Source organism: Enterococcus sp. E4-150, from assembly GCF_035726465.1.
Taxonomy (GTDB): Bacteria; Bacillota; Bacilli; order Lactobacillales; family Enterococcaceae; genus Enterococcus_B; species Enterococcus_B faecium.
On sequence record NZ_JAPRGK010000002.1, the window covers coordinates 1 to 55,750 of the forward strand.

Below are 55,750 nucleotides of genomic sequence, written 5' to 3' on the forward strand. Positions count from 1 at the left end.
AGTCTTTAGAATTTCTGTAGTAAAATCGTTCATATGGAAGTCCTCTTTTCTGTGAATGTGTTGTGGTAACTCTATTCTACAGAAGGGACTTCCTTTTTTCTATTTACACAAAATATTTTACACTCTCAAATTTTTAACACCAATTAGTTTTTTTACACGATTTATATTAACTTCTTTTGAAGTACAAATCACTACATAAATAGCCTGAGTAATTTCAAGAAAATATACATCTACAGGTAAAGTCTGTATTCTCTTTTCTTTTGGTAGATAATTACCGTATTCATCTCTCTTTTTTTGTTTAGAATATTCTATACTTGCTATAGCTTTGATAAATCGGATAGATGGATTTATATTATCTTCTCCATCGAATAAGTTTGGAATATCTAATTCTTCAATTTCTGAAAAACTTTCCCAGCTATAAATTAATACAGCATCATCACCAGATAATTTGATACCTTTAGCTTTGTCCTTTTGAGTAAGATTAATTTTTTCACGAACTACCCTATCCAACATAGACGCTCTAACCGTTTCTAATGAAGAGATACCTTCCAATTTATATAATTTACAAATTAATTTTTGATTAGCCATTATGTATCTCCTCACATTCAATTATAAATTGATCATAATTAATTTCAAAAAAGCGTCTAGCAATTCTTTTAGAAAATAAATTTCCCTTTCCAAAAGTTGGACAGTAGTCCATACTGGTTCTTCCCTTTTTTACACGTATAGGTTTAATTTGTATTTTTTCCGTCATTACATGCTCAGTGGAAACAAATCTCTCTCCCCTTATTTTCATATTTTTTAAAATATATATCTTTATTGACCTTTCTTTTATTAAAAATCCGTTTAAGCTTAATCCGTCCCACTGTTCTACTAGTGATATGTCTAAAATATTGGGATTAAAAAATATTTCTAAATTGATATCAAGCCATTCTACCAAGAAATTGGATATTCTTCCTTTTGGAGTCATCTTGATTTCTAAATCAACAATTTCAGCTGAATATTCATTATTAGCATTTGGAGTAAATATTAATTTATTTTTCTTTCTATTATGTTGTTTAATATTTACTTCTAGTGTAATTTTAGAAAACATGATGAAGAACCATTGCATTAATATTGATAAAATATACGAAATTGCTCCAATCGCCAGTGTAATTGTAGCACTTAATACAATCTTCCTAATAGTTTCATTTTCTATGTTTAAAATATCTAACATTTTATAAATTATATTTTGATTATTGGTTACAAAAAACGCTGATATAATTGTAACAAGAAAATTTTTAACTAAGTTCCATAATTTATTCATATAACACATCTTTTCCATAACTTAAAAAATCAAGTATATTTGCAACAGTTTCATGCTCTGAATTCAAAAGTTCGTCATCTATCCCAATTACACCATTGTTCATTACTATTAACATATATGACTCTGATGTTCTAAAATGAAGTTTGCTAATTTCCAAATTTTCATCTTCTAGTAAATAACAAATATCTGCAGTGTCAGTAAAATCTATATCTTCATCATCTATAACATCATCTAATTCCGAATTAACAAAATTACAGTCTACTAACTTGATCTTTAAATCATTTGACGATTCTATCAGATTAATAAATTTCCAATTATTCATCATCAGCTGTTTAACAGAAAAATCAATAAAAAGATTAAATATATGATCATTGGATAACATTTTTTTGTATTCGTTAGGACTGTATTTTATACCGAAAGAGTATCCACTTTTCCCAATAATTAACTTAGAAAAATTACATTTTTTTGAAAAAGAAACTGTATTAAATTTCGTTTGTGTTAATACTTTAAAATATTCCATATTACACTCCTTATAATTAATAGTAGTGTCATTGAGTTTTATTATTCATTTTATTTTTAATGCATTCCGTCAATTAATTATATCAGTTTAAACAAAAATATTGTATTGAATATTATAAAATTCTTAGATTGTGTATCGCCCCTCAACGAGGGGCTATTTTTATCGTTTCGGAATCATTAAAACGTATTCTGGAAAACGAATATCGACTGTTTGACCATTGATCGTATCGCCGTTCGGATCGTTGGTTCTTCGCAACATTGGAAATACTCTTCTTCCAGCAAATCTTCGAATGTCCAACGTTCCATCTAATCCAAATCGAAGTCCACTAGGTAATCCGTATGCTGCATTCACGTCATCTCGAACAATCCCTGCCGATCTACAACGCCCTACTTCGACATTTGGATTATCTGCATCCATCCAGAAAACGAATCCGTACTCTAAGCTGGGCGCTCCGTTCTGTGGAACGAGCCATGCACCAATCCGAAAAACCCCTAATTTTAATTCATTGAATTTTTCCAATTTACCAACGTAATTTCCGACGGTTTTCGGCGCACTTGCTGCAATGATCTCATCGTGTGTTTGAGCTGTGTCAGCTAGACGCCTTCGAACATTGCTCATATTCACCCCCGGGCATTGATTAGATCTATGACCGCTAAATTCGTTATGACCTAGGACGTTTGCCGAAGTTAATCCAAAACGGCGCATTGCATCTCTTGCTCTCACATCAAAAGCTCGTTCCTGCGCTTCGGTGAAAGATCCGTTCCCTACTAAACAAATGTGGTAAGTTGCTGTGTTGTGATTACCTACACCGTTCGTGACATCGTTATCTCTATAACACAGCTGAACTGTTCCATCTCGTAAAATAATCTCATGGTACCCGCCTGTGCCCCACCCTAGCGAACCCCGCCAGTGATTTTGAAATGCCCAGACATCGCCGCTAGTTGTAGCTGAATGATGGCGAGCGATATTTCTTACCTGCGAGACATTTCGTTTTGCATTGGTTGGTCCTAAAATTCTTGAATCGCCTCTTAAATCTTGAATCGTAGTCATAAATAACCCTCCTAATTTTATTTATAGAAAAAGAGCAGTCAAGCGACTGCTCTCACTTTTCTTTCTTGATGACACTGACACCTAAATCGAATAACCCACCAGCGGCAAGCCCTGAAACGGCTCCTGCCCATGCATATAAAACGACTGCATCTTGCACGAAAGATAATGCGTATAAGACACCAAGAAAAATACCAGCAATCACATTGATCACTGGCAAGATTTTGTAATTGTTCACCTGCGTTTTGATTAACCCCGTCACTGCGATCACTAACGGTGTGATGATTGATGCTGCAGTTAAAATTTGTTCCATCATTTTTTCCCTCCTACCTGAGTAAAAAGTGTTTTTATCTGTTCTTCAATTGCAACCAGTCGATTGCCATACTCGCTTTGACTTTCTTGCAGACCTTGGATGGTACCATTCAGCCGATCTAACGTTTTTCTCAAATCAGTAAAAACCGCATAGAATTTTGCCACGCCAAAAATAACTGTACTAGCAAGCGTAAGAATAGCGATCCATTCTGCAATTGTTATAGATACCGCATTCATTTGCCACCTCCAACTAAAAAATAAAAAAACGTTAAACTATAGCGACTTTTAATCAACTTTATGGTAAAACTCCTCTTTCTCTCCTAAAATAATTTTTTTCTGTTATTCTCTAGCTCAGTACCACTATTTATCTATTGAAAAAGGCGGTAGCTCATATTCATAAGTCACACGCATTTTTTTTGTACCATCTTTTACGATTGGCTCATCTAATAACACCCTAGACAGAAACTCTGCATATGCGCTGAACCGAATAGTATCTATTTGAGTCATGATTGTTCCCGTATTTGCATTCCCAAACTCCCATGAATACTCATCATTGTAAGAGTATATTGCATCTACCAAAACTGTTCCTGAACTCATCTGTCTAGAAATCATCGTATCAATGTTGATTCGCCAACGATTAAAGAACAAGTAGTTTTCACACTCTGACAAATTTAATCCGCGTCCGAGATTTATTCCGGTCCCTCTAAAGGTAAACTCACGAATAAACTGAAATGCTTCATCGAAAACTAAGATATCCCGTGCCCCAGAGATTCGCATGTACCACTCTTTCCGTTTTTCTGAGTAGACAATTCCTCTAATTTGTGGGCTTGCAGCTGTTGTGGTCCTAACTGTAAATGAATCGATTACTTCGGATGGATTATCTAACGATACTTTTCGAATCGTGTTCGTCGCATTAACAAAATATAATTCATTGCCTACAATTTCCATGTCCTCGATGATAAAATTTGGAAGTTGGTATTTTTTGTATTCTAGATCTTCTTCGACACCTCCATCAATTCGACTAAAAGGAAAATTATCAAATACATAGAGATCCCTAGAGCTATTTGATGCGTAAAATCGCCCCCCTCGCCTCATAAAGTAATGAAAGGTGAATGGCAATCTAAAAGAAAAGATTCTTGCAAATGATGGATTCGATCCGGATGCTGGTCCTAAATAAATTGAACGGATCAATCCGTTTCCCTGAGTCTCTGAAAATTCCCATTCGAATTTTTGTGAGGTGATACTTTCCGTACGATTGACAAGCTTTCCTCTTTGTCCCACAGTAGGTGGCACGTTATCAATGCTATCTGCCCAAGCAATTACGTTTCCTTCGACGAATTTATCTTTCATGTTTGCATCTTTCTCGTTATCCGTCATTTGGAGAAGTTGTCCAAAACGGGCCAATCCTACCGTGTCCATTCCAAAACCAATACGTTCATTTACTCTAGCAAAAGCCCGCAGAATCTGATGATTAACATAGTTATGCTCCTTAATTTTTTTAACGACTTGATCGTCTTGAATCAGTTCAATAGTTATATTTCCTTGTACTTCTCGCTTTTGTGTAGGTAATCTCACCAGTTCTTTCATTCGATATCCTCCAATTCAATCGTTACCTTTTCTATCACAGTCATAGAATGGATAGTAGGAAACCAGACCTGTTCTAGTACTGTTCGATCCGGTGGTGTCCGTTCATAGGTTTTAATTTCTAATACCCGCCTTACAAGTACTAGTAAACTGTCCTCAGTGGAAACTTCTACTCCTTGATGGTTTAAGTTATTGACCAATTCTTCTTGGCGTTTTTTTAACTCGCTTACTGCTAAAATTAATTTATCCACGGCATAGTCCACCTACCTTCATTTTTGAAGTACGCCAGTGACTTTTAGTACGGCATCCGAAAAAGTATCGATATCTTTTTCCAGTTGTTCAAATTTACCAGTTAACTCCTCTACTTGTTGAAAAACTAATTGTCGTAAGTCCTCAAAACGTTTAACATAATAATCAGATATCGGCTCTAATTCTTGATCGATCCAAGATTCTTTAAAATCAGTTACGATGGTCGGATAGTCCAACGACTGACCATTTTCAAACTCAACATAAACATGAATCAATACTTGACCTGTATATGCGTAAATATCATTTGGGAGCATCACGCTCGTTCGTCCTTTTTCTGGCTCTTCGATTACAACAGATCCGTCTACACTCTCAAGTAAAAAAGAGCTATCCGCATTGACAAAATAAAACCCTAAAATGATGTTCGCATTTGTCAAATCTAGCTGTTCTCCCTCAAGTTGAAAATGGATGATTTTTTTGGCTGTTTTTTGGTCATATGTGAAGAACTCGGTGTTTGTAGCCACATCGACACGTTTTTGGGCAGTCTTATTTAGAGTGAGTTCATTAGTAACAAATACTTTTGCCATGCGCTAAATCCCCTTTCATTTGGATTCTACTCACTATCTTCCATATCCCATAATTCTTTTAGATAGTTTCCAATTCCGTCACGACAAACCTTTTTATTCTTTTGATAAAGTCCAGCGTCTTGAATGCTAATGCTCGGTGAGGTTGCAACTCCTTGGTACTCATCAATTGATGCTGTCATATAAACTACCATCTGATTCTCAATCATTACTTGCCCGAAAACGTACTACTTTTATTAGTCTTTAACATCTTGGTTTTCCTCCTTCTCGAATTCATCCATCAAGCGATCATAGATATCAGCCTCTTTACCTGAAATCACACCTTCGTATTTTCCAAGAATTTCCCCAAAAGCTGTAATATTCCTAGCATATGTGCCGCCTTCAATAATGACTTCTTCTGAAAGTAGTGTATTCATTTCTTCCAAAAACTTTTTCTTCAAGTCTTTTCGGATTTTGTAATCTGTTCCATCCTCATTGATCACCAACTCTCCATTGGAATCTTTTTCCGCGTATAAGTCATAGAGTTCTTTTTGGGCTTCTTGAAAGCCTTCTAGTGCCTCCATCACAAGATTTCTAAGCTTGCTTCTCTGTCTACTTTGAGAAGCGGCCTTTAGATCCATGCTTTGTAAGAAGTTAAGTGTTGGTGCCAGCTCATAATTTTTCAGCGTGATTTTCATTTCTATATTCCTCCAATTCTTTCCTTAAGAGTTTTATTTCCGATAAAAGTTCTTTTGCTACATTATTGGCAACAACTTCTAAATGATGCTCTGTTGAATATTGTAAATTGTAGTTCTCAGGTACTTCTTTAATTTCTTCTGTAAACTCAGGATATACCATCTTTTCCTCTCCTCTATAAATCTACTATTGACCATGTTTGTACCGTCCCATTCGAATTAATTGCTCTCGGTATCATAATTCGTCCAGATAAGCTGCTAAGGTTTCGTAATCTATAGATAATACTTGTCGCATTCCAATTTGAACTATTTGAACGCACGTAAAGAATATTATCTACAGCTACATTACCTCGCATACGAAACGTTGCTGCACTGCTGATAGTTCCAACCGTTATCGAAGCATTTAAATTTCCATGAGTGAACCAAAGCGCTGGTGAATTACCACTTGTCCAGCCAGCTGTTGCTGGCATGGAACGATTCGCTCGAATATCCAGAGACAGTGCACCTAAAGTTGCAGTATAGACCGATGATGTAATCGTTCCGCCAGAAATTCTGTTTGCAGACATGGTTCCGGCTGTGATTAAATTAGCTGTTAATGTTTCAGCAGTAATTTTGTTTGCATGCAATGTTCCAGCTTGAATCCGATCACCATTGATCGTATTTGCTCGCATATGCGTTGTTTCAATTGCATTTGCCGCTATCTTTACCGCAGTCACGGCATTTGATGCTATAACATTTGCCGTGACTGCTCCAGCTGCCAATTTCACAGTTGTTACTGATCCACTTGCTAATTTATCTGCTACAATTGATCCTGCAGTTATGTGTCTTGCGATTATTGCATTTGTTGCTATCCGGTTCGCAGTAATTGTTTCTACCGCAATTTGATTTGCAGTAATCGTATTTGCTGCGATCTGTGAGGCAGTAATCGTATTTGCGGCAATTTCTGTCGCAGTAATTGTGCGCGCTGCGATTTCGTTTGCTGTGATGGCGTTCGTAGAAATGTGACGCGTGATAATCGCATCAGAAGCAATTTCTAAAGCAGTAATCGTCTGAGCATTAATTTCTCTAGCGGTAATCGTGTTAACGGCTAAGTCATCCCCGACGATACTTCCTGCTTGAATTTGTACCGATGTAATGCTTCCGGCTTGGATTGATCTAGCCAAAATTGTATCGGCTCGAATTTTTCCACCATCGATTTCAACAGTATCTTGCCACTGCCAACCATGAAGCAGGTCCTCTACGTCTCGAATATCTGCCATTGCATCGTCGATTCGTTTTTGCGCATCAAGGAAGTTTTGTTCAGCTGTTTTCAGCCGTCCTTCAAGATCCGGTAAGATGTTTTGCTTCAAATCATAAAATATCTGATCGTTCTCCGTCAGGCGTTCATCTAATTCCGGAAGAATCCGGTCATTCAGGTCTTCCAAGATTCCTTCTAGTTCATCCAGTTCTTTTGTGTTGGCCGTTTGGCCAAACACCTCGTCGGAAAATGGACCAGCACCATCATGATGATTGACTGCTCGAACTCGGTAATACCATTGCAATTTAGTCTCGGTGCCATGTGTATACGCGTTGACATTTGTGGTCCCCAGCAGATTGCTTGGTCCTGGCACAAAGCCTTTTTCTTGAGAGCCGTAGATTTCATACTCACGAACGGTCAGTCCCTGCATATCCCAAAACAGAATCACATTACTAAAGCCACCATATGCGACTAGATTACGAATAACACCCGGTCGGACATTAGCAATATTCCCTGGCCCAATCACTGGCGGTCGATTGATTTGTTCCTCCCGATCGCGTTCCTGTTCTTTTTGGGTGGATCCTAACGTCGATCGACTATCGCCAATCTCAATCGATTCATATTTGTCTAGAAGAACGTTCCAGACTGACTGATTAATCTTCGCATTGACATTGATGCCTAGCTTGTTAAAGGACACGGTGACCGTGTCATATAGTTCCAATTGCTCAAGCAGTCGATGTTGTTCCTCTCCCGTGGCACTGTATAGATCCGCAAATTTTACTTTTAGATTTACTTTAGGAAGCCCGATTTGATTGCTAGAAATATAGTACTGTGCGAACTGACGAAGTTCTTCGACTGTTTGAGGATTGCGACTACTTAGATCAACTGTCTGCACACGTCGTTCCGGAAACTTATCGACATGGGAACTATCCAGAATTACCTCAGGCAAAACTAACTCTGGGGCATCCTCATCATTCGCTCGAGCATATGGTCGAATTGATGTGTAGGTACTCTCAATCGTTTCTTCCTGGACGAGATCCACTAGGTTCTTGCCGTATGCAATAACAACGCCAGTGTCTCTTCCACCGTTTCGCATCAAGCGAATTTCGTTGTTATCGAAAATGTACTCCCCGTTGTACTTTTGAAGAATTGAGCCTTCTTTTCCTCCCAAAGCTTCAGCTGCACTTTTGAAATGGTCAACTTCGGCAAAGTCTATCGCGGTGACGGTCGTCAGATCTGTAAAAACGGTAAAATCACGCTGTGGAACTAAAAGAGCACGCCACTGATTCAATGCCTCTTGGGCTGAAATAGTGGCATGCTTCTGTCCTTTGTTTAGTGCTGTTTTATCCAAAATTAATGCAATATGTTCACAATAAACCGATACGATCCCATTTTGTGGTTTGGTGATCCGCACGATTTCAAATCGTTGACGCTTTGATCTTGTGCTCGGTCCTACATCGACCACAACTTTTTTCCCTTTCTCAAGCTGAGAAAAAAGAACACCGAAAACTGGATAGGTAAATTCTAGATAAGGAAAATTATTTCGTTTTCGTGTCGCAAATACTTTACTTGCTTCTTTTAAGAGTCCCAAGCCAAGCGTGCTGTAATTATTGTTTGCTTTGTCATATAAAATCGGCACACTCATATTGCAGTCACCCTCCATCTTGGCGTAATCGTCATTTGTGTGAGCTGAGTTGTGAACGAAATCGTGTTTGCTCCTGGTCGTAGCTCGGGCACATGATAGCCATCAGATTGCATCAGGATTGCATTGGATATATTCGCTATTCCATCCCGATAAGCCGTCCCTAACTCGCTGTCGATCGTAATCATGCCAGCACCGGCAGCCCTTAAAATGCGGAACTGCCTTCCATTGATGGTCAAGGTCGCATCTGCCGTCCCACTATATCGAAATTGGATAAGTGGTAAAGAATTGATTGGTTCCGGGTTCTCCAAGGTTCGTCCGGGCACGTAAGCAGTTGCTGTTTGGCCATTGAGTCGATACATCATCGGCTTGCATCGAAAAGGCAATGCCACGTCAAAATGATCACGCCATCGATCGAGGATGCGAACTTGATCATGAAAAATGCCTTCGTAGAAGTATTCCGGATCCTCAGAAAAAAGAAGCCGACTGTATCGCTTGGATTCCTTCAGCCAGTGTGTGATCTCTCTCACCTGCTGAAAAAGCGATTTGCCTGCTTCTTTTCTAAGTTCCATGGGAAATGTTTTGATAATATCTTTTTCTCGTTCATTGTCATAAATAATTGCACCTTGTCGGCCATCGACCTCATCAAAGCGCAAGTCAGTCTCTGGAATCGTCAATTCCATCTCATTAAGTAAATAAAGATTCTTATCGATCGACTTATGGCCATTAAATTCAAAATACGGTTCATTCGTCATTCTAACGACCTCCTTAATTCATCTGCAGTTTGTTGGGCAATATCTTGCGTTAGTTCTGCTACATCGCGATTGTCATTAATATTCACATCATGTAAGTGGACTTCCACACGTGGTGAGTTATGGATCGTTTGGTTCGTTGTCGTTGATTCACTCTTAACTGCTGGCAACGACAAACCAAAGCCTGCATTACCGGCAATGGCCACGGATTCGGCTTGGATATTCGGCAAAACAAGTTGCGCTCCCAAGTTCTCAATGGCATCTAAAGCATAATGCTTGAATCGCTCAATCCCTTCACCTATTCCGGCAGGGATCCAACGTCCCACATCCATCATCATCACTTTCGATGGTGAATTGATATCTAAGGCTCGTTGCATCGTTTGGGCTACTTGGTTGGCAATCGTGGTTGCAGTATTTAAAACTTGTGCTTGACCGGCGACCAAGCCGTTGTTTAGTCCGATCATGGAATTTTGTCCGATACGATAAAACTGATCGGGTAAATGACTCATCTGATCTGGCATCCGTTGGGAACCTTCACGGATTGTATCGTTCGCATCTCGCATCCCCTCGCGATAAGCTTGATTTGACTCACGCATAGCGGCTGTGGCGATCCTTGGCATGTTCTGCAAAGTTCGATCGACATCGCGATCCATTTTCTCAAATTCTTTGACGACTTCTTCTGTAGACTTCTTAGACTTCTTAACCATCTCATCGGTCATCTTGGCAATCGATGTCAATACTTTGGAAGAATTCTGTTCAATCCCTTGGGCGATTCCTTCAACCATTGGCTTGCCAATCTGGTTACCCATTTGATTGGCATTGAGTTCTTTGTCCATTATTTCGATCAATTTTTTCGCCAGTTGAGCCATTGATTTTTCTGGATCAGAAGAATTTTGATTGATCCCTTGAGCCAATCCTTCTGTTATGGACTTTCCATGTTTTCGGTAAAGTTTGGACGGAGAATTGATTTCGTTGGCCACCTTGAAACCTTCATTCATTTCTTCGCCCATTTTTATGGTGACCCTTTTTACATCTTCGGTGCCTTCTTTGACTCCTTCTTCGGCTCCTTCTGCGACGGCTTTACCTAAACTCTTGAAATCAGCTTCTTCGACTGCTTGACGCATGCTTTGTTCAGTCTCAAAAACCATTTCCTTGGCTTCATCTGGTAATTGACTATCATCAAATCCAGCGACTGTTGCTTTCTCCGCTGCCTCGTAGTTCCCAACGTAGACTTTTTCTAACTCTTTTAACTCTTCATCGGACATATTGACCATTTCAGAAATTAATCCGGCATGTTCTGGTCCCAATGATTTAACGTAGGTGAGCATTTGATCACTAACGCGTCCGGTCAGGCCGTCCACATTTTCAGCCCATTCATTCATAATTTTCTGGTTGGCTTCCATGGTTTTTCGCCAATCTTCCACAGAAAGACTGTTAGCTGTTTCAATTTCCTTGTTACTGTTTTTCACAGCTGACACATAGCCCTCGTATTCACTCTTAAGGGTATCGACCACTTTTTGTTGGACTTCGTTCAGATTGTCATAGATGATCTCAATTTGTTCCGCTGACTCTTTTGTTGCTTCAGAAACTTTTCGTCTGGCATCTGCTTCTTGGTTTGCTAAACTTTCGCCTTCTGCGACCAATTCTTTCTTTTTGGCCCCTAAAGCATCCTCTTGTTCATAAACTTCTCCTAATGCTTTTTTGTATTCCTTTTGAGAAATCTCGTTGTTTTGGACAAGCTCGTCCCATTCTTCCCGCTTTTTAGCCAATTCATTGAGTTCATTTTCAACTTTGATCAACTCTTCATTGACTTCAATCGAACGTTCTAAGATTGCATTCGCTTCTTCAGCACCACTTTGTGCATCAATCCGATCACGAATAGCATCAGCCGACATATTTAAGTTGCCTGTCTCTGCGTCGATTTCTAAATTCAGATCATGGATAGAACCATTCAATTGATCGACACGATCTTGAAGCATTTGTTTTTCTGTTGCGTTCAGATTTTCTTTTTGAGAAAGAATGTCAATTTCTGTGGCTAAGTTTTTCATTGCCCCAGCACTGGCACCGAATTCTTTTTGCTGTTCCTGATAAGCTTCTTTTGATGCATCAACACTACCCACAAGCCCTTCTGCCGCATCAGCATGCGTTCGCATTTCATCGGTCAGTTCTTTCGTAGCCTTTCGGGTATCTTCCGTTGCATTGCGATACAATTTCCATGCTGCAACACCTGCGCCAGCTGCTAACGTCACCCAACCAATTGGACCAGTTAGGGCAGCCTTAGCTGCAGTTAAAGCGGCAGTGGCAGCAGTGGAGGCTTTCAACGAACCCGTCATAACACCTGCGGCAACACTCGACAATTTCAATTGTTTCGTTTGCAATGCTTTGGCCACAATGTCAGCTTCTGTTACCTTTGTCGAAGCGATTTGCGCAGCCATTTGGGCTTTTGTGGCAATCAGTGTTTTTGCTAATACGGCATTCTTTGCGGTGATTGCCGTATTCATTTTGTTCACAACCGTATAGCCAGCATAAGAAGCCAACAAGCCCATGATCGCAAAATCGTATTTTTCAACTGCTTCAACAACTGGTGGGATCACATCCGCCACACCATTCAAGACTTTTTCAAAATTCTTTCCAAAGTCCTGGACATTATCTTTCATCGATCCGTAGCGTGTTTGCCCAAAGGCATCATCCATTGAAGTGATAATATTTGCCGTACCACGAGCGGTGGCAGTGGCCATATTAGCAAACGAGCCCGACCAGGTATTTCCGGCTTCTTGTGCGGCACCAGCGACGGAAACAACCGCTCCTTCCCCTTCGCGCATTGCGTGTTCCACCATATTGAGGAATTGTCCAGCATCGATTTCGCCAGCTCTTAAGGCATCTCTGACTTGCCCCACGCTTTTTCCAGTCGCATCGGCATAGATTTGCCAAGGATCGATCCCTCGACGTACGATTCGGTCCATTTGCGCCATGTTGATGGTACCTGTTGCGCGCATTTGAATAATGGCATCCATGACATTGTCCATGGTTTCCGCTGATCCATCACCATAAAAGACAACCGCATCACCCCAGATTGCGTATGATTCGGTAGACTTTTCAATATCCTTGTTTTGCAAAACCAGTCGTTGAACAGATTGCGCGGCACCATCCAAGGTATAAGATGTACCAGTTACAACATCTCGGACACCCTCCATACCTACAGCAGCTTCATCCGAACTACCAGTCAGCCGAGTCATGGTGCGCTCAAAATTATTCAAGGTATCGATTCGACCAAACGCACTATCCATGGATCCTTTCACTGTTGTAAGCGCAGCTGCAGCTCCTTTGGTGATCAACATTGCTGCACTTAATTTACCAACACTTCCAGTCAGGATATTTGCGGACGGCTCAGGGGTATCAAACGCCTCTTTTGTTTTTGATCCTGTCTTTTCAGCTGTGTCAGCCAATAAGCCTAGATCTTTTTTCATGGCATCTACAGCATTACTAATCGACTTTGAACCCTCTTTTGAACCGGATTCTAGACTTTTCGCAATACTGTTACCGGCTTTTGTAGAAGAAAGTTCAACTTGCGGAACCATCTGTGCAGCCGATTTAGTGATTATATCTGTTGAGGTTGTTGCTTGTTTAGCACCAACAAGAAATGATTCGCTGATGCTTCTCCCCATAACAGGTGTTGAAGACTCCACAGAAGCAACAAGACTTGCAACAGACTTTGTCACACTATCATTGGCTTGATTTGCTTCTTTTGCCCCTGATTCAAAGGATTCGCCCATCACACGGCCTGATTTTGCTAGTTCTTTGCTTGTGGAGGCAACCATATCGGTTACACTTTTTTTCACGCTATCCGTTGCTGCATTTGCGTCTTTTGATCCTGAATCAAAGTTATCACCAATTGACTTCCCAGCTTTTGCTGTGGCAGATTCAGTCGTCTTTCCTAAGTCTGATACGGTCTTTTCAACCGAATCCATGGCTTTATTGGCGGACTTGGCACCTGATTCGGTATTGATTCCCATATCAGCGCCAACTTTCTTCATGACATCATCGGCATTTTTACCCAATTGAGAAAAGCCATGTTCGACCATGTCGATCTCTTTCGTGACCTGTTTTCCATTGACGATTATGTCGATCGTTACCTTACCATCACTTCTGCTCATCTTTTTCACCTTCTTTCTTCGGTAGGGCATAGGCTTGTTTTGCCTCTATCAGCTGTTTTTTCGCTCTTCGGATCTCTTTGCCTTTTCCTTCCGGCAACTCTCGTTGACGGATATCAACGATGTGTTTGAAATGTGTATCACTAGGCAATCCATTGAACAAGGCAATGAACTTTTCCCAGCGCATCTTGCCTCTTTGTTCGAACAAATCAATGTGATAAGCTTGATAAAATGCTGCAAAAATACTTTCAGCGTCATGATCAAAAGAGAAATACTCTTCCGCAATTTCTTTCATCTTTGGTTTCATGAGGTTTCCTTTCCAGTCATAGCGTGGCTTTGGACGTTCCCAAATGCCAAAAGCTTCTAAGACAGACAGGAAAATCTCATTTTGTGTTTCAATGTCACATAGGAAGGAGACACCCAATAAAAGCTGCAACCCCAACACAATTTTTTCTGATTCTGTTAAAACTGGATCTTTTAATAGGTCAAAAAGACGTAGTACCGTGTCGAAAGAAAGATCGATTCGATAAGTTACGCCTTCGATTTCCACCGTTTCTTCTAATCGATACTGCAGTTTCATCGTTCTAACCTTCTAAGTAGTGCTTCATTTTTTCAAATAACTGTTTTTTACGTCCACCCAGCTCTTCACCTACCGCTGAACAAATCTCCATGTAGTACTCAGAAATGAAGGTATAGTCTGGGGAAAGCTTGTATAACTTTTCAAATGCACCATCGCCCAAAAGTTGATCAATCACTTTCTCGAGTTCTTTTTGCGCTTGCTTATCTGCTCTTTCAGGTGTGATTGTCTCTTTTTCTATTTTTTCAGTGATCTTTGCAGACTTCGATGCGTAGCCTGCAACCAATTTCCAAAATGCTTCTGCTCCCTTTTCAGACGTGTCAATGTAAAATGTGTGCTCACCGATTTCGATTGGCAGTTGGGTTGTTTTCACTTGGATTTTCACCATGCTTGTTTCCTCCATTCATTTTTATGTAAAAAAAGAGAAGCGATAAACGCCTCTCTTACTTCGTTTCTTTTCCTGATTTGCTTGCTGTAGCAGATTGTGCAGCAACACCTCCGCCTGAAGCCCTTTCCACTGGTGTCATGTTGAAAGTAATCGTACACCCGAATGCTTCCTCGTCTTCTGCGGCACCGGAACCGGCTACAATGTCGGTCACAGTTGCATGGCCAACCCATTGCTTCATTCCGTCTGAACTAACAACTTTGTGCCAAACCTTACGTCCAACACCAGTTTTCAACTTCATGTTTGCAATCATTTCTTGCGCAGGATCCGTGGCATCATAAACACCTGACACATCATAAGCAACTGTCACTCGATTGACCGCGTTGGAATGTTCTCCATTATAGAAAAATCGTTCTGACGTTGAATCTGCACTAGAATCAGAAATATCCTCAATTCCAGCACCTAACTCTAGCCATGATGATTCCGACGGTGTAGCTGATGTAGTGATAAATGGTGCAATAAAATGCCCACGTTTGCTATTTACATTAAACATTACTCTTCACTCTCCTGTTTTTTCTGTTTAAAGAATAGTTTTGCTTGTACGACCAAACGATAATAAAAGAACTTTTGATCATCTTGGCCGAGTAAAAATGGTTCGTTGGAAATCGTCAACGCCATAAACTGATAAGAATCATCTTCTGACGGAATGGACTTCACATTTTCTAAGATTTCAGACAGTTGATAAATGACACGATCACCAGAAAAACTTTTCGTTTTGAATCGAAACTCAAACGGCAGTTCCTTGACCTTGTCCCCATTCATATACGATTTGACCGTCCGTCCTCCCGGCAATGGTGCCAACCGAATCGACTCCTCCTGATCGATGGCTTGGATGATCACCGGCACATCGGTTTTGCTGGCTATTTCCTGTAATCGATCAATAAAATCCATTATAGTTTCGCTCCAATCTTAAATGCCTGTAACCAATCACTTATGAATAACGGTTTCGCTACTTCATCCCAAAATGGACCGGTGCCAGGTTGCTTATTGACAAATGAGATCCAAACCCCTGTTGTTTGGTGTTCACGTCCGCCATAGTATTGCGGACCAGCATAAGGTACATCCCACACCAGCTGACTTCCTCTGCCAAATACATAGCCACTATCACGTAGATGCATCGTGTCCCACGGTACTACGGTTTCGTTCATGGTTTGTAGCATTCGGTTGGCCATATTTAACTGACCAAGACCAAGGTTATCTTCACTAAGTTTTGATCGGACACCAGACAATTCAATGTCAATCTTGATCCCAGACATCAGACCACCTCAATTTCGAAGCCAAACGGTTGCGGTGAATCGGCAATCAATGGAATGACTTCGGCAATCGTGTACTGTTTTTCAAAGATCTCAATTTGATCTGCAACAGAAAACTCCGGTAGTGGTCCAGTGTATTTCTTGACCATAGAGATCAATGCATTGGGCGTTTGTACTTTCCCATCGATGTCGCGTGGCTCAAACTTGACTGTGTCATCAAAGCGAACATGCTCAATTACAAGATCCTCCTCAAGAATTGGCTCGCCTCTTGGTGTTACACCAATTTTCTTCCGATAGATCATTGCATGAGGAAAAAATCGTTTTGGTGGCATTCTCATTGACTCACCCCACGATATAGCAGCCCGGTTCCTGACAACTGCAGCATGGCGTCCCCAGAAAGCAAAGGAGTTTCATTTGTGGATGATGAACCACCTTTACTCTTAGAAACACTCATCCGTCCAATGGACCAACTGTCAGGCTCCTGCATGCCAAACGTGGTAGTGGCATCTGCTTCATGCATGTACTCGATTTGATAGGCAACAGCCACCTTAAATGCGTTGCGCCGCATCGGAATATCTGATTCGAGATCATTGCGTTGATAGAAACGTCTCGTTTGGATGTCTAACAATGCACTGGCTCTCCTAAGAAGCTTACGAAAGTCCTTTTCAGTCAGTTCCGTTTCTTTGTCTACAATGCGTTTGTACTCTTTGAGAGACAAATAGCCACATGGTTCGATGCTTTCTTGATCGTCAAAGATTTCATTCAACGGCTTTCTACGTAATCGCTCCATGATTTCACCTCCATGAAAAAAGAGAATGGTTATTCACTCTCTTTTAACAGCTCAATTAATTCTGGTTTCTTGGCAGTAGATGGATACTCGATACCAAGACGGTCTAACTCAGCTCTAAGCTCATCAACTTTCATGTCATCGATGACAAATGATTTACCTTCTACCCTAGTCTTCCCCGGTTCTTCCGGGGTCATGCTTTTGGGTCATCGTAAGAGATATAAATCGCAGGGCGTGCTTTCTTAAGTACTAAGCAATCGTAATAATCCAACCCTTTGATGGTGTCACGGTAACCGCCACGATCCTGGTCAGCAGGGACCAAATCAATCGTATTGTACTTCTCGATTGGCTTAGCAACGGTAATAGGCGTCATAATGAAATTAATATGCTTGTCTTCATCGACCTGCAACCGATTCTTAGCAACCTTTTGGATGATGATGTTCGTGCCATCGAGCATCTCAACACGTCGATCGATACCGTTGAATTGAATAGTATTGGTAGTAAAAGTCTTAGAAACACCATCTGCATTCTTCAATGCTTTGTAGGCATCACTAGACATAAACGCCACAAACTGACCAATGACTTCTGTATCAGTCATGTACGCTTCAGCATTATCGAAACTATCTAAAATGTTAGATTTTGTGATTGTTTCTTTGACCGTTTTTCCTTTGTAAATCTTATCAGAAGTATCAAATCCAGCTTCAAGCAAACGAGCAACAGCGGTTTGATCTTTCTCAGGAATCGTAACTAATCGAGTGTGCTCTTCAATGACAGCACCTACTTGATAGGCTGCATTTTCCGATTGATCTAAGCGATCCATGTCGTAGCCCATCCAACGTTCCTTTTCCAATTTTAAAGTTGACTTCTCAACTGAGATATTGTTCCGTTGATTTTCTTTATTTCGCTTATAATCGGCAGCAGTAAATCCTTGCATTTCATTTACCCGGACTTCATGAGTCCCCACGAAATCAGCTTCTGTAATATCTTTTGCCCCTTGGGTCAATACTTCCCATACTTGCGACTCAGCTGCAAATTCCTTGTCGATTTTCGCTAAATCTTTACTGTCTAAAATTACTGGCATTTAAACCACTCTCCTAATTATTTTTTGTTCTTGCAATATTCTCGGTTAGATTATCTTTCCAGCTTTTTTCTTTAGGTGGCTCACCACCACCTGTATTGCCAGCAGCCACAAATTGCTTTTTCTTTGGCTCTGGTGCACGATCATTAGATTGAAACAAGTAACCTTCATCTTTTTTCAATGTGGCCACTTTTTCATCTAATCCTTTGACACCTTCGTCAGTCATTTCCAACTCATCTGCCTTCAACAAAGCTTTCACAGCTGTAATGTTCTTAGCTCCAGCTTGTGTTAAAGCTAATTCAATCGCAGCGTTCTTACGATCTGCTAGTCTTTCAGCGGTCACTGTTTCTAACTGATTTTTATAGTCATCAATTTGTTTTTGCAGATCTTCATTTCCACTGTTCGATGCTTTCAACTGCTCAACAAGCGCATTTGCGGCGGTTAAATCTTCGTTTGCCGTTTTTAGCTTTTGAGACTTATCATTAAAATCAGCTTTAGGCACAGCATTTTTCGGAAATTCTGATTTTATTTCTTTTGTCACTCCGTCTAGATCAAACTTCCCATCCTCTCCGACGTGTTTTGATAAAATTTCTTTGATCCATTCCATGATTCATTCTCCGTTCCTTTTTATTCTGGTTGGTACCAGTTTAGAGTGTGAGTTATACCGCTCACTCGGTAGATAAACAGTTTAATGTCATATTCAGGACAAAATAAAAGCCTAGCAAGCTAGACTAAACAAACCAAAATCCTCAAACTTCAAAGCAAGACCAATTTTATAAAATGCTAGTAAGATTTCAGATAAGCTCAGTTCACTTTAATCCTTCAACATGCTTCCTCCTTTTATGAATACACTTGTTCTCTTGAGTAATCTCGGCGCAATAACTGATCATGCTCGTTGATAAAAGTACGCAGTGCTGCTTGACGTCGTCTGACCAGTTGTTTGAAGTGTTGTACATCTTCTTTGTTGTCCATTATCGTTGCTGCGTTCAATTGCCGCTTAGCACGTCGGATAGCAACTTCCATGCGGCGCTGTTTTGCAACTAAGTCCGCATTGTCAATCGCTCGCTTTGGATCATACTGCTTCATGTGAACATCAAGATCCGGATCATAGATTTGGATGTACAATCGATGCCGACAATTGATACCTTGGGTTCCGTCAGGCTCACCGTATCCATGATCATAGATCGATGGAATGTGCCGTAATTCTTCCGGCGAATCCTCTTTACGGACAAGCAAGACCCATCCGCCTTGGATATGGGCACAGTGTGGTCGTGCAGCCATATGGCTACTCATGATTGCTGTGACAATGCCATGCTCTAACCCTCGCTTAAGTCGTAGATCCTGATAAACACGGTGAGTTGTGGTTTTCAAAACCATCCGTACGTAGCGCTCAAGGCTCCATTCACGCCCTGCCTTGTCGACAAAGGTCGTCATCACCCCTTTTTCCACCATCGCATAGATCGATTCTCTAAGCGCCTGTTGTGGCGTTTTAGTGCCGCCAATGATTTTGGCCACAGTATCGTTTAAAACTTGTTGATACATCTTAGCCAGTGGATTATTCGGATAATTAGTGTCGATCAGCGTTTGATTGACGTGGTTGTCGAGCTCTCGCCATTGCTGATTGAAATATGACTCCATCACATTGTCGATCTCCGTTCGTGGTGGAGATTCTTTTCCGGTTTGCTTAGCCAAATTCTTGTCGAGATCTGAAACGACCTCAAATCCCATATCCACGATGATTTTACGTAACTGATCATAAGAATACTGGCTTGTTTCATTGACCACTTGTTGCAAAGATTGTTGATTCAACAAATTTAATTGCTGCATCTTTTCAAGCTTCCATCGAAACGCATTATCTTCTGTGAGCGGTGTTCTCGTTGGCTTGTTTAACTGACTGATAAGTAGCTTCATAATTTCGTCTTCCATCGCCATGTAGGCGTCTTGGACGTAAGAAGCCTCAATATCTAGCTGGTTGGGTGTAATGGCCATTCAATCACTCCTCGAAGTCTCCGTATCCAGAATCTCGTATTTTACCAGTAGTCTCATCAACTACATCTAATTGCGCTTGTCGGTAAAGATCTTTTGCCTTACTTTCAGGCAACTTCATTATTTTGGCTAAAGTTAACCATCCGGGAATCAGCCCATCATTTTTCAGTTCACGATAATAATCAGATTCTGACTTTTTATCTAAGAAGATGCCATCATCAAAATTCACACCGATCTCTTCCCGATTTGGAGATTCACCACTAAATAGTGGTTTCCCATCAACTTCTGTGGCTCGACCTAGCTCACACAGCGCTAGCACAACATCCCGAAGGAATTCCTCTAATTCGGTTGTTTGTTGGTTCCTTGATTGATACGTTTGCGAGTTCTCGCTGATTACCTCAGTTGCCGTCTTATTCGTAGTACGTACCCCGGCACCATCGAAAACGAACGTACCAGTCGAAAGTCCCACTTCCATTTCTAGAAGTCGCAAGCGATGATTAATTGCTCCGATGTATTGTTCTGTTCGAATATCATGAGTTAAATCAGTAATTTTAAATTCATCAGGGTTCGTACCAGGAACAATGACATAGAAGTCATCATCTTTATCAAAGGTTAATTTCGTTTCGCCTGTTCCCTTGTCAGGAATTCCACTTAGCATAGATTCAGGAAAGGCCGCTCTTCTCTTTCCCACGTCAATTTCATGGTCAAACGCATCCAACGCTTTGTTTAGTCGATCTAGCGTTCGCTTACAGTTGTCGTAAACACCCACACCAAGCGGAGAATATGGGTTGATATTGTTAAAACCTGCTGTCTTAAAATAAGAGAAGATTGGACGTTCAATTTCTTCACCATGAACAGCCGCCTCAAACTCTTCGTACTGCTTTAATGTGTTTAAAGATACTTGCATCCCCAACACATTGGATTTTTCACTTTCGTATAGTTCCATAGAAACCCAATACTCACCATCGATCCACTCATGGAATTCTAACAAGGTATAATAGAACGTTTTGTTCCCTTGGGTTTTGATCGTTTTAAATGCCATTGCACACTGACTGATCTTATTTGTACTGCTTTCCAATGGAAAGAAGGCATCCGGGAGCGCCCATGAAAATTCCACTTGTCCTGATTGATCATTGAAATATGGTCGCACAACTAAGCCACCCAGAGCCATCGCTGGTTCAAGATACTTACTGAGATTACGCTTGAAGTCATTATGCTGAAACACTGACTCTATCCAAGCACTGGCTTCATCATATTTTTTTGATTTATCATCTTTTCCGATCGTGATTTCTGCCTGTTCATTGAACATTACCTTCGCATATTCAGAAGCAACCTTGCGGGCCATATTGATATTCGCCTTTGCTCTCTGATCAGAATGACAATGCGTGTACCCTTGGTAATAAAGCAAGCTGTTTTGAATACGATCATACTCTTCACGACTCATTTGAATCTTTGGATGATCTAAAATACTTTGTAGCTCTTTTTTCGATCCTATCGCAACCGCCCCCTTTCCAAAAACTCTTTTTATTACTTGCCAAAATGACACCTGATCACCTCCTGCTAAAGAACATAGCGTTTCGTAAAGTAATTAATCGCATAACGACATTCGTCTAATGCATGGTTGTTTTTATCCACTGGGTAGCCAGAATCATTCCGAACGTACATTCCTAATTCTTTGATGAAATGATAATGACCATACTTGCCATCATGATCGTAAAGAAAAAAGCGTCCTTTTGAAAAGGCGCTTTGCGTTCGTTCAATCCCTACTTCAATTTTAGTGCCATTGCTAGTTACTTTATCTTTTGAGTTGTTGTCTGCTTTTGTTGTGACGATTCCTAACACACGTAATTCCTCACTCAATGACTTACAGGCTGGATCGACAAAGAATTTTGAATGCTTAGGCAGCCATGACCACTCTTTATAACACCATTCTTTAAACTGCTTAATTTCCTTGGCATACTCACTCATCGCTTTCGTGACACCCGTGTCGGCACCACTATGGTAGAAGTTAGCCATCCGATAGAGATAATATTCTCCATCTTTCCATGTAACGAGATTTAAGGAACAGGTAGTTGCATCACTTTGTCCACCATCAGCACTAAAGAACGCTTCTACAGGCCTGCCTGCGATTTCTTTTGTCATATGAGCATCGTCATTGAACATTGAATAGATCACGCCTTTAGGCATCACACGATCACCTAGCCAATCCCTTTTATATTTATACTCAGAAACCCTACATTCTGCTTCCCATTCTTTTAGAGCTTGTTTCGTTAAAATGGGATTGTCTTGTGGTCGCCAATGACGAAACTTAAAAGACCCAGTTTCTATAAAGGGTTTAAGAGTTTCTAGGTTCGGATGATTTGGTGCTGGCGGATTCTGTTCAGCGAGATGATAACGAAAGCTAGAAGCTTTAGTCCGACGAAAAGCCTCCTCTATGACCGCTTTGTTAAGCAGATTGAATTCCAAAAAAGTGACTGTTCCAAATGACATCCCAGTGATAGCGCCGACAGCATTTACTTTTCCACCGCCTTTATAATAGATCCGCTTTTCTCCCTGTGGTAGATTGATCCATAAATGATCCCCATGCTCATCGTGTCGAATCTCAGCACAGCTGGCAAAGATATGTTCCAGTCCGAACCCTTCACAATCCATAAACATTCTGTAAGCTTGTTCTTGGTTATAAGCAAGTACAAGATGATTCGTATCGGGATGTCCTGCGTATATTAATGCCATCTTTTGAGCATCCGACATCGTCTTACCAGAACGAATCGTTCCCTCGTTCAATTCCATCCGAATCCCTTTGAGTGGTTGAAAAATATTCTCTTGTTGCTTAGTCGATAACTTCATCTGGCTCATCTTGCCCACTCTCCTCATCTTCCGCTATTGGACCAATAAGTGCTTGACCGATATCGATAAGGCCCTGTACTTTATTTTGCTCACCTTGTTTCAGAATAAGTTTAGAGACTTTATGTTCGAGAATATCAGCTTCAAAGGTTATCTTCCGTTTCTGCTCTTCCATTAATACAACTTTGCCTCCTAATAAGGATAATTCATTTAGTTGTTTAATCGATTTTGTCAACTGGTTACTGATGCGAGTTAGAGAATCTTCAATTGAGAGAATATCATCAATTTTACGATATACTTTTCTACTTACTTGAACATCTTGCATAACCTCACGCTTGATCTCAAGCTTTTTACCATCAACATCAAGTGGTGTTTTAATATTGCGCAGTTGCTGGAGACGTTCGACTTCTTCATCATTTAAACCAGCTTCGGCTTGTTGAATCCTTTTCATCATTCGAAGTTGCCTTATCTTAAGTAGCCGTATTTCTTCAGACAAAGCAAAAGAAGGATCATCATTCAAACTAGAATAGATGTCCTTCTCTTCATCACTTAATGTCTCAAAAAATATTGTTTCATACTCGCCTATTTTCAAGGCATTTTTATTACCTACTGGCGGAGAGGCTCGGCTATTTCCTTTGTTACCTTTAGCATTTTGATTGCCAATAGGAGCGCCACCTTGATTAGTAACGTTACTTTTGCCATTGGTAACGTTACTTTTCAATTCAGCGCTCCACTTGTCTTGAGATTTCCATTTTCTAATTTGAGAATCTGAAACATTTAATTCAGATGCAATTTCTTTTAACCGCTTTTCTCCTTTAGATTCCAACCAAATTTTCTTGGCTTCATCTCGTCTTGGATCACGTTTTCTTGCCATTCAATACACACCACCTCACATTCTGTTTAGGTTGAGTTTTGTTTTTCTATTTTCCTTCTTTAGCAACGTCCCATTCTATTTTTAAATATATTCCAATAACTTTTGAAAAAACAGCAACAGCTTGCTTGTAATTTACTAACATTTCGCTTACTTTTTTATAATTATTCTCTGCTGTTTCTAGATGTCGAACATGTTCCTGATATTCATCTATCTCCTCAGGAGAAAGCTTATGTTTAGCATCATCTTCTGTCCCTGTAACCTTATCAGCATTATCTAACTCATATTTTTTCAAATTTGAAAATACTTTTTTATTTTGGTCTAAAATATTTTTATAATGGTCTCCATCATATAAATTAATTAAGCATTCAATGTATCTCCTAATATAAATATGCTTACCGTCATTTTTTTCCGCATTGTAAAGTTTTTCTTTCACATCATCTGCTACTATTATTTTATCTCTCTCTATATATATTTTATCTTCAATTTCTTTGCTTTCAATCGAATTAAAATATAATTTTAGCAGTTCAGAAATCTCTTCAATTTTTGGCCACTGTTCATGGAATACTACCTCTTCCTTTTGTAGAGAAATCAAAAGAGAGATAAGCTCTGACGACTTTTGTCTAACTCCGTCTATCCATTTTATTCTTGCCTGGGCTTTTAAATTAGCATCTATTTGTTGTTTAGCTATCTTCCTTTGTGTACATACGTTCATTATTACACCAATGAGTACCATTATAGCTGCTATAAGAGAAATCAGTGCTGAAACACCAGACCAAATAATTTCTCCGTTATGATCATAAAAAATACCTGGTAACATTCTATCACCTCCCTCAGTTTTAATATAATCATCTACTAACTTTCAATACCTTTTGATATAGGATTAGCTTAAATAAATATTTTTAAACTAGAAATTTTTCTAACTGATTTGTTTAGAAAGCTATAATACTTCAAAATAAAATGCTGTATTATTTATTAACCGAATAAAATCTGCAAAAGAAACTCTTTCTGGGGAAAATCTTCCATGAAGATACGTATGTCTACCCAAAAAAAGCTGCTCCGGTTTACTAAAATCTTGAGTTATCAAATATTTTTGTATAGTTACTCTGCATTGTTGCTCTGCCATCGTATATATATCCTGATCATCATTTTCAATGATAAGTTCTTTTAACATTCCTACATTAAAATTTCTTTTCATTCTCATATTAGGACTTTTTTTCTTGAGTGAACAATGTTCAATCAGCATGAAAATATTCGCTATACATAATTTATAGTTTTTCCAATTCCTGTTTAAAACATCGATGATTTGATAAACGATAATTTTGTATTCCTCATCAGTATTATCAGCAATGGAATTCAGCGTTTCAATTAGATATGAAAAATTATTTCTACAATAAAGACTCAGCATATATCTATTAATCTCTTCTTTTTTTAAAAATGAAACACTATAAACATGAAGAGTAGGATAAATAAAAGTAGGTACGGTCCATCCTAAATCAGCCATTATTTCCAACTGATGCATATCTACTTTTGTATTTATTATTTTAGAAATCTCTGCAGTAAATTTTAAGCCTTCCCAGTTTATAGAAGATAAAGCAGCTGATATTTGTTCTCCCATGTTTACTTTCTGTAAAGGTCGAATTGCATCTTGTATCATTTGAGCCATGGGATTAACATACCTAAGCGTTTCCTTAATGGATTGCAAAGCAGCTCTAAAATATGGAAAATTCATTACATTTACGCTCTCCTTAAAAACTGAATTCATCTGGTGAAATGATTTTAGTGATTCTTTTAGTGAATCCGAAAAGTAATCAGCATAATTAAACGGTTTATAATTCATCATCTTATATATTTCATTTTTATTATCATCCATAAGCTCTCTCCTGAATTTTCTTACTACATATTATTCTAGTTATAACTCTATACAAAAATCAATAACTTTTTATTCAAAAGCCTATTATTATAAATTATCTAGAGGCGCGATCAAAAAATTAAATTTAGCTAGGAAATTTGTACACCACGACTGTGAGATACTTTTCTTCTATCACTCCTTTATAATATAAAAAAAGACCACTCAATGAGTGATCATGGTTAGATTTTTAATATTAGTCCCCCGTCTCGTTCAATATGTCTTTCATAAAAATCAATTAACTCGGATTCTCCTAGATGATTTCCCTCTATCGCATCTGATTTTCCATTCGTATTATCCATATTTATTACGGATAATTCGATAGTGGTTATACTTAATTCTGTACAATATTCAACCAATTTTTTTAGATAGTAAGATGCTATACCTTTTTTTCGATCTTCTGGTTTAACTACTTGAATCCAGTTTAAAACTAAAGTGTCTTTTGGTTGGGGAATTGCTCTGCATGGATTTTCAAATGAAGTGAAATCCATTTCAAATCGTTTATTGCCTTCTTTATCAATTAGATAAAAATCTCCAGGTTTATTTATCCTATATTCTATTCCTTTATCTGCAAAAAACTCTGGCATTCCCCAAGATATTACTCTCTCGTTAAGTTCCATATTTTTCACCTCAGTAAAATCTTATCACAGATATTGTGAAAATAAATACTAAGTGTATAATTTTATTTATCAACGAGTGGTCCGCTGAAATAACTGACAGGGAGGATTAACAAAGTGAAACAAACCATCATAGATGCTTTATCAAATCAAAAACAAGTTATATTTGTTTTTGATAAAGAAATTCAATTTACTGCAGATACTTTGGTTGATGCACTGCCGAATGAAGAAAATTATATTCATGTTAAGCAAAAAAATGTTTATGGTGATACCGGCAGTCGAATAATTAATTTATCTACGATTAAGTGGATTCGTTTAAATGCCTAAAATATAATACTTCGTATTAGCTTTGCAATGTCAAAAACAATTGCAGGGCTTTTCTTTTTATTAGAATACAAATATTAATTAAATATTTGCATGAAATTTCTTTATCCATTCATATTAATAGCCAGTGACAACAAATAGATAATAAGAACGTTTTAGGAGGAGTTGAGTTCACATCCTTTTTATTTATGTTGGTTGCCACCGACTATCGTTAAAGAAGAAGCATCGAAAACGATGCATGTTTTATTTTTGAAGAACAATTATTCGGAATAAAAAAATGAATTAATTTGTGAGTGTCTCATCTAATAATTGCCTTCACTTATAGGTGGGAATGGTTTACAAATTTTAGCTAATCTCAAAAAGGTTGATTTGGTGTCCATATTCAAAATAATTATCAATCTTATTTTTTATCCTCTGAGACATAGATTTGACTGTTCCAACAGCTAAGTCCATTTTTTCAGCAGCTTCTCCATAAGTGCATAGATCTTTATTGATCAGATGGAATAATGTCAGTTCTTTATTAGACAATAAAGATTCTTCTCCGTCACTTGGAGCAACATTTCTTTTTTCTTTGGGGAAACCGTCTCTTCAGCTGGTTTTTCTATTTCTTGCAAGTAAACTTCATAACTCATAACATCGATATCTGCCACTTTAACGGCTCTCCTATGTTTTGGTATCTTCTTAGCTTGTTCATCATCAAATGGTTTTTCTCTCCCTGTTTCTAGCCAAAATAAAGCATATTCTGTTGTTGATATAGCTTCTGCTATCACTTTTTGATCTGCGATGTCTTGAGGAGTGCGATCATCTATTAACTTATGTATCACTCTCCCATTTTCGTTAACAGGCACGCGATATCGTTTATTTAAAATTTTTTGATGCTGTTTTTTCAATATATTCAAGTCAGTTTTGTATTCTTGAATCAACTCATTCATATAGATAGCCTCCTCAATTTCGCAAATAAAAAAACGGACACAAATCAACAAGAAAATTCTTGTTAACTTGTATCCGCCAGTTTTCTGGTAGGATAATATTTAAAATAGTTGTTTTACTTCTTCTTTAACTTGCTTAACTTTATTGCAATGAGACTCTATAACTGTTGTTCCAAACGAAGGAAGCTCGACACTTTTCATTTGACCGTTTGAAATAATGATTAAACAATGTTCTCCTTGCATTTTTTCAATGTCGCTTAATTCAATTACCTTTAACTCCATAACTGCCTCCTGTGATATAATAGACTTACCTTGGCAGGGGCAAATCATATTTGTCACGAGCAGCGAGCTAATAATGGCTTGCTGTTTTTATTTGTTATCAGATAATAAATCGACAATTTCAGCATACTTCGTGTCTTTCAGCATGCTTTTTAGTTTATTGTTTTCTTTTTTGAGATTAGTTGTTTCATTATTCAAGGAAACAACTGTCAAAAGTAGAATAACTATTGCTATGATACTAATAACGTTTGTAATCATTAGTTAATTACCTCCATATCCACCAATCTCGCTACAGCTAAATTCTCTTTGCTTTTCGCTAACCACTTGTCGCATTCCATCGTGTTTTCAATACGAATGATTGCTGAGTGATTATAGACGTGTTCTACATATCCACGAAATGGATAGATGAACTCCTCTGCTTCACAGCGAACCATGTCACCGACTTTGACTTTTGGTTTCTTACGTGTTTTAGGATTCTTTGTCGGCATATCTAGCATTAAACCGCCGATACCATGACTACTAGCGTAAAATCCGTCTTTTAGTTTCATTCTTTCTCCTCCTCAATTCTACGAATCTTAAGTTCTCTATGTGCAAATTGATTGCCTTCCTCGACGTTTCATTGACCATCACTGCCTTTGTTCGTTTCAGATCGTCAATCTCACGTTGAATGCTTCGAATACGCATTTGAATCACTTCTTCTGTTGTCATGATGGACCACCTCGTTAAAAACGCTCTTCCTTGAACGTATTCCGATATTTTTTAGCTAATATCAACGGCACTTGATATTGATGACAGAACAACTTTGCCTTGATCTTAAAGTCTTTTGTCTGCATTCCTTTAACATCTACGACTTTGACAAGTTTGCCGTTTTTATAAAATGTGAAGTCGGGAATATACTCGATCTTGCGATATTTCTTTCCGTCTAGTTCAAATTTCGGCATCAGCTCAAATCGTTCCTGAAGTTTTACTTTCCAGCCGTTCGCTTCTGCTTGCCACAAGGCTAGATCGTAATACTCTGCTTCCGCGATAGAATCAAACTTGATACCTCGATGGATAGTTTTTCGATTACGATATTTATTCATTCTCAAGAAGCGCCTCCTTCTTAGCCTGATAAGCAGCAAAGCGGGCTTCTAATTCTGCTTTTTTATCAGGGTCTAGCGTCTTTTCTTCTTGAGGTTTGTTGACCCAATCAGGTAACTTTTCACGCCGTACATTGTTTTGACGTTTAGGAAGATAGTTTTGTTTTTTCTTGTTCTTAAAAGCTTCTTGAGCTTTTTCTGCTGATTCCATTGTCTTAATTCCTTGATTACTCCATGAATTTAATATCGCTTCAACATATTTTTTCAATCCTGGCATCTCAACGTTGTTTTCGAAAGCTAATTTAAAAGCAAAGAGAATCATATCTGCTCCCCAAGTTTTAATCATCGGTCCTAATGCTCCTTGCAAAAGTCCAGTAGGTGCTTTCCCCCAGTTTTTTTGGATGAACTCATACACGCCTATATCATCTTCTTTATTTGTCTTGTTTTGTTTTGTATTGTTTATATAAGCTGAAGGATTTACTGTAGAATCTACTGAAGGATTTACTTCCCTATTTACTTTCGGATTTACTTTACTATCTACTGGAATATTTCCAGTAGTGGAGTTTTCTACCGTATTATCTACTGTAGTTTTTACTGTAAAATTTCCAGTTAAATCAGAAAGGATATAAACACCAGCTTTTGTACGACCTCTCTTTTTATATTGAAGGAGTCCATTTTGGATCAATTGGTTTCGATTATTAATCAATGTTTTTTCAGACGTTTTAGTCATTGCTTGTAGCCTTGTATTGGCAATCGATAATTCGCTCTGCCATCCACTTCTGTTTGCTATAGCCATAAGCTTGTACCAAAGCAATTGGGGACCAGCGCCAAGCTCGTTATATTCAAGCCAATTGTCGAAAGCATTAAGCTGTCCGATATAATCCAATTGAGTCCCTCCTTTCGTTCTAGTAATTTGAGGGAGAAAACTCCCTCACTAATTATTTAATGGTGGATTCGATGCATCGAACAGCGATTCTTGTGCTTCATCTGTCTGAACTGATTCTGCATATTCTTCAAATGCTGTTGAGCCATTGTCAGTATTTATTTCCACTTTTTCTGCTTCTTTTCTTTCAGGGATATCCTCTTCGACTTCTGTTTCAGAAATGATGCTCCCATCTTCTTGTACTTTTTGTACTTTTTCGTCTGAGGTGGTGGCTTCTTGCATTTCAACGGATAAAATTCCCCATTTAGAAAGGAGATTTCTAAGAACAGTTTTTCGAGCCATCGCATTGTAATCTGATGCCCACACACCGCTTAATTTGGTTTTGTCACGATCTTTACTGTTCGCGATACGATGTGCTTCTATTTCTTGCTTGGTCCAATAGACAGTTTTCTTAAAACCATTTAGCAGTTCAAAGTAACCAACGTACCCAATAACTTCATCTGACTTCCGTCCCTTTGGATCGAAATCAAACTCTTCAGTTAGACGATTCCAGCTCTTTAATTCGCCTTCGTATACTTCAATGACATTCAATGCTTTATATTTACCTGACCGTTGAGCCAACTGGATGTACCCTTTGTAGCCGAGTAAGAACTGAGCTTTCTTTTCCCATTTTCCTGTTTGCTTGTTTTTGCTATTAAATGGAACGAGATAGGCATAGCCAAGATTCTTATCCAGTCCAAGATTTAACGTTGCAGCAGTCAGTGCGCCGCTCATGATGGACATTGGTTCGCTGTCAGCAAGATAGCTATCATTTGATACCAGTGTCATCACATTCGACATAAAAGCATTAGCGTTATCGTGAAGCACCTCTTCAAACTTCTTTCTCATTGTTGGTGTATTCATCAAAGCTTTAAGTCCTAATTGACCTGGTGCAACTTGTTTCTGTGGCTTTGCTGCCAATTGATTTTTTAACGATTCATTTGTTGCCATATTATTTGATCTCCTTTTCGGTTAGCCTTCTTGATTCAGTAACGTTATAAATCTCTTCATCATTTGCGATATCTGGATATTTCTCTGCTAGTTTCTTCGAGTTCATACGTCTCGTACGGACAAGTTTCCAACTGATGATGTTTTTTTGAGTGATCCCGATACTAGCTTCACGTTTACCTAATTCACTGATGATCTCGTTGTCCACCTGTCGAATAGCCGATTCAATTTCTTTCTTAGTCCGTTTGAGTTCGTTTTTCTGTTCAACTAGTTCATCAAAACGAATTGGCAACGCCGTTTGAACGTCTTCAACATCTGCATACTTTTCTTTCAAGAAATCAGCTGTCGCTTGACTACCGTCAATAACTGGCTCGATGCCTCCAAGAACATTCGTTTCCCAAAACTCTACTAATTGTTCAGTGATTGTATCGATCAACTCTTGATCTCGTTCAATCCGCTTCCAGATAAATTTTTGACCACCGATTAAGACAGCGATGTAACAATAGTCTTTGTTTAGAACGTTCATGTAATGTTGAACTTGGCAGAGATAACTAAGTGGTACTTCTTCACCTTCCCACTCTTTACCGAGAAATTGATTGGCTGTTTTGCATTCCAGAATGGCATTTTCTCCAACAACATCACGATCAATGTTCGCTCTTAGAAACGGATGCAGCGGATGTTCAAAGACTTGGTTTCTTCTGCGAACCTTTTTACCTGTCCGTTCTTGAAATTCTTTAGCAACAACTTCTTCTAAGATATTGCCCCAATAAGCTGGCTCGCTTGCTATTTCTTCAAGTACGACTTGCCCTGTTTTTTCAAGCCATAATTGATAAGCTGATTTCCATTTATTCAATCCTAAAATCGTTCCAACATCAGAGCCGCCAATACCTTTTTTACGGTCTTCAAGCCATTCTTGACGGCTCATTTCTAAAATAGACTTACTCATCGTCTTCCTCCTCAAAATATGGTGTACCCCATTCTGGAGTAGTTAAATACTGATCTAATGCTTGTCCAAAATCGTTCATTGTTTTAGCCTTCCTTTCATGCTAAAATACAGATAAGATATTTTGATATGTTGCCGATTAGCGACGGCCGTCGCTAGTCGGTCTTTTTTGTGGATGTTCTTTCATTGATTCGCGGACTAGATACGTTACCACTAATGTTCCAAATGAAATTGCAGCGAAACGCCAGTTCCAAGCTGAAAGAACGCTACCTATCAGCATCAGTAGCAGTCCTGCTCTGACGTTCATCCTAAAATTTGATTTCATACTTTTTTCCCCTTTCTAAAATTTGAAATTTCACTAGCCAAATCTTGGTTCATATAATTGTTTAAAAAACGGTTAACTTCAGCTTTGGGTATCCGTATCTCTCCAATCTTTAAGCAACCCAAGTATCCCATCTCAATCAAATCTTTAACATTTTGAGGATTTGTTGTTATGGCCAATGCTGCTTCAGTAACTGAGTATGTTAATTTTTCAATGTTTCTTTTATTGTTGCGCTTCAAGACAACTTTTTTTGGAAAAATATTTTCCAATGTTTCCATTTCCATCATCCTTTCATATATCCTTGTACTACCCAGTACGACAGCCGTTCCTCACTAAGCTTGCGAATATCGATTCCAAGTATTTCGCACAACGCACTTATTAGTGTGACTTCAACCATAATCTCGTCTAAAAATTCATAAGCATATGCAATAATTTGTTGACGATCATCAACAGTTAAGTAATTTACTTGTTTAAGAAGAATTTTCTCTACTTCTTGCTTCTTCTGTTTCCGCTCATCTGATTCAATCATTTGCAACTTGTCTAATGAAGATGGATCTCTCCTATAAACATCACCATCTATAGATTTAAATAAACCAAAGAACTCATGAATCACTTGAAGAGTGAAATCTGAATCTCTAAAATGATCCGTTAACGCCTGAGCATTTTCCAACGTCACGGGCTTCGTATTAAGCAATGTTGTCCAATCGCTTAATGACTGTTGAGAGACGTTGATTTGTCTTGCTATTTCCTTTTTGGTCTCACCACTCTTATTAATTACTTCGACTAACGATTCTCGAATAACACTTGATTTTTTTAACAGTTTAAACACCTCATATTCTTATTCGCCCGTATATCAATACGAGCAATTTTTTTATACTATTAATTTAAAGAATCAAACAAAAGCTGCTTCATCTAGTTCACGTTCAAGCTCTTTTTGAACTTCTTCAACTAGACGATCGAGTTGATCATCATTTGCACATTTGATGATGTGGACTAGTCTAGGTCTAGCATCAAGTACGATGTTTATTTTTTCTTGGCGTGTCATTAAAATCATCTCCTTATTTATTTGATATAATCTCACTATGGAAGGTGGTGAGATTATGGCTTATAAAGAATCTATCGTTAAAAAGATAATCGAAATCGTTGAAATAGCTCCTAAAGGGACAAGTACCCACTATTTAGAAGGTTTCAATCAAAAAGATGTAATCGATACTGTGAACTCTCTTCATTTAAAATATCCCGACAATATTTTAGAAACAGAAAGTTATTATAGTGAGCCTGTTCCAATTGTAATTAATAAATAATTTTTAGTTATTCTCCTTTTGAATTTTTGAAGTATTTACTCAAAGGGAGAATTTCTGGTCCTACCAAAACATCTTTTATATCAACTTCATCTATAAAACATTCGATTTTTAGTTTTGGCTTGCCTGATGCTGGCATAAATAGTTCAATATTTGTTACTCCACGTCCTAATGTCCAATCATTTAATTTAATTTCATAATTTGGTGAAATTGTTGGGTTTTCAACTTTAGGTTGTATTGAGAGTTTTAGCAGATTGTTTATTTTTTCTTGTCGTGTCATTTGACAGCCTCCTTTGTTTTTAACTCATTTTTGTAGTTAAAAGCCATAAAAAAAATTTTCTCTTTAGGAACATGAAAAATATCTTCTAGATGTTGCATCTGGGAAGGTTTAGGCAAGGTACGCCCCACCTCCCAAGAACTGATTGTTTTTTGGGATACCTTTAATAAAGATGCTAGTTGTGATTGAGAAATTCCTTTTCTAGTTCTTATTTGTCCCATTTTGTTTTCCATAAATTTCCACCTCTCTTTTACTACCTTATGTAGTTATAATATACTACAAATTTTAGTAAGTCAACCATTTTTACTACTTTTTTTTGTATTAACTAAATTTCGTTGTACCGACTACGCTTTGTAGTATATAATTTTATTAAAAGGAGGACTTGCTGTGTTAAAAGACCGAATAAAAGAACTGAGAAAGCAACATGGCTGGACCCAAGCAGAACTAGCGAAAAAAATGAGTGTATCTCAACAAACTATAGGAAGTTGGGAAGTAGGTCGAGCAGAACCTAATTCAGAAGCTCTAACTAAGTTAGCTCATCTATTTAATGTTAGTACTGACTATCTATTAAGTAATCATAAAGCTCCAGAGTGGGCGACTAAAGAAGATATGATCGAACTTGATAAACTACTAGAATCAAATGCTAACATGGCTTATGGGGGCGAAACTTTAACACCCGAACAACTTCAAAGAGTCAGAGATGTTTTAGCAGGCATGTTTTGGAAATTCAAAAAAGAAGACAAGGACAAAGAGAAGTGATTGGGTATGGAATTGGATGTTATCAATTTAGTTGAGAACCTAAAGCGGAAGTATCAATCCGCTAATCCATTTTATATTTGTGAAAAAATGGATATTCAGATTGAATATGTTCCTTTTATTGATGATCCTAAAGGTCAATTCCAAGAAATTTTAGGTCGTGCTGTCATTCTTTTGAATAACGAATTAAAGGATTCTGAGGAAAGATTTTATATTTGTGCTCATGAGCTTGGTCACGCCATCTTTCATCGTGGGTTATCTAGCTATTATGTATCCACACGAACATCCAGAAGCAAATCAGAAAGCGAAGCGAATTGCTTTGCTGCTAATCTCATTGTTTCTCTTTATAAAGAAGACAACGATCAATACCCTAGGAAAGTTGAGGAATTAACAAATTTGTACGGGCTTCCTGAAAGCGTGTATAGATTTTTAATTTAATTGGTGGCTACTACGTCCTGCCCTAAGTGGGTGTAAAAAAATAGAATAGGTTAGGTGTTTATTTATTATGGGTTTAGCAATATTTTATCAATAGTTGGTTTATTAGGTTTTATAGTTGGTTTAATTATGTTAATTATGAATTTAATTAAGAAAAAACCTAAAAAAGTTGGTTTAATCATCACTTGTGTATCAGCAATTTTATTCATTGCTGGGGTTGCTGTCTCAGCTTCTACTAATGCTTCTACTAGTACTGCTTCTTCTACATCAGCTTCTAAAACTGATAAGTCTACTTCAGAAGTAGCAAATTCAAGTTCGACAGAAAGTTCAGATAGCGAAGACGTCACTTTTGATAGTGAAATCAAAGAAGATTCTACACCAAAAGAAGTAAATCCAGCAGATTATAATACCGGAATTACTTATGATACATTAACTCGAACACCAGACGAACATATTGGAAATAAAGTGACACTATCTGGAGAAATTGTTCAAGTTATTGAAGGGGATGATGCCTCTCAATATCTGATGGCGGTAGATCAAGACTATGATAAAATGGTTCTAATTGAAGTCCCTACTGATCAACTTTCTAGTAGAATATTAGAAAATGACTTAATCACTATTTACGGAGTATCTCAAGGAACTATTGATTATGAATCTACTATTGGGGGAACAAATACTGTTCCTGCTATTACCGTAGATAAATTCGAAGTAACAGGACAAGCTTAATACTTAAAGATCAGCCTTCGGGCTTTTCTTTTTATTAATGGCGACTATCACTACCTGCCATTAAGTGGGAGTAAATATATTTTTATTGTTATGGAGGAAGAAATGAAAAAAATAGTTGGGGTAGGATTAATTCTGTTCTCTAGTATCGTACTAGGAGCATGTGGAAATAGTAATTCAAATTCTGATACGCCTAAAGAAACAACCACTGCGAGCTCTACAATGGTTTCTCTTGAATTCAGTAGCTCTGTGGAAAAAAAGACTAATCTTCTATCAAATGATTCAGATTTCGGAAAAATAGCTGATAATGTACCTGATGGAGAATCCATAGAAGTACAAGGTAAACAAGATTATTCAACCAATTTTAATGATAATTCTTGGGCGGGTGTTAACCTAAATATCGATCGGGTCTCAGTTGTGAAAACTACTGATATCAAAGACTATTCTGATAATCAATACAATGGTTTTGTAGCCGTGCATTACAACATAGATAATACACAACAAGATGTATCTATATACCCTAATCAAGCCACAATTATAACTGACTATGGTGAGCAAGTTGATGATGGCGGAGTCTTTAATTATGATTCATGGGATGGTGACTTCATGAAAGGAACAAAAAAAGATGGTTGGGGCATCTATCCTTTATCAAAACTTCCTGATGCATCTTCAATCAAATCTCTTCGATTGAAGATTGATTCTAGCTATGAAACTGATAATTATGATGATGAAAACTCGTATCACACATATGATATTAACTTAAATTTACAATAAAGACTGGCCTTCGGGCTTTTCTTTTTAAACGTAAAAGAACATAAGTTCGTATACTTCTATTAAAAATACGGATTTTACATCTATTCCCTCTCTATATGTACCAAAAAAATTTAACTATCGTACTAATGACATAGCAATATGAAAGGACTGATTTTGTGCGTGGCGGTGTGAGAAAACGTGGAAAACGTTGGTATTATTATTTTGAAGATATCAATGATGATGGCTCAAGAAAAAAAGTGGAGAAAGTTGGCGGAGACACCCGACCAGAGGCCGAAGCTGCTTTAAGAAAAGTTTTATCAGATATTGACGAAACAGGACAATACTTTTTAGGTACGGATACTCGAGTAAAACAATACCTTGATTTTTGGATGGAGGAATACGTTAAACTAAATCTTAAATACAATACCTATGAAAACTACCGATTTACCATCAAAAATCATATAGATGGTTATTTAGGAAAGAAAAAACTTACGGATCTCTCCCCTGCTCTTTTGCAAAATTTCATCAATGATGAATTTAAAAAGGGTTACTCGAAGAAAACAATGACTATTACTCACTCTGTCCTTAAGAATGCGCTGAATATGGCGGTTTATCCTTGGGGGTTAATCAAGCAAAATCCTATGCTGTATGTAAAGATACCAAAATACGAAGAACGACCAACGACTAAAAAAGATCTAAAAATCATTTCTCTTGAAGACTTTGATCATATGCTAGAAATTACTCCTGAAGGACATCCTTTCTATATTCCTTTGAATATTGGATTTTATACGGGAATGCGCGTTGGCGAAGTTTGTGGTCTGACGTGGGATAATGTCGATTTTTCAAATGGAACAATTACTGTAGAGAAACAAATGGTAAAGAATGATGGCGCATGGGTATATGGTACGCCAAAGACAAGCAGTTCCAATCGAACGATTTTTATTGGACAAACCTTGCTAGCAATTCTGAAAAAACATAAGAAACAACAATTAGAAAATCGAATGAAGTATGGAAAGCTCTACATTGATTCAAATGCAGTATGTACGAAGGAAGACGGTGAGCTAGTTACGCCAAGTGTGGTGAAATGGAACACAAGAAGGATATCGAATGCACTCTCCCTCTCTTTTAACTTCCATTCTCTCAGACATACTCATGCTACACTTCTTCTCGAAAATGGCGCAAAAATGAAAGAAATCTCTGAACGATTGGGCCACAGCAGAATTTCAATTACGATGGATACTTACTCCCATGTGACAGATAAGATGAGAAATGAAACGGTCGATATCATGGAGAATCTGAGAAAGAATTCTTGAATTTTGCCACCGAAAAAAACCACCGGTGGCAAACCGGTGGCAAATCCATGTAAACATGGGTTATTTTTTACACTGTTTTCAAACAAACCTTGCTATTTCTTTGGTTCGTCCTCATCCATTTTCAGAACGGCCATGAAGGCTTCTTGCGGAACTTCGACGGAGCCGATTTGTTTCATCCGCTTCTTCCCTTCTTTTTGTTTCTCTAAGAGTTTACGTTTACGAGAAACATCTCCACCATAACATTTAGCCAAGACGTTTTTACGCAAGGCCTTGATGTCTGAACGGGCAACGATTTTTTGTCCAATAGCTGCTTGGATTGGCACCTCAAATTGTTGGCGTGGGATTAGTTTTTTCAGTTTTTCAACGATTGCTTTTCCACGTTCATAGGCAAAGTCTCGGTGAACGATAAAGCTTAATGCATCGACTTTTTCTCCATTCAGCAAGATATCCATCTTCACTAACTTGCTTTTTTGATAACCAGACATTTCATAATCCAATGAGGCATAGCCTTTCGTGCTTGATTTCAATTTGTCGAAAAAGTCAAAGACAATTTCAGAAAGCGGAATATTATAGACGACGTTTACTCGGTAATCATCTAAATAATCCATCGTAATGAATTCTCCCCGTTTTCGTTGAGAAAGTTCCATGACTGCACCGACAAAATCATTGGGCACCATAATCTGTGCTTTGACAAATGGTTCTTCTACATCTTGGATCGTTACAGGTTCAGGAAAATCTGCCGGGTTATCAACTGTAGCAGTCGTACCATCTGTTTTATTAACATGGTAAATAACGGATGGTGCAGTCGTAATCAATTCTAGATTGAATTCTCGTTCCAAACGTTCTTGGACGACATCCATATGAAGAAGTCCTAAGAATCCGCAGCGGAACCCAAATCCCAATGCTTGAGAAGTTTCTGGTTCGAATTGTAAAGCAGCATCGTTCAATTGCAGTTTTTCTAAAGCTTCCCGCAAATCGTTGTAACGAGAAGTATCAATTGGATAAAGACCACAATAAACCATCGGATTCATTTTTCGGTAACCTGGTAAAGCTTCAGCGGCAGGATTGTCTGCTAATGTTACTGTATCCCCTACTCGAGTATCTTGGACAGTTTTGATACTTGCTGTGATATAACCAACATCACCGACCATCAAAAAGTCTCTAGCAACTGCTTTTGGCGAGAAGACCCCGACTTCTGTAACATCAAATGTTTTGCCATTACTCATCAGTTTGATTTTATCTCCGGGTTTGACCATACCGTCCGTGATCCGGACATTTAGAACAACACCGCGGTAACTATCATAAATAGAATCAAAGATCAAAGCTTTTAGCGGTGCATCTAAGTCTCCACTTGGTGCTGGAACATATTCCACAATCTGCTCGAGAATATCTTCAATTCCAATCCCTGCTTTTGCACTAGCTAATACAGCTTCACTAGCATCGATTCCGATTACGTCTTCGATTTCTTGACGGACACGTTCGGGATCTGCTGCGGGTAGGTCGATTTTATTGATGACTGGCAGGATCTCCAAATCATTGTCTAAGGCTAAATAAACATTGGCCAATGTTTGGGCTTCGATTCCTTGTGCTGCATCGACCACTAAAACGGCACCCTCACAGGCAGCAAGGCTTCGAGAGACTTCATAGGTGAAGTCGACGTGCCCTGGGGTGTCAATCAAGTGAAAGATATATGTTTCTCCATTTTTCGCTGTGTAATTGAGTTCTACAGCATTTAATTTAATCGTGATTCCACGTTCACGTTCCAAATCCATCGAGTCTAACAGCTGATCTTGCATTTCGCGAGACGTCACAGTGTGCGTCATTTCTAAAATACGATCGGCCAATGTAGATTTCCCATGGTCGATATGAGCGATGATCGAAAAATTACGAATCTGCTCTTGGCGTTCTTTCATTTTCTTTATATCCATAGCGTCTCCTCTTTTCATATAATCAGCACTTTCCATTATACCAACGAAAAGCAGTAATTTAAAGAGTTTTTAATTAGTCAGCTATAGAAGTTTTTTTTGTAGAATTTTGCTATACTGTTATCAAGCTAATAAATGGAGATGAAAAAATGGATCAAAAAGATTTTAGAGAAAATCTTGAATTAAAACCGGTCACCCAAGAACATATCGATCAATTCAATGAATTGCTTTCCTATGTGTTCCAAGTGACTGAAGCAGATATCGAGGAAAGCGGGTTTGAGAATAAACGAGCTTTTATCCGTTCCAAAAAACCGATTTTGGAAGTATCGAAAGTGTTCGGATGGTTCCACGAAAATAAACTGATCTCTCAAATCGCTATCTATCCTTGTGAAGTCAATATTCACGGTGCACGTTATAAAATGGGTGGTGTGACTGGAGTTGGAACTTATCCAGAATATGCTAACCATGGATTGATGCAAGATCTAATTATCGTTGCATTGGATAATATGCGCAAGAATAAGCAATGGATCTCTTATTTGTATCCTTACAGTATCCCCTACTATCGGCGTAAAGGATGGGAAATCATGTCTGATAAACTTTCCTTTAAAATCAGAGATACACAGCTACCTAAACAAATCCCAGTAAGTGGTATGGTTGAGCGATTACCAGTTGATCATCCAGACGTATTTTCCGTTTATGACAAATTTGCCCAACAAAACCATGGTGCTTTATTCCGCAGTGATTTTCATTGGGAAGAGTATTGGCGTTTCGAAAATGAAGATGAGCGCACAGCCGCTGTCTACTACGATAGCAACCATGAACCAAGAGGTGTTCTATTCTACTGGGTAGCTGAAGAAATATTTCACGTAAAAGAAATGTTCTATCTTGATCAAGAAGCTCGAAATGGCTTATGGAACTTTATTTCCGCACATTTTTCCATGATTTACTGGGTACATGGAGATATTTATAAAAATGAGCCTTTAGCATTTTTGATTGAAGATAGTCAGATCAAAGAGCAGATCGAACCATATTTTATGGCTCGGATCGTTGATGTAAAAGAATTCCTTCAACGGTTTCCGTTTGTTGGAACAGCTGATGCTTTTCATTTCATCATTGAAGATCCTGTCGCTCCTTGGAATAATGGTGTCTTCGCTTTAACATGGGATGAACAGGGACAAGTCCGTGTCTTAAATGAACCTATAGGAAACCCTGTTCGATTGAATATCCAAACATTGACTTGCTTGATGATGAATTATCGACGTGCTTCTTATTTGGCAAGAATCGAACGGTTAGAAACAGATGAACAAACACTGAAGTCACTAGAGCGTATCATTCCAAACATGGAAGCTTACTTTAGCGATTATTTTTGATAAAAAGGATGATGTTTAGATGAAAATTTATTTTGCCGCACCAATGTTTGCTAAAAGTGATTTGTTATATAACCAACAGTTAGTTAAAGAAATCAGAGAGCTCTCTTCTGAGCTTTCGATCTATCTTCCTCAAGAAAATGAAGCAATCAATGACAAAACTGCTTATGCAGACAGTCGAATGATTGCTCTTGCTGACACAGAAAAAGTGTTGGCTAGTGATTTAATGATTGCTTTACTAGATGGCTTGACGATCGATGCCGGGGTAGCATCGGAAATCGGTGTGGCTTATGCGAAAGGCATCCCAGTGATCGGCTTATATACTGATACTCGACAGCAAGGCGGAACCCACCCGAAAAAAATCGCTGCACTACAAGAAACAGCTGAAAATCAATTTCACTACCTGAACTTATATACAATAGGTCTGATCAAATTGAACGGAAAAGTGGTTTCTTCAGAAACTGAGTTGCTTTCAGAAGTAAAAAGATTTTTGGATGGAGGGACTTTCAGTGATTAAAGAAATCAAAAAGGTGCAAATAGCTTTACTTGCTTTTGGCATATTCGTTGTCTGCTATAATTTTTATGAATTTATCACACAAAAATATTCGACTTCTCAAGGAATCACATTTATCGTGGAATCTTTATTAGGGATTGCATTGATTTTCATGCCACAAGTCATTTTGAAAGTTTTCAAACTTAAAATACCAGCAGCAATCGTTTTGTTTTACTGGTTTTTCTTGTTCATCTCTGTCTTTTTAGGCACAGGGATGCATTTGATCAGTATCATCTCTTTTTGGGACAAAATTTTACACGCTGTGAGTCCAATGGTCCTGACAGCTCTTGGCTATGGATTGATTGGTTACTTGATGAAAGATGCTGAGATATCAAAAACCAGTCCTTGGTTGTTCCTCTTATTCGGCTTTGCGTTTGCTGGACTTTGCGGCGTGTTTTGGGAGTTCTGGGAATTCTTATGTGACCAATTCTTAGGCATGAATCTTCAACGCTTTGCTGCTTCTGACGGCACACTGTTTGTCGGACGAGTAGCATTGATGGATACGATGGGTGACTTGCTGACAAATACGATAGGTGCTGCCTTGATGGGATTGTTTGCTTGGTCTCAAAGTAAAAAAGATGAGCGTTATTTTGAAAGTTATAAATTAGAAAAAGTAAAAAATATTTAATAAAAGAGATTGTGGCAGAAGCGGGCAGCTTCAAGGAATTTCGACTTATTTTTCGAAGAAGCTACTTCTGGAACACTGTTTATTTGAAAAAAGGAGGTCTGACACTAGTTGTGTCAGACCTCCTTTTTTCTTTTATAGTCTCAATTTGAAGATTAGACGATTTCTTCTAGTTCTTCTGTTTTGAAATGAAGTTGTCCATCAAGTAAAGTAATCGTTACTTTTGATTTAGGCATAACATGCCCTGCAACGATTTCTTTAGCTAGTGGTGTTTCTACTTCCTTAGTGATAAATCGTTTCAATGGTCTTGCACCATATGCTGGTTCATAAGCATTTTCAGCGATCCACGTTTTGGCTTCATCACTGATCGTCAACAGGATTTCTTGATGTTCCAGACGTTGTGCCAATTGTGCCACCATTTTGTCAACGATACCTTTCACGTTGTCTAGGCTCAATGGTGTAAATAAAATCGTGTCGTCGATTCGGTTCAAGAATTCTGGTTTGAAGTTTCCACGTAATAGCGTGTTGACTTGTTCAGCCACTGCTTCTGGAATCGTTCCATCAGCAGTCACGCCTTCCAGCAGTAACTGTGAACCGATATTGCTGGTCATGATCAGAACCGTATTTTTGAAATCTACTACTCGCCCTTTTGAATCAGTCAAGCGTCCGTCATCTAGGACTTGTAACAAGATATTGAAGACATCGGGATGCGCTTTTTCGATTTCATCCAACAAGACGATTGTATAAGGATTTCGTCTGACAGCTTCCGTTAATTGACCACCTTCTTCGTAACCTACATAGCCTGGAGGAGCTCCGACTAGACGAGACACAGCATGTTTTTCCATATATTCACTCATATCGATCCGTACCATATGATCTTCTGAGTCAAACAAGTTCTCAGCTAACGCTTTCGCTAATTCGGTTTTTCCGACACCAGTTGGTCCTAGGAAAAGGAAAGAACCTAGAGGACGATTTGGGTCTTGCAATCCAGCACGTGAACGAATCACCGCGTCACTGACCGCATCAACTGATTCATCTTGACCAATCACTCGTTTATGAAGTGTTTCATTCAATTTAATCAGTTTTTCTCGTTCACCTTCTACAAGTTTCGTTACGGGAATACCCGTTAATCTGCCAACGACTTGAGCAATCTCATTTTCGGTAACGGACTCTTGAACCATCTTAATCTCGCTGTCTTTTGCTTTAGCTTCTAATTCCTTCAATTCTTTTTCTAATTGAGGTATCGTACCATGTCGCAATACAGCAGCGCGTTCCAAATCATAGTTATTTTCTGCATCTTCTAATTCGTGTTTTGCTTTATCGATTTCAGCACGTTTTGCTGAAACAGAATTGACTTCTTCTTTTTCTGTTTCCCACTGCATCTTCATCGCATTTGCTTCTTCACGAAGTTCAGCTAATTCTTCTTGCAAATTTTTCAAGCGTTTTTTACTTGCATCATCTGATTCTTTTTTCAGTGCAGCTTCTTCGATTTCCAACTGCATCAAACGTCTAGTAACTTGATCTAATTCCGTTGGCATAGAGTTCATTTCTACCCGAATCGTTGCACTGGCTTCATCGATCAAATCGATTGCTTTGTCCGGTAAGAACCGATCAGTAATATAACGGTCAGATAAAGTAGCTGCTGCTACTAATGCGTTGTCATGGATGTTAACACCATGGTGGATCTCAAAACGTTCTTTTAATCCACGCAGAATACTGATCGTATCTTCCACTGTTGGTTCTTTGACTAATACCTTTTGAAAGCGACGTTCCAACGCTTTGTCTTTTTCCATATATTGACGGTACTCATCTAAAGTTGTGGCACCGATCAAATGTAATTCACCGCGAGCAAGCATTGGTTTCAACAGATTTCCGGCATCCATACTTCCTTCTGTTTTTCCTGCCCCTACGATATTGTGGATTTCATCGATGAACAAGAGGATACGTCCATCACTTTTTTTGACTTCTTTCAAGACTGCTTTTAGTCTTTCTTCAAATTCACCACGGAATTTTGCTCCAGCGATCAATGCACCCATATCTAATGAAAAAATCGTTTTATCTTTTAAATTTTCAGGCACATCTTTGCGTACGATACGTTGAGCAAGCCCTTCAACGATTGCCGTTTTCCCTACACCGGGTTCTCCTATCAGAACAGGATTATTTTTTGTTTTTCGTGAAAGAATACGGATGACATCACGGATTTCTTCATCACGACCGATGATTGGATCCATTTTTCCGCTTTTGACTTGCTGTACTAAATCAACGCCGTATTTTTCTAATGCTTTGTATTGTTCTTCTTGGTTTTGTGAGGTCACTCTTTCTCCTCCTCTCATCTCTTCGATGTTTTTACGTAATTCTTTTTCAGATAATCCGTTTTTATTCAAATAAACAGTTAACGGATAATTTTTTAATTTCATCAACGCTAAAATAACGACTTCCGTTGAAAGAAACTCGTCGCCGAAGCTTTCACGTATTTGGTCTGCTTCATTCAATAATCGAAAGAAATTCTGGCTGAGGTTTTGTCCATATTGGACGTTTCCACCAGAAACAACTGGATACTCATCCAGTAGACGATCAATTTCATGTTCAAAAGATTCGACATCCAATCCGGCATCCGTATAGAAATTTCGACCAAAATGATTAGGTTGTAAAAAGATTTTCCATACATGGGCAATGTCGATATCTTGGTGTTTTCGAGTGACCGCAATCTGTTGAGCTTCAGCAATCGCTTCTTGAAGCGTCGTAGTCATTTTCTCAATATTCATACAGGTATACCCTCCTAATTAAAGGTAAGATCACTTATTTCTTTGATCTTTACAAAAACTATTATATCGCTTTGGTCAATTTTGGTCAAAATATACACATATTTTTTTGACTTTTTTTCTCGACTTATATAAATCTTAAAAAAACAAAATTGATTGTATGTATACAAAAAAAGAGCCAAACAAACGTAAAATTATCTTATCCATAACGTTTTTCTTTGATTTGATAAAAAGGGTAGATCTTATAAAAGACCTACCCTTGATTTTCTTTATTCTCTTTTTTTACTTCTATTATTTCTTCTTTGATCACTCTTCGCCGTTCAGCAATCACATACACAAATCCATAGAGAAATGGCAAGATAAAAGAACTGAAACGATACAGTAAAAGCGAAGAAACTGCGTCAACTGTTCCAACAACTGGTCTGAATAATAACAAATAGACAAATTCAAAGGAACCAATACCAGCAGGCGTAGGAATAACCCCTGAAAGCACTACTGCAAAGCTGATAAACGAAATGGTCAGTAGAAAATCTATTTTAGGATGGTTTTCAATCAGAATCAAATAGGGAAGTACATACCAAAATACAAGTTTTAACATATTCCATAGATAAATCCGCAATAGCGCAGTCCTGTCTTGGATAATGGTTTGGACCGTTTCCCTTAAAGAGTAGATCTGCTGATTGCATGTATCCACCCATTTCCGCAAACGCTCACTTTTAAATAATTTATTCGATAAGCTGACAAAAAATATTTGAACATTCAAGCTGACGGACATCGCCAATAAAAAGGCAACAATCACGATCGTCAAAAGGATACCAGCGATGATAAACCAGATCATTGATGGACCATTAGAATAAAAAAGAGAGAATTGGATGACCAAGCCAGCTAATGCATAAGTGATCACTGCCAGTTTGTACATAATCATATGGAGTGCTGTCACCCCTGCTCCCTGGGATAGCTTCATTCCTTTTTTGTTATAAAAATAAATCTCCGAGATCAGCGTTCCTGTACCAAATGAAACGATTCGGTAAAACGCAATATAGCTAGAGGTCAAGAACCCATCTTTCGTTGTAAAATTCGGCGCGAAAGGTTCAGCAATTTCTTTGATCGAGCGCCCTTCAGCGATTTGGTAAACTGTCCCTAATATAACAGCTGCTGACAAAACAACAACACTGGTAGACAGCAATTCGGCAAAGATATCTGCAAATGATTGATTGATTAAATAATAAATAATGGCAAAAATCACAATCAGCAAAAGCAGATTCAGAATGATTTTAGTTTTCGTTCCTTTAGACGACATCTCCTACTCCTTAATGGAAAAAATAAATGAGAATCAAATCAACAAGTACACCTGCAGCGAATCCTATAGTAAACTTCTTTTTCCGCGTTTTATGATGGAAAACTTTTCGAGAGATCAATCCTCCCAAACCACCGCCTAACAGGCTGACAAATATCAAATTATTCTCAGGAACACGCCAGCCGCTAGTTCTAGCCTGATGTTTATCATATCCCATCAGACAAAACAAGTAAAAATTCACAATGAAAAGGTAAAACCACAAAGGATTGTGTAACAATACATCCATTACTCTTCTTCCAACTTTCTGTTAACTACTATTTCTAAGCTTTTTCTTCTTTCTTTGGTGAATAAACTGTTAATCCTTTTGATACAACAGATAATTCAACTGGAAGATCATCTGTCGTGTCTCCATCCGTTCGAGTGCCCACAGATTTTTCCTGCGCTTGGATTTTCATGCGTTTGGCTGTTAAATAAGTAATGCCGGGGATCGTATAGAATTTGCCTCTCATGATTCTAGGCAAATAAAAAATAAATCGGAAAATATCTAAGGAAGGTACGATCGTTACATGAAATTTCCCATCATCTGGGGTCGCTGAGTCGTCAAAATTTGTAAAACCACCCACGGAATTAGACATCGTGACTGTCAACAGTTGGGATTTTCCTTTCCAATGCTCCTCGTCTGTTTCTAAATCCAAATGATATTTTTTCTTCTTCAGCAATAACTTAAAAAACTTCTTGATAAAGATCCACGAGCCGTAACGCTGTTTTTCTTCTTGACTGATCCAAACTGCTGTATCTGCTAAGATTCCGATTGTCAGTGTAGAGATAATGACTTCATCATTGACTTGACCATAGTCTATTTTCCGTACATTGCCTTCCAGGATCACGTCAGCAGCTTCTTCTTTTTTGAGGGGAATCTCAAGAACACGTGCAAGGTTGTTGACAGTTCCACCTGGAAGTAATCCGACATGGTATTGAGATAATGTTTTTTGGAACGCTTGGACGATATGATGAATCGTGCCGTCTCCACCTATAATTACTAAAGTATCAGCTTCTATGGCTTCTGCTTTCTTGACTAATTCCGCATCATCAATCGATGGGCCAGTTTCAGCTAGTTCTACATATAATTCTGGCTGCTTTTCTTTTACATAATCTTGAAACCAGCGTGCTAATTTCTCACCCTCATCTTTCCCTGAACTTTTGTTATAAAAAACTAGCAGCTTTTCCATTCTTTACCTCCTATTTACTCTTCAAAAAGAGGGCGGGACAACCAATTCCATTGTCCTGCCCTTTAGCCTTAGACAGATGACATTCCATCATTGGGACGAACGCCTTGTCATAAGCTGTTCTTTTTTGATTTTAACTCTTTGTGTTCAATTCTGCAATTTTTACAATCACGTCTGTTGCTTTTTCCATTACTTGTAAAGAAACAAATTCGAATCGTCCGTGCATATTTTCTCCTCCGGCAAATAGATTTGGCGTCGGAATACCCATGTAAGAGATTTTTGAACCATCTGTTCCTCCACGAACTGGTTCGATCACTGGAGAGATACCAAGCTCGATCATTGCTTGTTTCGCTAATTCCACGATGCTCATATCTTTTTCAATGATTTCTTTCATGTTGTAATATTGATCATACATATCTACTTTGATTCGTTCTTGATCAAATCGCTGATTCAACTCTTCTTGGATATGTGTGATTTGTGCTTTGCGTGCTTCGAATTTTTCACGATCATGATCGCGAATGATATAACTCATAGAAGCTTCTTCAGGATTCCCATCCAATGCCATCAAATGGAAGAAACCTTCGTATCCTTCCGTTTTTTCTGGAACTTCATCGGCTGGAAGCTGATTATGAAAATCGATTGCTAACTGTAGAGCATTGATCATTGTATCTTTTGCCGTCCCAGGATGTACATTTTTCCCTTGGATCGTAATATTTGCTTGAGCAGCACTAAACGTTTCATACTGCAACTCACCTAAAGGACCACCATCGACTGTATAAGCAAAATCTACATCGAATTGCTCAACATCGAATTTATCCGCTCCGACACCGATTTCTTCATCAGGACCAAAAGCCACTTTGATGGTACCGTGAGGGATAGAAGGATTATTGATCAAGATCTCCATTGCAGTCATGATTTCCGCAATCCCTGATTTGTCATCTGCTCCCAGTAATGTACTGCCATCTGTTGTGATCAATGTGTGGCCTTCATAATTTTTCAAATTTGGAAAATCTTTTGTATTCAATGTATAGCGTTCTTCCGCATCTAGTACGATCGTAGACTCGCCATCATAGTTTTCAATGATTTGTGGATTGACTCCTACTGCATTAAAATCTGCTGTATCCATGTGGGAAATAAATCCAATGGAACGCACTTCATGATCAACATTGCTTGGTAATGTTCCCATAACGAATCCGTTATCTTCATTATAGAAAACATCAGCTAAGCCTAACCCTTCTAATTCTTTTTTCAATTCTTGCGCAAAAGCAACTTGTGTCTGAGTCGATGGAGTCGTTTTGCTTGTTGCATCGGAGCGTGTTTCTGTTTTGACATATCGTAAAAAACGTGGCAAAAGATTTTCGTACATAGTATTCTCTCCTTTTAATTAAATTGAAATGGGTTTGTATTTGTTTCAGAAACGAAAAAGTTAATATCCCAATTTTCTTCTTGTTTCCAAGATTCAAATTTCTCGATAAATCGTTGCTTGCATAACGATTCAATATAATGACCGGGATCAATTGCGATCAACCCAGCGCTTTGCATATCATGAGCCGTATGATAATAGATATCTCCCGTGATATAGACATCTGCTCTTTGGGCGATTGCTTGCGGATAAAATTTTTCACCGCTTCCACCGCAAATCGCAATGCGCTTCACAGAGGATTTTGCATTTTTTGGCTGGACTATTCTCAGTCCATCTAGTTGGAACGCTTCTTTTACTTGTTCTACAAATGCCTCTATAGAAATTTCTTGCGGCAATTCACCTACTCGTCCTAACCCAAACATTTCGACTGGTTCATCTATAGCGAAAAGATCATAAGCAGGTTCCTCATAAGGATGAGCTGACCGCATGGCTTGAATCACTTGTTTTTCGATAGTTTCCGGCAAAATAACCTCAACTTTTGCCTCTTGAACTTGTTCTGTCTTCCCTACTTTCCCAATCGCTGGTTGTGCACCAGCTTCCGGAGTAAATCGACCGTGTCCAATCGAGGTAAAACTTGTACCGGTATAATCACCTTGTGTACCAGCACCAGCTGCAGCTAATACTTCACGCATTTTCTGTGCATGATCCACAGGTACATAAACGGCCAGTTTTTTATAATGAATCTCATGAGTCTTTACTAAATAACTCTCCACTTCAATACCGAGAAGTTCACAAAACCAGTCATTCAGTCCATCCCAAATAATATCCATGTTCGTGTGTGCTGCATAGACGGCAATATCATGTTTCAACAAATCTGCATACATTTTTTCTTGTGGCTGATCAGTAACCAGCCGTTTTACAGGACGAAAGATTGGAGGATGTTTAGCAATCAGCAAATCGATTTTTTTCTTGATTGCTTCTTCGACCACTTCTGGACGAACGTCTAATGTCATCATTACTCGTTGGATTGGCTTATCCAATGTTCCGATATGCAGTCCGACTGGGTCTCCTTCTTCAGCTAGCCACTGAGGACAATAGCTTTCAAACTTTTGGATGAAGGTGCGTCCGCTGATTGTCATGTCTTTAAAACCTCCTCAATCATTTGGATTTCCTGCTCGATTTGTTTTTGACGTGCCTCTTGATTAGCTGCTTGTTTGAGCTGTTCACGGATAGCTTTTCTTTGTTGAAGCTCTCTTGTCCATTTTGATTTGAAGATCTCACTTTTCTCTTCAAGCAGAAATGGCCCGAACATCAGCTCCATTTCATTGTAAGTAACTGGTTTTTGTTCTTTTTCGGCTACAATGATTTCATATATTTTTTTATTTTCTTCAAGTATTTTTTCTGATTGGATTTTATACTGATTTTCTTGCAGCCAAGATCGTAATGTACGCTCTCCGATGTTTGGCTGAAGGATCAAACGTTCTTGTCCGCTTAAGCGTTGATTCAACTTGCCAGCTTCTAGGATATCTCGGATCAGTGAACCTCCCATACCCGCAATCGTGACAGCTGTAATACCATCTTGTGGCTGGATAGCATCTAGACCATTTGCAAGGCGTACGGTGATACGGTCTTCTAATCCATCTTTTTTGACTTGCTTACGTGCTGATTCATAAGGACCTTGAACGACTTCACCAGCAACTGCATATTCGATTTTTCCTCTTAATATCAATGCAACGGGTAAGTAAGCGTGATCTGATCCAATGTCTGCTAAACGAGCGGATTCAGGGACAAAGTCACCCACTGCGGCTAAGCGCTGAGATAAATCTAAATGGTTCATAGCTTCACTCCTTCTAGATAATTATAGCATTTTCCAAATAAAATAAGGAGACTAGGAATAAAAAAATTCCCATATCTCCTTAAAAAATATACCTTTTCGTTCTATAAAACAACATTTTCTTATTTTTGAAAAAATATCGTTGGTTATTTGTTCAATGAAACATCAATAATCGAATCTCCAGGAACTTGCGGTGGGATAGACATCGTCATGATCGGCATCTCAACTAATGTAAATTGGACTTTGTCACCGATTTTCAATTCATTTATGTCCACGCTTATTTTTTCAGCAGTAGCATTTAAGATCACTCCGTCATTGCTGAATGACGTTCCCATATTCGCTGGATCTTCTTTGGCCATGACATCGACGAGTTTCAACTGAAGCGTTTCTTCTTCTGCTTCTACTTGAGTGATACTTTCAATCGTTCCGACAAATATGCTTTGTCCCTGCGTTTTCGTACTGCTTGTTTTTACTGTTTGACCCGCATCAATCGAATCAACAGAACCTGTGTTGCTATCTGCGCTACCGCAGCCTGCTAAAAGAAAAAATAGACCAACTACAGATACACTAGAAAAAATAGCCCTCATAAAAAATCCTCCGTTTAAGTTTCTGCATTACTTGTTGCGGTGATTGTCTCCGGTCATTTCTGTCCATATAATGATTCGCTGACCTGCTTTTACTACTAGGTCAAATGTCAGTTGGACTTGTCAACTGTTCAACCATTGCGTCGGTTGCGACCAGTCATTTCGATTTCTTTTGTCAAATAACGTATGCGTTCCATTATCCGTTTCGCTTTTAGCGGCTCTTCATCTCCACGTTGAGTGACGGACAAATGCTGTTCCAATTCATCCATTGTAAAATTCGATGAGAAGAAGGTTGGTAACTGTTCCTGCATCCGATATTGAAGGATAACACCGAATACTTCGTCTCGTATCCAACTACTCATCGCATCTGCACCAATATCATCGATCATCAAAATAGGTGAACGTTTCACTGCATCTAACTTTTCTGCCACTTGATCTTTTCCGATTGCCTGTTTCATCTCAACGGCAAATGTCGGAAAATGGACTAGCGTCGTGGTGAATCCAGCAATCGCTAATTCTCTCGCTGTTGCTCCTAATAAATATGTTTTTCCAATACCAAAACTTCCTACTAGATACAGTCCTTTATGATACCCTTTTGGATCAGCAGTATATTTCTCTACAAAATCTAGGGCTTCTAAGCTCGCATATCCTCGTCCATCTGTACGTTCAAAGTTTTCAAAAGAAGCCGATTGAATATCTTTTGGCATATCCATTGCTTTTACTCGGCTTCTGATTTCTTCTTGTCTTTGCCGTGCTAACAATGCTTCCGTTGGTACATAAGTGACATCCACATAATGAAAATTCAACGTCAGCTTCGGCTCATAGCCGGGAGCGATCATCGTTGGATCGTTTTTTTGATATTTACGCTTTTCTTGCACGAATTCATACAATTTAGCGTAACTTTTTTCAATATCCGCTTGTGTCAATTCTTCTTGGTGTGCGCTTAGAAAAGCTTGAACATCCGCATCATTTAAGACTTCAGCGATCATTTCAGCATACTTTTCTTGATAATTGCGTTTGCTGATGATCCTCTTCAATTCTTTGCCTACGTCTTCCACTAGATGTCACCCTCCTTTTTTGCCAGGTATTCTTTAAAACGGCGGTCAATCTCTGCTTTTTTCTCGCTGCTGATCTGTTTTTCATCTTTTGGCTGGTTGACCCAATCAGGAAGCTTTTCCCGTCGAACATTTCGCTTGCCAGTTTGATAATTTGTTTGCTTCTTTTGTTTTGATTGTTTTGCTTGATTACTTATTTGCCGAATGTGCTGGATCGCTTCTTCTGCTGTGGCGATTTTCTTTTGTGCCCATTCATTTGCCACTGTATTTACATAACTGGCATTTAAGCTAGCATTATTCTTGATCACTAGTACATAATTCAGCAAAACATTGATCACGCTACTGGAAAGACCTGATTGAGAAACAAGATCTTGCAGTAACCAGTTTTCTTGTTTAGAAACATATCCGCCTTTTTCTGACTTGATTGCTTCCAGATATTTCATCGGTGGAATGCTCTGTGCTTCTTTTATCAGCTGAAGCGCTGCGTTTGTCAAATGTTCGTTTGACGAGGGTTCATTACTGTTTTCAGAAACCGCAACTGTTTCTTTTGTTTGCTTCACCGGACGTCTCTGCATTGCCAAAATGGCTTTTTGCAGTTCTTTTTCAGATACTTTTTGTTCACTAAAGTCATAAGATTGACTGATCAGTTCGCCAAGTGTCAATTCATCGAAACCGTAAAGCTGATGATACATGTCGACTTGTTTGATGATTGGATCATCAAGACTTGCAATATGTTTTTTTGCCAGCCAATCATTCAAAAACTGCCAATCGAATGTCGAATCTGCTTCAAGTAATGCTACTGATTCAGATTCTTCAAAAGATTTATTCAGTGATTCGATGTTTTCTTGATTAGCAGCGTACACTGCTTCATTGAAGCGATAAACATCTAAAAATTTTTTTGTGATTTTTTGATATCCCTCTGCTGTATGCCTTTTAGGTTCAAACAATTGGGTAAGCTTCTGGAATCGTCGTTCACCAACTTTTTCCAGAAGAAGAAAAGCCAGAACAGAATCTTTGAAAAATGCTTTAGGAATGAGTGGTTCTAACAGCTCATAAATAAAACGAGGTCCCAGATCACTATCTTCTTTAAAATAAACATCCAGTAAGCCGATTCCTTCTAGCTTTTTTCTTGCATCATAAAATTGCGGGATACCGCAGCCTAGACTACTAAGCAGATCTGCATGCATCCCTTCAGGACCTTTGCCAGATTCTTGAGAGATTTCTGATAACAGGGTGAAATAGATACTCAAGGCTTCTCCGCCGATTAGTGGCTGATAAAGATACAGCAAGGCGTTCTTGCTGTCTTCTCTCAGCGGAGCCGCTTTTCTTCCTTGGTAAATATTTTTTGGTTGAAGCTCTTTCCAAGCATTTTCCAAGGAAATGCCTCCTTTTTGTTTCTTAATTGTTTTCTTTATTATTCTCTTTATTATTTTCTTTTGCTTTATCCACGATATCTTGCAACTCTTTTAAGAAAACAGACATATCTTTGAACTGGCGATAAACACTTGCAAAACGAATATAAGCGATTTCGTCTAAATCAACTAAATCTTCCATCACATATTCACCAATTAGATTCGTCGATACTTCGTTTTCTCCGAGACTGCGTACGCGGTTTTCGACATGGTTGACGATTTGTTCCATTTGTTCCATAGCTACAGGTCTTTTTTCTGCTGAACGGATGAGTCCTCTTAAAATTTTATCGCGATTGAACTCTTCGCGTTCCCCGTTTTTCTTGATTACTAATAACGGAGCAGCTTCAATTCGTTCAAATGTAGTGAATCGGAACGAACAATTCTCACATTCGCGACGGCGACGGATCGCACGTCCATCATCTGCTTGACGGCTGTCGATTACTCGTGAATTATTATGTTGACATCTGGGACATCTCATTTTGTCTCACCTCTTGCATCGCATTTTTATATAAAGGGTGTGTCTTTCTTTACAACTAGTTGTATTATAACACGAAACAAATCACAAACGCGACTGTCCTACCCAAAAAACACGGATATAAGAACAATTTTTTCTACTTTCATGCGTAATTGTGTCCCCTGTCCTTACCAAATTTCAATTTTCCAATACTGATCACCTTGATTACTGAGAAATAACTTATACAAAAGCTGATTTAGTCATCTAGCACAAAAAACTTGAAGCAGATGAACACCTTCTCATCTGCTTCAAGTCACATCTCGATTTTTTACTATTTTATAACTTCTCTTCGATTCCTGTATAGTGTTTCATTCGCTGTTCCTCGATTTTTTGCTCATCGGGAATGTGGTCACTTTCTGGGAGCGGTGTTTTACTACGATCAGGTGTCGGATTTTTTCGTTCTTGAGTCAAATCTTGCCGCTTCGCTTCTTCTTCTGCCTGCTGGTCTTCTATTTCATCAATTCTTGCTTGGTACCGCTTTTCTTTTTCTTCTGCTGTTTCTGATTGCGTACGACCTTCATCGATTAGATTTTCTTTATTGAGTATCTCGCCGATTTTTTCTTTTGCGTTACCTACGACTTTATCCTTTTGATTTTTTAATGATCCCATCGCTATCCCTCACTTTCTATACTCAGGATAGCAAAATTGACACAGATACTCAAAGAAAGCGATTAGCAAAAAGCCAATTTTCGATTTGTCCCACAAGTTTTTCTTTTGTTCCATTGTTGTCGAACAAAATATCCGCACGCTGCTTTTTTTCTTCGATTGGAAGCTGACTACTAATTCTCTGCTGCGCTTGTTCTAGCGTCAGTTGATTACGTTTCATCAAACGCTGAAGCTGAGTTTCTGGCGTAGTATAAACGACAGCTACTGCATCCATATAGTGGTCATAATGACCTTCGTAGAGCAATGGGATATCTACAATTACTAAAGGATGATTGGAACTTAGAGAGGCGATTTGATCTTTTATCGCTTTTCGGATAAACGGATCTAATAGCTGATCAAGTTTTTGCCGTTTTTCCTTTGATGGAAAAACAATCATCCCAAGTTTCCCTCGATCTAGTTGCCCATCAGGCTGCAATACCTCTTGGCCAAACACTGATACAATTTTCCTCAGAGCAAGCGTTCCAGGATCAACAGTTTCTCTGGCAATCAAATCGCCATCGATCAAAGGAAATCCATGAGACTGAAAGACTTTGGCTGCCGTACTTTTACCGGTAGCTATTCCACCCGTCAAACCTAAAACAAATCCTACTTTGCGATTTTTAGCCTTTGACAATTCGGACAATAGTGCGTCCCCCTTTGTGCCACTTTTGTTTTCACGATCGGCGTCCCACAACGTATACATGGTTTGCCAGTTTGCTGATAGACATGCAGTGCTACTTGAAATCCGCCTGATTCTCCTAATGCATTCAAATAACTGCGAATCGTGGTACCTCCGGCTTCTATTGCACGATCCAAAACATCAATGATCGATAGACGTAATTGTTCTACCTCTTTGGGGCGC

At 38.6% G+C, this 55,750-nt stretch carries 71 protein-coding genes and 1 pseudogene (1 of these 72 cut by a window edge); 10 read left to right on the forward strand and 62 right to left on the reverse strand.

Features of this window, described 5'->3' with window-relative positions; translation table 11 throughout:
- Window positions 1-117 precede the first annotated feature (117 nt).
- From OZ002_RS01985 to OZ002_RS02140, 32 genes are all read right to left on the reverse strand, one after another.
- Window positions 118-588 carry a hypothetical protein gene (locus OZ002_RS01985; RefSeq protein WP_325082796.1) on the reverse strand — a complete coding sequence of 157 codons (471 nt, stop codon included), beginning with the start codon at window positions 586-588 and terminating at the stop codon, window positions 118-120.
- A complete protein-coding gene (locus OZ002_RS01990) occupies window positions 581-1,306 on the reverse strand; it encodes a hypothetical protein (RefSeq protein WP_008274133.1) in 726 nt (241 codons plus the stop codon). The genes OZ002_RS01985 and OZ002_RS01990 overlap by 8 nt, the downstream gene beginning before the upstream one ends.
- Entirely contained in the window at window positions 1,299-1,826 is a 528-nt protein-coding gene (locus OZ002_RS01995) for a hypothetical protein (RefSeq protein ID WP_008274135.1), read from the reverse strand. The genes OZ002_RS01990 and OZ002_RS01995 overlap by 8 nt, the downstream gene beginning before the upstream one ends.
- Before the next feature lie 159 nt (window positions 1,827-1,985).
- Window positions 1,986-2,876 (reverse strand): peptidoglycan recognition protein family protein, encoded by an 891-nt coding sequence (locus OZ002_RS02000; protein ID WP_325082797.1) that lies wholly within the window; start codon window positions 2,874-2,876, stop codon window positions 1,986-1,988.
- Window positions 2,877-2,928: 52 nt separating this feature from the next.
- A complete protein-coding gene (locus OZ002_RS02005; RefSeq protein ID WP_325082798.1) occupies window positions 2,929-3,189 on the reverse strand; it encodes a holin in 261 nt (86 codons plus the stop codon).
- Window positions 3,186-3,422 carry a hypothetical protein gene (locus OZ002_RS02010; protein WP_325082800.1) on the reverse strand — a complete coding sequence of 79 codons (237 nt, stop codon included), beginning with the start codon at window positions 3,420-3,422 and terminating at the stop codon, window positions 3,186-3,188. The genes OZ002_RS02005 and OZ002_RS02010 overlap by 4 nt, the downstream gene beginning before the upstream one ends.
- 123 nt (window positions 3,423-3,545) lie before the next feature.
- A complete protein-coding gene (locus OZ002_RS02015; protein WP_325082802.1) occupies window positions 3,546-4,772 on the reverse strand; it encodes a hypothetical protein in 1,227 nt (408 codons plus the stop codon).
- The gene (locus OZ002_RS02020) at window positions 4,769-5,020 is read right to left on the reverse strand and encodes a hypothetical protein (protein WP_325082803.1); all 252 of its coding nucleotides are present in this window, start codon (window positions 5,018-5,020) and stop codon (window positions 4,769-4,771) included. The genes OZ002_RS02015 and OZ002_RS02020 overlap by 4 nt, the downstream gene beginning before the upstream one ends.
- Before the next feature lie 18 nt (window positions 5,021-5,038).
- Complete coding sequence (locus OZ002_RS02025; protein ID WP_325082804.1) at window positions 5,039-5,602, reverse strand: BppU family phage baseplate upper protein; 564 nt, start codon at window positions 5,600-5,602, stop codon at window positions 5,039-5,041.
- Window positions 5,603-5,628: 26 nt separating this feature from the next.
- On the reverse strand, window positions 5,629-5,781 hold the full coding sequence (locus OZ002_RS02030) for a hypothetical protein (RefSeq protein WP_325082805.1): 153 nt from the start codon (window positions 5,779-5,781) through the stop codon (window positions 5,629-5,631).
- Window positions 5,782-5,835: 54 nt separating this feature from the next.
- Window positions 5,836-6,276 (reverse strand): DUF1617 family protein, encoded by a 441-nt coding sequence (locus OZ002_RS02035; RefSeq protein ID WP_325082806.1) that lies wholly within the window; start codon window positions 6,274-6,276, stop codon window positions 5,836-5,838.
- A complete protein-coding gene (locus tag OZ002_RS02040) occupies window positions 6,251-6,436 on the reverse strand; it encodes a hypothetical protein (protein WP_325082807.1) in 186 nt (61 codons plus the stop codon). The genes OZ002_RS02035 and OZ002_RS02040 overlap by 26 nt, the downstream gene beginning before the upstream one ends.
- A 13-nt stretch (window positions 6,437-6,449) precedes the next feature.
- Window positions 6,450-9,155: a phage tail spike protein gene (locus OZ002_RS02045; RefSeq protein WP_325082808.1), complete on the reverse strand. Its 2,706-nt coding sequence runs from the start codon at window positions 9,153-9,155 to the stop codon at window positions 6,450-6,452.
- Window positions 9,152-9,907: a distal tail protein Dit gene (locus OZ002_RS02050; RefSeq protein ID WP_325082809.1), complete on the reverse strand. Its 756-nt coding sequence runs from the start codon at window positions 9,905-9,907 to the stop codon at window positions 9,152-9,154. Before OZ002_RS02050 ends, OZ002_RS02045 begins: the two co-directional genes overlap by 4 nt.
- Entirely contained in the window at window positions 9,904-14,058 is a 4,155-nt protein-coding gene (locus OZ002_RS02055; protein ID WP_325082810.1) for a tape measure protein, read from the reverse strand. Before OZ002_RS02055 ends, OZ002_RS02050 begins: the two co-directional genes overlap by 4 nt.
- Entirely contained in the window at window positions 14,045-14,635 is a 591-nt protein-coding gene (locus OZ002_RS02060; RefSeq protein WP_325082811.1) for a Gp15 family bacteriophage protein, read from the reverse strand. Before OZ002_RS02060 ends, OZ002_RS02055 begins: the two co-directional genes overlap by 14 nt.
- Window positions 14,636-14,639: 4 nt before the next feature.
- Window positions 14,640-15,020, reverse strand: a complete 381-nt coding sequence (locus OZ002_RS02065; RefSeq protein WP_325082812.1) for a hypothetical protein — start codon at window positions 15,018-15,020, stop codon at window positions 14,640-14,642.
- Between the two features lie 55 nt (window positions 15,021-15,075).
- The gene (locus tag OZ002_RS02070) at window positions 15,076-15,570 is read right to left on the reverse strand and encodes a phage tail tube protein (protein ID WP_325082813.1); all 495 of its coding nucleotides are present in this window, start codon (window positions 15,568-15,570) and stop codon (window positions 15,076-15,078) included.
- Entirely contained in the window at window positions 15,570-15,968 is a 399-nt protein-coding gene (locus tag OZ002_RS02075) for a phage tail terminator protein (protein ID WP_325082814.1), read from the reverse strand. Before OZ002_RS02075 ends, OZ002_RS02070 begins: the two co-directional genes overlap by 1 nt.
- Window positions 15,968-16,333 carry a minor capsid protein gene (locus OZ002_RS02080; RefSeq protein WP_325082815.1) on the reverse strand — a complete coding sequence of 122 codons (366 nt, stop codon included), beginning with the start codon at window positions 16,331-16,333 and terminating at the stop codon, window positions 15,968-15,970. Before OZ002_RS02080 ends, OZ002_RS02075 begins: the two co-directional genes overlap by 1 nt.
- On the reverse strand, window positions 16,333-16,668 hold the full coding sequence (locus tag OZ002_RS02085) for a putative minor capsid protein (RefSeq protein ID WP_325082816.1): 336 nt from the start codon (window positions 16,666-16,668) through the stop codon (window positions 16,333-16,335). Before OZ002_RS02085 ends, OZ002_RS02080 begins: the two co-directional genes overlap by 1 nt.
- Complete coding sequence (locus OZ002_RS02090) at window positions 16,665-17,120, reverse strand: hypothetical protein (protein WP_325082817.1); 456 nt, start codon at window positions 17,118-17,120, stop codon at window positions 16,665-16,667. Before OZ002_RS02090 ends, OZ002_RS02085 begins: the two co-directional genes overlap by 4 nt.
- Before the next feature lie 29 nt (window positions 17,121-17,149).
- A complete protein-coding gene (locus OZ002_RS02095) occupies window positions 17,150-17,314 on the reverse strand; it encodes a HeH/LEM domain-containing protein (protein WP_325082818.1) in 165 nt (54 codons plus the stop codon).
- The gene (locus OZ002_RS02100; RefSeq protein ID WP_325082819.1) at window positions 17,311-18,198 is read right to left on the reverse strand and encodes a capsid protein; all 888 of its coding nucleotides are present in this window, start codon (window positions 18,196-18,198) and stop codon (window positions 17,311-17,313) included. Before OZ002_RS02100 ends, OZ002_RS02095 begins: the two co-directional genes overlap by 4 nt.
- 13 nt (window positions 18,199-18,211) lie before the next feature.
- On the reverse strand, window positions 18,212-18,802 hold the full coding sequence (locus OZ002_RS02105) for a phage scaffolding protein (protein WP_325082820.1): 591 nt from the start codon (window positions 18,800-18,802) through the stop codon (window positions 18,212-18,214).
- 233 nt (window positions 18,803-19,035) lie between these two features.
- Entirely contained in the window at window positions 19,036-20,184 is a 1,149-nt protein-coding gene (locus tag OZ002_RS02110) for a phage minor capsid protein (protein WP_325082822.1), read from the reverse strand.
- Between the two features lie 4 nt (window positions 20,185-20,188).
- Complete coding sequence (locus tag OZ002_RS02115) at window positions 20,189-21,727, reverse strand: phage portal protein (RefSeq protein WP_325082823.1); 1,539 nt, start codon at window positions 21,725-21,727, stop codon at window positions 20,189-20,191.
- A 14-nt stretch (window positions 21,728-21,741) separates the two neighbouring features.
- Complete coding sequence (locus tag OZ002_RS02120) at window positions 21,742-23,037, reverse strand: PBSX family phage terminase large subunit (RefSeq protein WP_325082824.1); 1,296 nt, start codon at window positions 23,035-23,037, stop codon at window positions 21,742-21,744.
- Complete coding sequence (terS, locus tag OZ002_RS02125; RefSeq protein WP_325082825.1) at window positions 23,012-23,899, reverse strand: phage terminase small subunit; 888 nt, start codon at window positions 23,897-23,899, stop codon at window positions 23,012-23,014. The genes OZ002_RS02120 and terS overlap by 26 nt, the downstream gene beginning before the upstream one ends.
- Before the next feature lie 46 nt (window positions 23,900-23,945).
- On the reverse strand, window positions 23,946-24,716 hold the full coding sequence (locus OZ002_RS02130) for a hypothetical protein (RefSeq protein WP_260244697.1): 771 nt from the start codon (window positions 24,714-24,716) through the stop codon (window positions 23,946-23,948).
- A gap of 120 nt (window positions 24,717-24,836) precedes the next feature.
- The gene (locus tag OZ002_RS02135) at window positions 24,837-25,769 is read right to left on the reverse strand and encodes a hypothetical protein (protein ID WP_325082827.1); all 933 of its coding nucleotides are present in this window, start codon (window positions 25,767-25,769) and stop codon (window positions 24,837-24,839) included.
- A 218-nt stretch (window positions 25,770-25,987) separates the two neighbouring features.
- Window positions 25,988-26,425, reverse strand: coding sequence for a GNAT family N-acetyltransferase (locus OZ002_RS02140; RefSeq protein ID WP_123849787.1), 438 nt, complete (start codon window positions 26,423-26,425; stop codon window positions 25,988-25,990).
- Window positions 26,426-26,539: 114 nt separating this feature from the next.
- On the opposite strand from OZ002_RS02140, the gene OZ002_RS02145 reads away from it, so the two are divergent.
- Window positions 26,540-26,749 carry a hypothetical protein gene (locus OZ002_RS02145; protein WP_123849788.1) on the forward strand — a complete coding sequence of 70 codons (210 nt, stop codon included), beginning with the start codon at window positions 26,540-26,542 and terminating at the stop codon, window positions 26,747-26,749.
- A 342-nt stretch (window positions 26,750-27,091) separates the two neighbouring features.
- Here the strand turns inward: OZ002_RS02145 and OZ002_RS02150 are convergent.
- From OZ002_RS02150 to OZ002_RS02210, 13 genes and pseudogenes are all read right to left on the reverse strand, one after another.
- Window positions 27,092-27,678, reverse strand: a pseudogene (locus OZ002_RS02150) (positive control factor).
- 99 nt (window positions 27,679-27,777) lie between these two features.
- Complete coding sequence (locus tag OZ002_RS02155; protein WP_081156593.1) at window positions 27,778-27,957, reverse strand: XtrA/YqaO family protein; 180 nt, start codon at window positions 27,955-27,957, stop codon at window positions 27,778-27,780.
- A gap of 87 nt (window positions 27,958-28,044) precedes the next feature.
- On the reverse strand, window positions 28,045-28,212 hold the full coding sequence (locus OZ002_RS02160) for a hypothetical protein (RefSeq protein ID WP_185078609.1): 168 nt from the start codon (window positions 28,210-28,212) through the stop codon (window positions 28,045-28,047).
- Complete coding sequence (locus OZ002_RS02165; RefSeq protein WP_123849790.1) at window positions 28,212-28,502, reverse strand: hypothetical protein; 291 nt, start codon at window positions 28,500-28,502, stop codon at window positions 28,212-28,214. The genes OZ002_RS02160 and OZ002_RS02165 overlap by 1 nt, the downstream gene beginning before the upstream one ends.
- Entirely contained in the window at window positions 28,474-28,662 is a 189-nt protein-coding gene (locus OZ002_RS02170; RefSeq protein ID WP_123849791.1) for an antitoxin, read from the reverse strand. The genes OZ002_RS02165 and OZ002_RS02170 overlap by 29 nt, the downstream gene beginning before the upstream one ends.
- 14 nt (window positions 28,663-28,676) lie before the next feature.
- Window positions 28,677-29,036 carry a DUF1064 domain-containing protein gene (locus tag OZ002_RS02175; protein WP_002324927.1) on the reverse strand — a complete coding sequence of 120 codons (360 nt, stop codon included), beginning with the start codon at window positions 29,034-29,036 and terminating at the stop codon, window positions 28,677-28,679.
- The gene (locus OZ002_RS02180) at window positions 29,029-29,919 is read right to left on the reverse strand and encodes a DnaD domain-containing protein (RefSeq protein WP_325082828.1); all 891 of its coding nucleotides are present in this window, start codon (window positions 29,917-29,919) and stop codon (window positions 29,029-29,031) included. Before OZ002_RS02180 ends, OZ002_RS02175 begins: the two co-directional genes overlap by 8 nt.
- Window positions 29,920-29,967: 48 nt before the next feature.
- Window positions 29,968-30,906 (reverse strand): recombinase RecT, encoded by a 939-nt coding sequence (locus tag OZ002_RS02185; RefSeq protein ID WP_325082829.1) that lies wholly within the window; start codon window positions 30,904-30,906, stop codon window positions 29,968-29,970.
- Between the two features lies 1 nt (window position 30,907).
- Window positions 30,908-31,849 carry a YqaJ viral recombinase family nuclease gene (locus tag OZ002_RS02190; RefSeq protein WP_325082830.1) on the reverse strand — a complete coding sequence of 314 codons (942 nt, stop codon included), beginning with the start codon at window positions 31,847-31,849 and terminating at the stop codon, window positions 30,908-30,910.
- A gap of 136 nt (window positions 31,850-31,985) precedes the next feature.
- Window positions 31,986-32,171 carry a hypothetical protein gene (locus tag OZ002_RS02195; RefSeq protein ID WP_325082831.1) on the reverse strand — a complete coding sequence of 62 codons (186 nt, stop codon included), beginning with the start codon at window positions 32,169-32,171 and terminating at the stop codon, window positions 31,986-31,988.
- The gene (locus tag OZ002_RS02200) at window positions 32,168-32,455 is read right to left on the reverse strand and encodes a DNA-binding protein (RefSeq protein ID WP_195641596.1); all 288 of its coding nucleotides are present in this window, start codon (window positions 32,453-32,455) and stop codon (window positions 32,168-32,170) included. The genes OZ002_RS02195 and OZ002_RS02200 overlap by 4 nt, the downstream gene beginning before the upstream one ends.
- Window positions 32,452-32,997 (reverse strand): hypothetical protein, encoded by a 546-nt coding sequence (locus tag OZ002_RS02205; protein ID WP_002319161.1) that lies wholly within the window; start codon window positions 32,995-32,997, stop codon window positions 32,452-32,454. Before OZ002_RS02205 ends, OZ002_RS02200 begins: the two co-directional genes overlap by 4 nt.
- A gap of 63 nt (window positions 32,998-33,060) precedes the next feature.
- Entirely contained in the window at window positions 33,061-33,213 is a 153-nt protein-coding gene (locus OZ002_RS02210) for a hypothetical protein (RefSeq protein ID WP_002301569.1), read from the reverse strand.
- A 55-nt stretch (window positions 33,214-33,268) separates the two neighbouring features.
- Between OZ002_RS02210 and OZ002_RS02215 the strand changes: the two genes are divergently transcribed.
- A complete protein-coding gene (locus tag OZ002_RS02215) occupies window positions 33,269-33,472 on the forward strand; it encodes a hypothetical protein (RefSeq protein WP_249459448.1) in 204 nt (67 codons plus the stop codon).
- Between the two features lie 7 nt (window positions 33,473-33,479).
- On the opposite strand, the gene OZ002_RS02220 is transcribed toward OZ002_RS02215, so the two are convergent.
- A complete protein-coding gene (locus tag OZ002_RS02220) occupies window positions 33,480-33,749 on the reverse strand; it encodes a hypothetical protein (RefSeq protein WP_151668588.1) in 270 nt (89 codons plus the stop codon).
- Window positions 33,746-33,979: a helix-turn-helix transcriptional regulator gene (locus tag OZ002_RS02225; RefSeq protein ID WP_227260160.1), complete on the reverse strand. Its 234-nt coding sequence runs from the start codon at window positions 33,977-33,979 to the stop codon at window positions 33,746-33,748. Before OZ002_RS02225 ends, OZ002_RS02220 begins: the two co-directional genes overlap by 4 nt.
- A 154-nt stretch (window positions 33,980-34,133) precedes the next feature.
- Between OZ002_RS02225 and OZ002_RS02230 the strand changes: the two genes are divergently transcribed.
- The 5 genes from OZ002_RS02230 (at window position 34,134) to OZ002_RS02250 (ending at window position 37,726) form a co-directional block, all read left to right on the forward strand.
- Window positions 34,134-34,505, forward strand: a complete 372-nt coding sequence (locus OZ002_RS02230) for a helix-turn-helix transcriptional regulator (RefSeq protein ID WP_227260162.1) — start codon at window positions 34,134-34,136, stop codon at window positions 34,503-34,505.
- Between the two features lie 6 nt (window positions 34,506-34,511).
- Window positions 34,512-34,940 carry an ImmA/IrrE family metallo-endopeptidase gene (locus tag OZ002_RS02235; protein ID WP_325082832.1) on the forward strand — a complete coding sequence of 143 codons (429 nt, stop codon included), beginning with the start codon at window positions 34,512-34,514 and terminating at the stop codon, window positions 34,938-34,940.
- A 54-nt stretch (window positions 34,941-34,994) separates the two neighbouring features.
- Window positions 34,995-35,663 (forward strand): hypothetical protein, encoded by a 669-nt coding sequence (locus OZ002_RS02240; RefSeq protein WP_325082833.1) that lies wholly within the window; start codon window positions 34,995-34,997, stop codon window positions 35,661-35,663.
- 102 nt (window positions 35,664-35,765) lie between these two features.
- Window positions 35,766-36,434, forward strand: coding sequence for a hypothetical protein (locus tag OZ002_RS02245; RefSeq protein ID WP_129236107.1), 669 nt, complete (start codon window positions 35,766-35,768; stop codon window positions 36,432-36,434).
- Window positions 36,435-36,589: 155 nt separating this feature from the next.
- The gene (locus OZ002_RS02250) at window positions 36,590-37,726 is read left to right on the forward strand and encodes a site-specific integrase (protein ID WP_203369437.1); all 1,137 of its coding nucleotides are present in this window, start codon (window positions 36,590-36,592) and stop codon (window positions 37,724-37,726) included.
- Window positions 37,727-37,818: 92 nt separating this feature from the next.
- On the opposite strand, the gene lepA is transcribed toward OZ002_RS02250, so the two are convergent.
- The gene (lepA, locus tag OZ002_RS02255) at window positions 37,819-39,654 is read right to left on the reverse strand and encodes a translation elongation factor 4 (protein ID WP_002309066.1); all 1,836 of its coding nucleotides are present in this window, start codon (window positions 39,652-39,654) and stop codon (window positions 37,819-37,821) included.
- A gap of 146 nt (window positions 39,655-39,800) precedes the next feature.
- On the opposite strand from lepA, the gene OZ002_RS02260 reads away from it, so the two are divergent.
- From OZ002_RS02260 to OZ002_RS02270, 3 genes are read left to right on the forward strand one after another with little or no spacing between them, the layout of a single operon-like run.
- The gene (locus OZ002_RS02260) at window positions 39,801-41,021 is read left to right on the forward strand and encodes a GNAT family N-acetyltransferase (RefSeq protein ID WP_002331396.1); all 1,221 of its coding nucleotides are present in this window, start codon (window positions 39,801-39,803) and stop codon (window positions 41,019-41,021) included.
- Window positions 41,022-41,040: 19 nt separating this feature from the next.
- A complete protein-coding gene (locus tag OZ002_RS02265) occupies window positions 41,041-41,535 on the forward strand; it encodes a nucleoside 2-deoxyribosyltransferase (protein WP_002301556.1) in 495 nt (164 codons plus the stop codon).
- On the forward strand, window positions 41,513-42,199 hold the full coding sequence (locus OZ002_RS02270) for a hypothetical protein (protein ID WP_156248982.1): 687 nt from the start codon (window positions 41,513-41,515) through the stop codon (window positions 42,197-42,199). The genes OZ002_RS02265 and OZ002_RS02270 overlap by 23 nt, the downstream gene beginning before the upstream one ends.
- Window positions 42,200-42,351: 152 nt before the next feature.
- On the opposite strand, the gene clpB is transcribed toward OZ002_RS02270, so the two are convergent.
- The 14 genes from clpB to mutM all read right to left on the reverse strand — a co-directional run.
- A complete protein-coding gene (gene clpB / locus OZ002_RS02275; protein ID WP_156248981.1) occupies window positions 42,352-44,961 on the reverse strand; it encodes an ATP-dependent chaperone ClpB in 2,610 nt (869 codons plus the stop codon).
- A 250-nt stretch (window positions 44,962-45,211) separates the two neighbouring features.
- Window positions 45,212-46,258, reverse strand: coding sequence for a lysylphosphatidylglycerol synthase transmembrane domain-containing protein (locus OZ002_RS02280; RefSeq protein ID WP_002331398.1), 1,047 nt, complete (start codon window positions 46,256-46,258; stop codon window positions 45,212-45,214).
- 10 nt (window positions 46,259-46,268) lie between these two features.
- Window positions 46,269-46,541 carry a DUF1294 domain-containing protein gene (locus OZ002_RS02285; RefSeq protein WP_002288344.1) on the reverse strand — a complete coding sequence of 91 codons (273 nt, stop codon included), beginning with the start codon at window positions 46,539-46,541 and terminating at the stop codon, window positions 46,269-46,271.
- A gap of 34 nt (window positions 46,542-46,575) precedes the next feature.
- Window positions 46,576-47,484 (reverse strand): diacylglycerol/lipid kinase family protein, encoded by a 909-nt coding sequence (locus OZ002_RS02290; RefSeq protein ID WP_061605187.1) that lies wholly within the window; start codon window positions 47,482-47,484, stop codon window positions 46,576-46,578.
- Window positions 47,485-47,614: 130 nt separating this feature from the next.
- Window positions 47,615-48,847 (reverse strand): peptidase T, encoded by a 1,233-nt coding sequence (gene pepT / locus OZ002_RS02295; protein WP_002331400.1) that lies wholly within the window; start codon window positions 48,845-48,847, stop codon window positions 47,615-47,617.
- A gap of 14 nt (window positions 48,848-48,861) precedes the next feature.
- Window positions 48,862-49,983: a Nif3-like dinuclear metal center hexameric protein gene (locus OZ002_RS02300; protein ID WP_002288338.1), complete on the reverse strand. Its 1,122-nt coding sequence runs from the start codon at window positions 49,981-49,983 to the stop codon at window positions 48,862-48,864.
- Window positions 49,980-50,681: a tRNA (adenine(22)-N(1))-methyltransferase gene (locus OZ002_RS02305; protein WP_002317743.1), complete on the reverse strand. Its 702-nt coding sequence runs from the start codon at window positions 50,679-50,681 to the stop codon at window positions 49,980-49,982. The genes OZ002_RS02300 and OZ002_RS02305 overlap by 4 nt, the downstream gene beginning before the upstream one ends.
- Before the next feature lie 143 nt (window positions 50,682-50,824).
- Window positions 50,825-51,265 carry a hypothetical protein gene (locus tag OZ002_RS02310; RefSeq protein WP_002331401.1) on the reverse strand — a complete coding sequence of 147 codons (441 nt, stop codon included), beginning with the start codon at window positions 51,263-51,265 and terminating at the stop codon, window positions 50,825-50,827.
- Between the two features lie 128 nt (window positions 51,266-51,393).
- Window positions 51,394-52,320 (reverse strand): primosomal protein DnaI, encoded by a 927-nt coding sequence (gene dnaI, locus OZ002_RS02315; protein WP_002288331.1) that lies wholly within the window; start codon window positions 52,318-52,320, stop codon window positions 51,394-51,396.
- Window positions 52,320-53,693 carry a replication initiation and membrane attachment family protein gene (locus OZ002_RS02320; protein ID WP_002331402.1) on the reverse strand — a complete coding sequence of 458 codons (1,374 nt, stop codon included), beginning with the start codon at window positions 53,691-53,693 and terminating at the stop codon, window positions 52,320-52,322. The genes dnaI and OZ002_RS02320 overlap by 1 nt, the downstream gene beginning before the upstream one ends.
- 22 nt (window positions 53,694-53,715) lie before the next feature.
- Window positions 53,716-54,207 (reverse strand): transcriptional regulator NrdR, encoded by a 492-nt coding sequence (gene nrdR / locus OZ002_RS02325; RefSeq protein WP_002288327.1) that lies wholly within the window; start codon window positions 54,205-54,207, stop codon window positions 53,716-53,718.
- A gap of 312 nt (window positions 54,208-54,519) precedes the next feature.
- On the reverse strand, window positions 54,520-54,852 hold the full coding sequence (locus OZ002_RS02330; RefSeq protein ID WP_156248980.1) for a CsbD family protein: 333 nt from the start codon (window positions 54,850-54,852) through the stop codon (window positions 54,520-54,522).
- Between the two features lie 49 nt (window positions 54,853-54,901).
- Window positions 54,902-55,531 (reverse strand): dephospho-CoA kinase, encoded by a 630-nt coding sequence (gene coaE / locus OZ002_RS02335; protein ID WP_156248979.1) that lies wholly within the window; start codon window positions 55,529-55,531, stop codon window positions 54,902-54,904.
- Window positions 55,495-55,750: the end of a DNA-formamidopyrimidine glycosylase gene (gene mutM / locus OZ002_RS02340; RefSeq protein ID WP_002300666.1), read on the reverse strand. It continues 581 nt past the right edge of the window; 256 of the gene's 837 nt are visible here — the last part of the coding sequence; its start codon lies off the right edge, out of view — the gene reads right to left on this strand; its stop codon occupies window positions 55,495-55,497. The genes coaE and mutM overlap by 37 nt, the downstream gene beginning before the upstream one ends.

Excerpts from the sequence above, each read along its gene's own strand:
- OZ002_RS01985 (WP_325082796.1), bottom strand. The coding sequence starts at position 588 with ATGGCTAATCAAAAATTAATTTGTAAATTATATAAATTGGAAGGTATC.
- OZ002_RS01990 (WP_008274133.1), bottom strand. The coding sequence starts at position 1,306 with ATGAATAAATTATGGAACTTAGTTAAAAATTTTCTTGTTACAATTATA.
- OZ002_RS01995 (WP_008274135.1), bottom strand. The coding sequence starts at position 1,826 with ATGGAATATTTTAAAGTATTAACACAAACGAAATTTAATACAGTTTCT.
- OZ002_RS02000 (WP_325082797.1), bottom strand. The coding sequence starts at position 2,876 with ATGACTACGATTCAAGATTTAAGAGGCGATTCAAGAATTTTAGGACCA.
- OZ002_RS02005 (WP_325082798.1), bottom strand. The coding sequence starts at position 3,189 with ATGATGGAACAAATTTTAACTGCAGCATCAATCATCACACCGTTAGTG.
- OZ002_RS02010 (WP_325082800.1), bottom strand. The coding sequence starts at position 3,422 with ATGAATGCGGTATCTATAACAATTGCAGAATGGATCGCTATTCTTACG.
- OZ002_RS02015 (WP_325082802.1), bottom strand. The coding sequence starts at position 4,772 with ATGAAAGAACTGGTGAGATTACCTACACAAAAGCGAGAAGTACAAGGA.
- OZ002_RS02025 (WP_325082804.1), bottom strand. The coding sequence starts at position 5,602 with ATGGCAAAAGTATTTGTTACTAATGAACTCACTCTAAATAAGACTGCC.
- OZ002_RS02030 (WP_325082805.1), bottom strand. The coding sequence starts at position 5,781 with ATGACAGCATCAATTGATGAGTACCAAGGAGTTGCAACCTCACCGAGC.
- OZ002_RS02035 (WP_325082806.1), bottom strand. The coding sequence starts at position 6,276 with ATGAAAATCACGCTGAAAAATTATGAGCTGGCACCAACACTTAACTTC.
- OZ002_RS02040 (WP_325082807.1), bottom strand. The coding sequence starts at position 6,436 with ATGGTATATCCTGAGTTTACAGAAGAAATTAAAGAAGTACCTGAGAAC.
- OZ002_RS02045 (WP_325082808.1), bottom strand. The coding sequence starts at position 9,155 with ATGAGTGTGCCGATTTTATATGACAAAGCAAACAATAATTACAGCACG.
- OZ002_RS02050 (WP_325082809.1), bottom strand. The coding sequence starts at position 9,907 with ATGACGAATGAACCGTATTTTGAATTTAATGGCCATAAGTCGATCGAT.
- OZ002_RS02055 (WP_325082810.1), bottom strand. The coding sequence starts at position 14,058 with ATGAGCAGAAGTGATGGTAAGGTAACGATCGACATAATCGTCAATGGA.
- OZ002_RS02060 (WP_325082811.1), bottom strand. The coding sequence starts at position 14,635 with ATGAAACTGCAGTATCGATTAGAAGAAACGGTGGAAATCGAAGGCGTA.
- OZ002_RS02065 (WP_325082812.1), bottom strand. The coding sequence starts at position 15,020 with ATGGTGAAAATCCAAGTGAAAACAACCCAACTGCCAATCGAAATCGGT.
- OZ002_RS02070 (WP_325082813.1), bottom strand. The coding sequence starts at position 15,570 with ATGTTTAATGTAAATAGCAAACGTGGGCATTTTATTGCACCATTTATC.
- OZ002_RS02075 (WP_325082814.1), bottom strand. The coding sequence starts at position 15,968 with ATGGATTTTATTGATCGATTACAGGAAATAGCCAGCAAAACCGATGTG.
- OZ002_RS02080 (WP_325082815.1), bottom strand. The coding sequence starts at position 16,333 with ATGTCTGGGATCAAGATTGACATTGAATTGTCTGGTGTCCGATCAAAA.
- OZ002_RS02085 (WP_325082816.1), bottom strand. The coding sequence starts at position 16,668 with ATGAGAATGCCACCAAAACGATTTTTTCCTCATGCAATGATCTATCGG.
- OZ002_RS02090 (WP_325082817.1), bottom strand. The coding sequence starts at position 17,120 with ATGGAGCGATTACGTAGAAAGCCGTTGAATGAAATCTTTGACGATCAA.
- OZ002_RS02095 (WP_325082818.1), bottom strand. The coding sequence starts at position 17,314 with ATGACCCCGGAAGAACCGGGGAAGACTAGGGTAGAAGGTAAATCATTT.
- OZ002_RS02100 (WP_325082819.1), bottom strand. The coding sequence starts at position 18,198 with ATGCCAGTAATTTTAGACAGTAAAGATTTAGCGAAAATCGACAAGGAA.
- OZ002_RS02105 (WP_325082820.1), bottom strand. The coding sequence starts at position 18,802 with ATGGAATGGATCAAAGAAATTTTATCAAAACACGTCGGAGAGGATGGG.
- OZ002_RS02110 (WP_325082822.1), bottom strand. The coding sequence starts at position 20,184 with ATGGCCATTACACCCAACCAGCTAGATATTGAGGCTTCTTACGTCCAA.
- OZ002_RS02120 (WP_325082824.1), bottom strand. The coding sequence starts at position 23,037 with ATGAGCCAGATGAAGTTATCGACTAAGCAACAAGAGAATATTTTTCAA.
- terS (WP_325082825.1), bottom strand. The coding sequence starts at position 23,899 with ATGGCAAGAAAACGTGATCCAAGACGAGATGAAGCCAAGAAAATTTGG.
- OZ002_RS02130 (WP_260244697.1), bottom strand. The coding sequence starts at position 24,716 with ATGTTACCAGGTATTTTTTATGATCATAACGGAGAAATTATTTGGTCT.
- OZ002_RS02135 (WP_325082827.1), bottom strand. The coding sequence starts at position 25,769 with ATGGATGATAATAAAAATGAAATATATAAGATGATGAATTATAAACCG.
- OZ002_RS02140 (WP_123849787.1), bottom strand. The coding sequence starts at position 26,425 with ATGGAACTTAACGAGAGAGTAATATCTTGGGGAATGCCAGAGTTTTTT.
- OZ002_RS02155 (WP_081156593.1), bottom strand. The coding sequence starts at position 27,957 with ATGGAGTTAAAGGTAATTGAATTAAGCGACATTGAAAAAATGCAAGGA.
- OZ002_RS02160 (WP_185078609.1), bottom strand. The coding sequence starts at position 28,212 with ATGATTACAAACGTTATTAGTATCATAGCAATAGTTATTCTACTTTTG.
- OZ002_RS02165 (WP_123849790.1), bottom strand. The coding sequence starts at position 28,502 with ATGAAACTAAAAGACGGATTTTACGCTAGTAGTCATGGTATCGGCGGT.
- OZ002_RS02170 (WP_123849791.1), bottom strand. The coding sequence starts at position 28,662 with ATGACAACAGAAGAAGTGATTCAAATGCGTATTCGAAGCATTCAACGT.
- OZ002_RS02175 (WP_002324927.1), bottom strand. The coding sequence starts at position 29,036 with ATGAATAAATATCGTAATCGAAAAACTATCCATCGAGGTATCAAGTTT.
- OZ002_RS02185 (WP_325082829.1), bottom strand. The coding sequence starts at position 30,906 with ATGGCAACAAATGAATCGTTAAAAAATCAATTGGCAGCAAAGCCACAG.
- OZ002_RS02190 (WP_325082830.1), bottom strand. The coding sequence starts at position 31,849 with ATGAGTAAGTCTATTTTAGAAATGAGCCGTCAAGAATGGCTTGAAGAC.
- OZ002_RS02195 (WP_325082831.1), bottom strand. The coding sequence starts at position 32,171 with ATGAAATCAAATTTTAGGATGAACGTCAGAGCAGGACTGCTACTGATG.
- OZ002_RS02200 (WP_195641596.1), bottom strand. The coding sequence starts at position 32,455 with ATGATGGAAATGGAAACATTGGAAAATATTTTTCCAAAAAAAGTTGTC.
- OZ002_RS02210 (WP_002301569.1), bottom strand. The coding sequence starts at position 33,213 with ATGACACGCCAAGAAAAAATAAACATCGTACTTGATGCTAGACCTAGA.
- OZ002_RS02215 (WP_249459448.1), top strand. The coding sequence starts at position 33,269 with ATGGCTTATAAAGAATCTATCGTTAAAAAGATAATCGAAATCGTTGAA.
- OZ002_RS02220 (WP_151668588.1), bottom strand. The coding sequence starts at position 33,749 with ATGACACGACAAGAAAAAATAAACAATCTGCTAAAACTCTCAATACAA.
- OZ002_RS02225 (WP_227260160.1), bottom strand. The coding sequence starts at position 33,979 with ATGGAAAACAAAATGGGACAAATAAGAACTAGAAAAGGAATTTCTCAA.
- OZ002_RS02235 (WP_325082832.1), top strand. The coding sequence starts at position 34,512 with ATGGAATTGGATGTTATCAATTTAGTTGAGAACCTAAAGCGGAAGTAT.
- OZ002_RS02245 (WP_129236107.1), top strand. The coding sequence starts at position 35,766 with ATGAAAAAAATAGTTGGGGTAGGATTAATTCTGTTCTCTAGTATCGTA.
- lepA (WP_002309066.1), bottom strand. The coding sequence starts at position 39,654 with ATGGATATAAAGAAAATGAAAGAACGCCAAGAGCAGATTCGTAATTTT.
- OZ002_RS02260 (WP_002331396.1), top strand. The coding sequence starts at position 39,801 with ATGGATCAAAAAGATTTTAGAGAAAATCTTGAATTAAAACCGGTCACC.
- OZ002_RS02265 (WP_002301556.1), top strand. The coding sequence starts at position 41,041 with ATGAAAATTTATTTTGCCGCACCAATGTTTGCTAAAAGTGATTTGTTA.
- OZ002_RS02270 (WP_156248982.1), top strand. The coding sequence starts at position 41,513 with ATGGAGGGACTTTCAGTGATTAAAGAAATCAAAAAGGTGCAAATAGCT.
- clpB (WP_156248981.1), bottom strand. The coding sequence starts at position 44,961 with ATGAATATTGAGAAAATGACTACGACGCTTCAAGAAGCGATTGCTGAA.
- OZ002_RS02280 (WP_002331398.1), bottom strand. The coding sequence starts at position 46,258 with ATGTCGTCTAAAGGAACGAAAACTAAAATCATTCTGAATCTGCTTTTG.
- OZ002_RS02285 (WP_002288344.1), bottom strand. The coding sequence starts at position 46,541 with ATGGATGTATTGTTACACAATCCTTTGTGGTTTTACCTTTTCATTGTG.
- OZ002_RS02290 (WP_061605187.1), bottom strand. The coding sequence starts at position 47,484 with ATGGAAAAGCTGCTAGTTTTTTATAACAAAAGTTCAGGGAAAGATGAG.
- pepT (WP_002331400.1), bottom strand. The coding sequence starts at position 48,847 with ATGTACGAAAATCTTTTGCCACGTTTTTTACGATATGTCAAAACAGAA.
- OZ002_RS02300 (WP_002288338.1), bottom strand. The coding sequence starts at position 49,983 with ATGACAATCAGCGGACGCACCTTCATCCAAAAGTTTGAAAGCTATTGT.
- OZ002_RS02305 (WP_002317743.1), bottom strand. The coding sequence starts at position 50,681 with ATGAACCATTTAGATTTATCTCAGCGCTTAGCCGCAGTGGGTGACTTT.
- OZ002_RS02310 (WP_002331401.1), bottom strand. The coding sequence starts at position 51,265 with ATGAGGGCTATTTTTTCTAGTGTATCTGTAGTTGGTCTATTTTTTCTT.
- nrdR (WP_002288327.1), bottom strand. The coding sequence starts at position 54,207 with ATGAGATGTCCCAGATGTCAACATAATAATTCACGAGTAATCGACAGC.
- OZ002_RS02330 (WP_156248980.1), bottom strand. The coding sequence starts at position 54,852 with ATGGGATCATTAAAAAATCAAAAGGATAAAGTCGTAGGTAACGCAAAA.